The following is a 57,671-nucleotide window of genomic DNA, read 5'->3' on the forward strand; positions in this document are numbered from 1 at the left end:
AAAATGAGCCATATTTTCATGGCGAAATCTCCTTAATTTAAGAAAGCGACCGGAGGGCTCAGATGCCCCAGGGTGCCGCCATCCAGGTCAGGATATGCGCGACGATCGCGACGGCGAGGAACGCCAGGAAGCTTTTGGTGAAATAGGAATGGAATTCCCGCGCCTCGGCCTCGGTCAGGCCCGACAGGCTCGTCCTCTCGTGGTGGTGGGGGTCGTTCAGATCAGCCATTGGTAGTCTCCTTTCGCTTGCAGTCTTTTTTCGTCCAAGAATCGAGCCGGGCGGTTATTCAGCCCGGCAATTGGTAGATCATCGCCGCCGAGCTGCGCGCACGGGCATAGGCGTCGCGCACCAGCGGCTGGCCCGGTGCATCCCGCCCGCGCCGCACCAGCCCGCTCGCCAGGCAGGCTGGAAAAAACGCAGAGGCGATGATGGAAATGGCCATGTCGTGCCGTTCCCACCCGGGATGGTTGGCGAAGGGGCGCGATGCGCGCGCATCGCGGTTGGCCTCGGGTGCGGCCCAAATATCTTTCGCTAGCGGCTTCATGCAGCACTCCCTTGCGTGGCGAGATCGACCATTTCGGCCGCGACCGTACGGCTGCCGCGACGCCGGGCTTCGGCTTCGGCGGCATCGCGCAGGGTCTTGGCGGCGGAAATCCGACTGAGAACGGGGGCGCGGGCGATGGCGCGTTCGAACAGCGCGCGTGCCTCCTCGTCCCATTCGAAACTGTCGCCGCCCTCTCTGGCGAGGGTGGGATCGGCGCGGTCGAGGCGGCTGGCGAGCGGAATGATGTCGAACAGCGTGTCGAACAGCGCGTTGCACACTTCCTGCACCAGCCACATCGCGCCTGCGTAACCCATCACCGGCGTACCGGTATGCCGCCGCACCACCGCGCCGGGGAAGGATGCGGGGATGTAGGCGCTTTTCGCGCACGCTTCTGCAAGATAGATCCGCTCGTTGATCGATCCGAACACGATCGCCGGCGCGCGTTCGGTGATCTGAGACCGAACGGCATCGTTATCGGGCTTCTCGCCCGCCTTGCGGCTGACCGCGAAGGCGCAGGGCATGCCCATGTCGTCGGCCAGGAATTGCCGCACGCCGCGGGCATAGGTCTCGTTCGCGACGATCCCGAAATCGGCGGTGGCGAAGAAATCCTGCGTTACCGAGCGCCACAGGTCCCACAGCGGAGCAAGCGTCGTCTTCTTCTCGCGCGCGATGAACGGTTCGGGATCGACCCCCAGTTCCGCCGCCAGCGAGCGCAGGAAAGCGGTCGTCGAATGCATCCCGATCGGGGCCTGGAAGAACGGCCGCTCCAGCGCTTCGCACAGCATCCGGCCGTATTCGCGATAGAGGCAGATGTTCGCATCCGCCTCGTTCAACTTCTTCACGTCCTTCAGCGAGGAGCCGAGCGGGAACTCCATGTTCACCTCGGCCCCCAGCCCCTCGACCAGGCGGCGGATCTCGGCGAGGTCGCTCGGCTGGTTGAACATACCGTAGGCGGGGCCGATGATGTTGACCCTGGGCCGCTCGCCATCCTTGCGTTTGCGCGGGCGAACCTTGCCGCCAAATTCGGTCCACAGATACAGCAGAGAGCGATCCGCCGCCTGCCACTGATCCTCGTCGATCGTGCGCGGCAGGAAGCGCTTGAGATTGGAACCTTCGGGCACCAGCCCGCCACCGATCATCTCGGCGATGGAACCCGTGACGATGATGGCGGGCCGGTCCGGATCGAGTGTTGCGCCCGCACGGGCCAGCGCCTGCTCGGTCCCGCTCTTGGCCAGTTCGTCTTCCGACAGGCCGGTGACGCGGATCGGCAACGCGTGCGGTGGCAATGCGTCGGTGTAGTGGAGAACAGATGTGACCGGCAGGTTCTCACACCCGACCGGCCCGTCGATCACCACCTGCAGCCCGTCGAGCGCGGTGAAGCAATAGACCGCGCCCCAATAGCCGCCCGCCCGGTCGTGATCGATCACGAGCATCAGGCGGCCTCCTCTTCGAAGAAGGCGCGCATCGTCTGCATCCGGTCCTTCCCGCGGATCGCGCCGTTCACCACTTCGGCGATACCGCCGGGCCCGGCGGGGCCCATCAGCGGACGGGCGGAGATGAGGTTGGTGAAGTAAAGCGCCGGGGTGCCGCGCTCCTTCGCATGCTGGACGACTGGGGTGGTGCCGATGGCGAGGTCTGGCTCGAACGCCTCGTAGGCAGCGAGATCGTCCTCTAGCGCGGCGCGAAACTTTACCGCGACACCCTTCGCTTCCAGCCAGGCCGCGTCGTCGGCGGAGAAGCGCGTCTTCGGGCAGGCAGTGCCGACATAGCGGACGTCCGCCCCGCTCTCCACCAGCAGCCGCGCGACGATCAGCTCGGAGCCTTCGTAGCCCGACAGCGTGATGCGACCCTCGATCGGGACCTGCGCCAGAGCGCCCCTGATCGCGCCGCCCATCGCGTTCTGCGCCACGGCGATCTTCTCGCCCGGCACACCGCAGGCCGCGCCGATGGCGGCGAGCCAGGAATGCGTACCCTCGACACCGACCGGGGCGCTTCCGACCACATCGCGGCCCGCAGCTTCGAACTCGCGTACGCTGGCGGTGTAGAAGGGGTGGATCGCTGCGACCGCGGCGCAATCGAGTGCGGCGTAGAGCTCGCGCCATTCGCGTGTCGGCACGCTCGGGCCGGCGGCGAGGCCGAGCGGTGTCAGCATCTGTCCGATGATGATCGGATCGGCGGGGAATACCTCGCCCAGCAGGGTCACGGTCGGCTTGCCGCTGTCGTGGTCGGGCAGCGGCATGACCGGCCCCGCCTCGATCTCCTTGCGTGCATAGGCCAGCATCGCGCCTGCCAGCACATCCTTTGCCTCGGCATGGGTGGGCACACCGAAACCGGGGACGTCGATACCGACGATGCGCACGCCGTTGATCTGCTTGGGCAGCAGGCGCAGCGGTACGCCGCTCGCGGTAGGAACGCACAGGTTCGTGACCACGATCGCATCGTATTTGTCGGGGTCCGCCATCTGGTGGACAGCGTCGCGGATATCCTCGAACAGCTTGCCGGTGACGAGCGTTTCGGAATTGAACGGGACGTAGCCCACGCTGCGCCGCGCACCGTAGAAGTGGCTGGTGAAAGTGAGGCCGTAGACGCAGCAGGCGCTGCCCGACAGGATCGTCGCGGTCCGCTTCATGCGCAGGCCGACGCGCAAGGACCCGAAGGCCGGGCACATGCTCTGCGGCTGGTCGTGCGGGCCGGTGGGATAATCCTTCGCGAACTGGTCCAGGATCTCGCCCGCGCCCTGTTCGGCGGCATCGGCCCGGACTTGCGCCGCGTCGCCATGGCAGCCGATGCCTTCCGCCGGATCGGCCGCGGACGTGCTCTGGGGTGCATCGAGAGGTGCGTCCAGGCTCACGCCGGCAACTCCTCGTAAATGACCTCGAGCGATTTCTTCTGCGGGATCGGGCGTCCGTGCATGTCCTCCTGGCTCGCCGGCTGCAGCGTGACGTTGCCGCCCGTATCCTCCGGGCTGAACAGGCCGAGCAGTTCGTCCTGCTCCAGCGGCTTGGGCGGGATCGGCGGGGCGGTGGAGACGTTTTCGGAGAGCTGTTCGAACAGCGGTGCCCACGGCGTGCCCGGCTTGCCGATAATCTGGTAGTTGGCGCTCTTGCGCCGGATATCCTCGTCCGCCGGAATCGCGGCGAGCACGGGAATGCCGACCGCTTCGGCGAAGGCCGCCGCCTCGCCCGTACCGTCATCCTTGTTCACGACCATGCCGGCGACGCCGACATTGCCGCCCAGCTTCGAGAAATAGTCCACCGCCGAACAGACATTGTTGGCGACGTAGAGCGATTGCATGTCGTTCGAGCCGACGACGATCACCTTCTGGCACAGGTCGCGCGCGATCGGCAGGCCGAAGCCGCCGCACACCACGTCGCCGAGAAAATCGAGCAGGACGTAGTCGAAGCCCCAGTCGTGGAAGCCCAATTTCTCCAGCGTCTCGAAACCGTGGATGATGCCGCGCCCGCCGCACCCGCGACCGACTTCCGGCCCGCCCAGCTCCATCGCGAACACGCCATCGCGCTTGAAGCAGACGTCCTCGATCCGGACCTCGTCTCCCGCCAGCTTCTTCTTGGAAGATGTCTCGATAATGGTGGGGCACGCCTTGCCGCCGAACAGCAGGCTGGTGGTGTCGCTCTTGGGATCGCAACCGAGCAGCAGCACGCGCTTGCCCTGTTGCGCCATCATGTAGCTGAGGTTCGACAGCGTGAAGCTCTTGCCGATACCGCCCTTGCCGTAGATCGCGATGATCTGCGTTTCCTTCTTCGCGGCGACATCGTCGTCGATGGCTTCCGAACAGTCGATCAGATCGCGTTCCGGGCGGATGGGTTGGTCGAGCGTCATGCGTCTCCCCAGTCGAGGACCATCTTGCGACAGGCAGGGCCCTCAAAAGCTTGTGGATAGGCGGCGGCGATTTCGCGCGCCGGGCGATGATGGGTGATGAGGCCGTCTAGCGAGAGGCGCCCGTCCGCGATCAGGCGCAGCACGGCGTCCATGTCGGCAGGCGCCCATTCGGCCGCGATGCGAAAGCGCGCCTCGCGCATGAAGGCTGGCGCGAAGGGGAAGCTGACCGCACCGGGGTAGAAGCCTGCAAGCACGATCTCGCCACCCCTGGCGATGCGTCCGATCAATTCGGGCAGGAGTGCGGCGTCGCCGCTGCAATCATAGATCGCGGCGTAATCGCGGCGCTCGTCGCTCTCGGCGTCGGTGACGCAATAGTCGAAACGACCCGCGCGGCGCGCCGGGTCTTTCTCCCAAACGACAGGAGAGGCCATGCCCCTGGCGATGGCGATGCGGGTGAGCAGCCGCCCCAGCGTGCCGTGGCCGACGATCAGCTCAGGCGCGCGGGCGTCACGCGCCGCGAGCGCATGATGCGCAGTCGCCGCCAGAGCCAGCAAGACGCCGCGTTCGTCGCCCATCGCGGAATTGTCGACCAGCCTGTCGGCTTTCACCACCAGATGGCGCGCATTGGCCCCGAACAGAGAACGCGCATCGGGGAAACAGTGCGCGCCCGGCACGAAGACCCGGTCGCCGTTCCGGCACGTGGCACCCGCGCCCGCATCCACCACGCAACCGACAGCCTCGTAGCCGGGCACCAGCGGATAACCCATGCCGGGGAATTGCGGCATCGCGCCGTCCCACAGCAGCTTCTCGGTTCCGGTGGAAATGGCGGCGTGGTCGATCTCGACCACCACCTCGCCTTCGGCGGGATCGCGCAGGGCGAGGTCCGCAAGACTGATATGACCGGGCTTGGATAGCATGGCGGCAGTAGTGCGCATCTCGCTCTCCCAATTCCGAGTCAGCGTGGAGAATGACACTTTGCTTGAGCCGTGTCAATTTTGACAGACAGCTAGTGGTGTCCAAACTCAAGAACGGTCAGTAGTGAATTCCCGGTGCGGCGGTTGCGCACGAGCGTCAGGCCGGTTTGGTTGGCGAGATCTTCGATCTGCGCGCGGGTACGCAAACGGCCCGATCCCATCGCACCGAAATAGGCGGTGAAATATGCGGATTGGGCATCGCGGCCCGCGCGTCTGGTCGGCTCCCCCACGATGGCGATACCGGCGGGCGCCAGCGATTCCTTCGCCTGCCGCAACAGGGTAATGGCTGCTCCATCATCCAGGTCGTGGAGTAGGCGCAGCATCAGCACACAGTCGTGGGACGCCAGCTGCGGCGCGCGGTTGTCCCTTGCCTGGAACGTGACTCGCTCGATTAGACCTGCCGCACGGATGCGCGCATCCGCCAAAGGCGCAACGGCCGGGAGGTCGAGGACGCGGATCGAGGGTTTCGAATAATTCCGGGCGATCATGACTGCGAGCGACGCGTCCCCCCCGCCCAGTTCGAGGATCGTTTCGAACCGATCGAAATTGACCGTATCGAGCAGCGGCTCCGCCACCAAAGACAGCGACTCGCGCATCAATTGGCTGTATTCCTCTGGCCGTCCTGGCCCTCCCGAATATGGCCAGAACCGAGCCAGCTCACCCTCGCCCCGCCCTTCCAGCACCGCTCGCCAGCCTACGAGATCGGCGTGCAGCAAAGTGCCATGGCGGATCATCGCCCGCACGCCCGGTTCGCGCGCAGCGACCAGCCCGCGCGTGGTAAGGGCAACCAATTCGCCGTGGCGCTCGATCAGCCCGCACGCCTCACCCAAGCTTAGCAGACGAGCCACGGCGGGAGGGGAGATATCCAGACACGAACCGATCCGAGCTACAGACGATGGCGCATCGGCAAGCACATCGAACAGCCCGGTTTCCAGAAAGGCGACCAGCGTCTGAGAACGCACGGCCCCGGCCATCTCATCGAACAGGGCGCGGCGGTGGCGCTCCGCGATCGATCCTCCGAAAGGCAGACGTTCGAGCGCGCGGCGACGCCCACGATTTCCGAGGAGCCAGTATCGTAGATGGGCCAACCCGAACGACATCCCTGCTTTTTGACAGTGCTGACTGTCCAATGCAATGGACATGCACGGCGTGGAGTGGCACTCTCCCCGTCGATGAACGAAGTGCAGGTTATCATCGTCGGCGCGGGAATCGGCGGGCTTACCGCCGCGGTCGACTGCGCCGGACGCGGACTGGACGTTCTCGTCCTCGAACGAGCCGCCGCGCCTGGGGGCAAGATCGCAACCGCCATGGTCGGCGGGAAGAGCGTCGACGCCGGCCCCACCGTCCTCACCTTGCTCGAAGTGTTCGACGAGCTGTTCGAAAGCGCCGGGCTGCGCCGTGAGGATTTCGTGACGGCGGTCCCGCTCGACGAGCTTGCGTGTCATTACTGGCCGGGCGGCAGTTCGCTCTCGCTCCATTCGGATATCGAGAAAAGCGCGGCCGCGATCCGCGCCTTTGCGGGGGCGCAGGAAGAACGCGGGTTCCGTGCGTTCTGCGAAGCCTCCGGAGCGATATATCAGGCGCTGCGCGATACGTTCATGTTTCACGACCGGCCCGCGAACCCGCTGAGCCTGATGCTGCGCGGCGGCGTTTCGGGACTGTCCGGTTTTACCCGGCTCGATCCGTATCGGCCCCTGGCCGCAATGGTAGGCGAGCATTTCCGCGACCCGCGGCTGCGCCAGCTGTTCGGGCGTTACAGCACCTATTCGGGTAGCTCGCCCTTCGTGGCGCCCGCCACCCTGGCGCTGATCGCCGAAGTGGAGCGGCGCGGCGTGTGGCGGATCGAGGGCGGGATGGCGGCGGTCGCAAGCGGTCTCGAACAGGCGGCGCGGGCGCTCGGCGTGCGCTTCGCCTATGATTGCGAGGTTGCGAGGGTCGAGACCCGTGCCGGCCATGTGCAAGGGGTTACGCTGGCCGGCGGTGAGCGGATCGAGGCCGAACAGGTCGTTCTGAACGCCGATGCAGCCGCTCTCGCCGATGGGCTGTTCGGCGACGCCCCAGCCCGCCGCACGCGCGCTTTCGATGCGGGCGACCGGTCCTTCTCCGCCTTCACCGTCGCGCTCGACGCGCGGCTGAAGGGTGTCGCACCGGCCCATCACACGGTCTTCTTCTCTGCGGACAGCCGCGCGGAATTCGATGCGCTGGCTGCCGGGAGGATGCCGAAAGAGCCGACCGTCTATGCCTGTTTCCAGGACCGGGTCGAGGGTGCCCCGCCACCGACCGGGCCGGAGCGCGCTCTGCTGGTCCTCAACGCGCCCGCCGACGGGGACCGCCATGCCTATTCTGCCGAGGAGATCGACCGGTGTACGAACAACGCCCTCCTGACCATGGCCCGCGCGGGCCTCTCGATCGAGATGGCCGCCCCGCCTTCGATCTCGACACCTTCGGATTTCGCACGCCGTTTTCCTGCGACCGGCGGGGCGCTCTACGGCCGGGCTTCGCATGGGTGGATGGCTTCGTTCCGCAGGCCCGGCGCCCGGACGGCGATCCCTGGCCTGTACCTCGCGGGCGGCAGCGTGCACCCGGGCGCGGGCGTGCCGATGGCCGCGCTGTCGGGCCGCGCGGCGGTACGGGCACTCGTCCTGGACCGCGCTTCGACATCGACCTTCCGCAAGGCGGCTACGCCTGGTGGTATATCGACGCCTTCAGCGAGGACCGGCGCCACGGCCTGACGCTGATCGGTTTCCTCGGCAGCGTCTTCTCCCCTTACTACGCCCACGGCTACCGTGCGGAGCCGCTCGACCATGCCGCGATGAACGTCGCGCTCTATGGCCCGGCTGCGCGCTGGACCATGACCGAGCGGGGCGCGGAAGGCGTCCATCGCAGCGCCGACCGGCTCGCCATCGGGCCGAGCGGGATGGAGTGGCGCGGCGACCACCTCCATATCGACATCGCCGAAACCACCCCGTGGCTGCGCCGCCGGGTGCGCGGCACCGTGAAGGTATGGCCCGAGGCACTGGTGGACCGCCCGCTGGCGCTGGGCCGGACCGAGCGGCATTTCTGGTGGCCGATCGCCCCCTGCGCCCGGATCGAGGTCGAGCTGACCGAGCCGGCCCTCAGATGGAGCGGGACCGGCTATCTCGACATGAATATCGGGGCCGAACCGATCGAAAACGGCTTTTCCATGTGGGACTGGAGCCGGGCGACGCTGGCGGACGGGCGCACCGTCGTGCTCTACGATCTTTATCCCCGCGACGGATCGCCCACCAGCCTGGCGGTGCAATTCGACCCGGCCGCAGAAGTGACCGAGATCGACCTGCCCGCCCCCGCCGACCTGCCGCCGACGATGTGGCTGATGGGCCGCCGCACCCGCGCCGATGCAGGTGCCCGCCCCCAGGTAACGAAGACTCTGGAGGACACGCCCTTCTACGCCCGTACCCGGCTGAAGACCCAGCTGTTCGGCGAGGAGGTCGAGGCGATGCACGAAAGCCTTTCGCTAAACCGCCTGCGCAGCCGCGCGGTGCAGTTCATGCTCCCCTACCGCATGCCCCGCATCGCCGAGCGCCGCACCAAGCCGCGCGTTCCCTGGCCGATCGTCTGGCGCCCGCCGGAGGGGTGACGAAGGTGACAGGGCGTCACCTTCAGGAATCTCTCCTAAATCATTATACGAAATAACAAAGATGCCTCCGACAGCTGGCGGACGGACAGGGGGACGAGAGCGCAAAACGGAACCGTTCGTAACGAAACGCCTTTCCTTAAGGCGAACGGGGGATGTAGGAAAATGTGCGTTCCAACCGGTGGCCTGCACGGTTGCGATGGAGAAGTTGACGGCGCGGGGACGACGCGCGATACCTCGCCTTCATTTCGCCCGCCCGGTGCGGCTCATCCCGGCCTCGCAACCTTCTCGCAAACGGCCCTTGGCCTATGTCGGCCTCGCATCTCCAACTCCATCACCTGCGGTCGGCATGGCCTAGCCAGTGCGGCAGGCCGATACGAGGCGGCGGGTTCAAACCGCGTGTTAGCTCTTTCAGTCTAGAGGCGAATTATGGCCGATCAGAATGGCGATACCAGCAAGCTTCGATCTTCGGGACAGGCGCACCGCGCGATCTCTCCCGTTCGCCACAAGGGCGTCGGCTTCGAAGGGGCGAGCGGGCTGCTGTTCGAACAGGCCATGGCGCAGACGCGGATGGCCGTGTGCCTGACCGACCCGCGCCAGCCCGATGATCCGATCGTCTTCTGCAACGAGGCGTTCGAACAGCTGACCGGCTACCGAAGCGACGAGATCGTGGGTCGCAATTGTCGTTTCCTGCAAGGGCCGGATACCGACCAGGCGCAGGTCGCCAAGATCCGCGATGCCATCAACAGCGAGGAGGTCGTGGTCGTCGAGCTGCTCAATTATCGCAAGGACGGCTCCAGCTTCTGGAACACCCTGCACCTCGGCCCGATCTACGACGCCGACGGGAAGCTCACCTATTTCTTCGGCAGCCAGTGGGATGTGACCGATATCCACCAGTCGCGCGCCGAGGAACGCCATGCAAAGGCCTTGGCCCGCGAAATATCCCACCGGATGAAAAACGTCTTCGCGGTGATCGGCGGTATCGTGAACATCACCGGGCGGTCGATGCAGGCGCGGGACGTCGCGCGCAAGATCAACGATCGGGTGCAGGCCCTGGGGCGGTCGTACGAACCGACGCTGGACGATGCCGTGCTCGGCACGATCCAGGTCGGTCAGGCCATACGCGCGGTGTTGCAGCCTTACGATCCGGAAGGCGACCGCTTCGAGTTCGCGGGTAACGGCACACGTACGGAGCCAAACGCGATTTCGGCAATCGGCCTCACGCTCCATGAACTGGCGGCCAATGCGACCAAGTATGGCGCGCTTTCGAACGAGACCGGACGGGTCGAGGTGGCGTGGTCGCATATCAAGGACAAGCTCGGGCGCAATTCGCTCGAAATCGTCTGGACCGAACGCGGTGGGCCGCAGGTCGACGGTCCGCCCGCCAGTACCGGGACCGGGTTCGACATCGCGGATACGCTCCTGGCTCACTCGCGGGGCACGATGGAACGCGACTGGAACCGAAGCGGTCTGACGGCCACGATTACCGTTCCGATTCAATAAGGTAAGGCATGAAAACTTTTCTTGTTCTCGAAGATGAACCATTGATCGCAATGGACCTGAAGTTCGCTTTCACCGATGCGGGGCACGACGCCGTAACCGCGGTCGACAACGAGGAAGCGCTGGCCTGCATTGAAGAAAAGACCATCTCCGGCGCGATTCTGGATGTCAGCCTGGGAAAGGGCAAGACATGCAATCCGACAGCCGATCGGCTGCTGGAACTCGGTCTGCCCTTCGTATTGCATACCGGGGATCTCGACCGGGTCGGCGAACATTTGCGGAATATCGACGCGCCGGTGATCGCGAAACCTCGCCCGGCAGATGACGTGGTCGCTACGCTGCTCGCCATGGTGGAAGAACGAAACGACGGTTGATTGCGGGATCGGGTCGACAGAGGTCATTCCCCGATCGCGTCAGCCACCGCTCCCTCGATTGCCCGCGCGACCGCTTCGGCATCTTCTTCATGGGCCAGATGCCCCAGGCCGGGCAGCGCCCGTACTTCGGCGCCTTCGACCACCTTCGCCACTTCGCGCTGCTGGGCGGGCGGGACGAAGCCGTCGCCTTCCGGGACCAGCAGGGTTAGCGGTGTCTCCAACTGCGGCAGGTCGCGCGCCAGTGCCTCCAGATCCCAGTTCGCCATCAGCGCCAAGGCGGCATCGACATGGCTCGAATGCCGGAACAGCGAGGCGTAAAGGTCGCGCTGGCGGGCGTCGATCCGCGAGCCCGTCTGCGCCAACATCCGGTCCACCGCGCCGGTGCTGCGCGCGCGCCATGCCATCAGTGATGGCACCAGCGGGTTGAGGAAAAGCAGCTTCGCCGCGGCCGGAAACAGGTGCCGCGCCGCGCCGCCCATCGGCAGGATCGCCCCCGCCAGCGCCACGATCCGCTCCGGCGCAATCAATCCGTCCAGCGCCATGCGCAGCGCGATTGCCGCACCCGCCGAATGGCCGAGGACATAGTGCGGGGCGAAGTCCTCTTCGCGCAATAGGTCCGCCACGGCGCGCGAGACATAGGGCAGCGACAGGATACCGCTGGCGCGCGGGCTGGTGAAACCGTGGCCGGGCAGATCGGGCGCAAGCAGGGTGAAACGTTCCGCCAGCAGCGGCCAGATCGGCCCCCAGCTATGCGTCGCCGCGCCGGTGCCGTGGAGCAGCAGCATGTTCGGACCGCTGCCGCCGCGCTGGACATGCCAGCGATGGCTACCCGCGCGGACGAACGTACTCGCCTCGCGGTTCGGCCATGAGCGGCCCTCGCGCTGCCAGTCGGGGCGGCTCATGCGGCGCGGGCCCGAGCTTGAGCCTCGCTGGCAACGCCAGAAAGCGCCTCGCGGTCGAGCCGGGGTAGCGCGTAGTACCGGGCCTTCATCGCCGCCGCGAGCTCGCGAACGACCGGGCGGCTGCGCGCGCCGCAATCGACCACCAGTGCCGGAATGCCGGACCGTGCGACGCTCTCCGCCACCGCCAAGGCGTCTTCCTGCGCCCGGGCACGGTCTGGCCGACCCTCCAGATCGATATTGCCGCCGCCGTCGGTAACGACGACCAGCAGCACCGCCCGGCCCGCCACGCGCGCGGCCAGCGCTTCGCGTAATCCCTCGCGCATTCCCGCGGCGAGCGGCGTGCCCCCTCCGCCCGCCAGCCCCGCCAGCAGGCGCTGCGCGCGGGCCAGCGAGCGGGTGCGCGGCAGGACCGTTTCGGCCTGCGCCCCGCGAAAGGCGACCAGCGCGGCCTCGTCCCGGCGGACGTAGCTCTCAGCGAGCAATTGCTCGACCGCACCCTTGACCTCGGCCAGCCGGGCCAGCGCCGCCGAGCCCGAGGCATCGATGGCGAACACCGTTGCGCTGCGCTGGCGCGGCTGGCGCTCGCGATAGCGGATGTCGTCGCGCCGGATTTGCAGCCTCTCACCCCCGCCTCGCGCCTGACGCGGCGCAGCGGCGATCAGCGTGCCGAGCAGGTCGAGCCGGCGCCCGTCGCGCGGCAACCCCTTGCGGCTGCGCCCCAGGCGCCCGCGCGCGGCCGCCATGCCCCTCTTCGCCGTGCTGCTGCCCGCCCCGGCTCCGCGCAATCCGCCGCGATGCGCGGAAGCGATGCCGGATGCCAGTGCCGCGGCCTCCGCCTCGACCACGATCTCGCCCGCGTCGGGCGGTGCCATCTCGTCGTCATTGTCGGTTTCGCGTGACCCGCCCGCGTCGTCGGTTTGCTCTTGCGGTTCCGGCTCCGGCGGTTCGCCTTCGGTCTCGGGCAAAGCCGTGGCGCGCGGTGCGAGGACGGTGCGGGCAACGAACCCGAACGCTTCCGCCCGGCCCCACAGCGCCGCCGCCGCGCGCGCGACATTCCAGGCGTGGAGCAGGGCGCGCGGATCGCGGATGGCCAGCCGCTCGCACGCATCGGCCAGTGCCTCTAGGTCGGACTGGCTCACTTCGCCCGGTGCGGATGGGGGTTCTCCGCCGGAAATGTCCGCCAGCGCGACGCGATGGAGATCGAGCAACACCGGCGCGCGAGCGGCCAGGGATGGCGGCAATGCCGCGTCGTCGCCCTCCCCGCCCTCGTCGATCAGCACAGTCCGCGCGTCTTCGTCCGCCCGTTCCAGCGTAGCGGCGAGCAACGCCGTGAGGTCGGGCCGCAGGCGCTCGCAACCGGTCACCAGGAGCAGCTTGCCCCGCGCCCGCTCGGCAAGGGTGCGATGGCGCACCGCGCGGCCCGCGGCGAGGCTGGCGAACACATCCGCCTCGCCCGCCAGCGCGGCCACATCGCTCTCGGGCGACAGACGCAGGATTTCGCGCCCGATGGTGCCGGTCACCCGCTCGAGAAAAGCGTCACGCGCAAAGCCCGGCCGCGCCCTCACGACCACCGCACGCAGGCCCGCGCCCATCAGCCGCGCAGCCATCATCGCGTCGCGCCACGCCCTCTCGCCGGCAGGCCCGCGATCGGTCACGCGAGTGTTTCGGCCATGGCGCGCTCGATCCGCGCCTGCGGGTCGCCGCTCTCCAGCGGATCCCGCCGCATCCGGTGGGACAACGCCATGAGCGCGATGCCCTTCAGATCACTCACGGTGACCTCCCCCTTGCCTGCCAGCGCGGCGGAGGCGCGCGCGGTGCGCATCAGGACCAGTTCCCCGCGCAAGCCGTCTGTACCGAGCGCAAGGCACAGCCTCGCCGCCGCTTCCAGCACCTCGTCCGGGATCGTGATATCGGCCAGCGCCTCGCGGCCGTTCACGATCCGGCGTCGCACCGCCAGGTCCTTGCGCCGCCATGCCTTGGCGAACCCGTCGGGATCGCGGTCGTAGGCGTCGCGGCGTTTCACGATCTCGATCCGGTCGGCAAGGTCGGTTGGGGTGCTGATCGCCACCGAGATTCCGAAGCGATCCAGGAACTGCGGGCGCAGCTCGCCCTCTTCCGGATTGCCGCTGCCGACCAGCACGAAGCGCGCCGGGTGCCGCACCGAGAGACCGTCGCGCTCGACCACGTTCTCGCCCGAAGCCGCCACGTCGAGCAGCAGGTCCACCAGATGATCCTCCAGCAGGTTGACCTCGTCGATATATAGGAACCCACGATGCGCGCGCGCGAGCAGGCCCGGCTCGAACGCCTTCTCGCCGTGGCCCAGAGCGCGTTCCAGATCGAGCGCGCCAGTGACCCGTTCCTCCCCCGCGCCCAGCGGCAGATCGACCATCGGGACCTGTCGCGAGACCGTCTCCGTCGGCTTGCGCTCGCGGCATTCCTCGCACCATGCGGAAACCGGCGCCGGGGCGCAGCCGAACCGGCAGTCGGCGTTTGCCTCGAGCTCAGGGAGAAGCGCCGCCAGCCCGCGAATGGCAGTCGATTTGCCCGCGCCCCGGTCGCCCATCACCAGTACCCCGCCCAAGCTCGGATCGACGGCCGCGCACAGCAGCGCGTGCTTCAGGCGATCCTGACCGACGATGGCGGAGAAGGGGAATGGCAAGCGGAACCTCTTGGCAACGGCGCGCGAGCCCCGCGCGCTCCGGACATGTGCAAGTGTCGCATCGCATGGACATTACGCAAGGGAAATCGGTCTGGCTGAAACGGGGGTATTTGCCCTACGCGGGGTAGCCGGTCTTGCCGCCGGCCCTGGCGCGCCCTACCCTGTGTCCGATGGACGAGAATGCTCCCGCACAGGGCAACGAGATGGATACGATAAGGGACGATCGGGACCTCGCCGGGCGCCTGCGCTCGGCATTGCGCCGCCTGCCCGGTCCCGTGTCGCTCATCACGACCTGCGATCCGCAGGGCGACCACCCGGCGGGAATGGTGGCGTCGGCGGTCATCCCCGCCAGCATGGAACCGCCATCGATGCTGGTGGCGATCAATCGGATGAGCACGACCCACGGCGCGGTGTCACGCGCCGGGCGGTTCTGCATCAACCTGCTCGGCACTTCGCAGACCGGCTTCGTCGGCCTGTTTTCGGACAGCACGCTGCGCGAGGAGCGTTTCCGCTCCGACGAATGGGGATTCGCCGAGGGGATGCCATATCTGACGTCCGCGTGCTCGAACCTTTTCTGCCGCGTTGACGAAACGCTGGTGTTCGGCACCCATGAAATGTTCGTCGGTACGGTCGAGCGCGTGATCGGTGGGGATACGCAAGAGCCCGCCGAGCCGCTGGGCTGGCTCGAGGGAGATTTCGCGAAGCTCGGCCGCCTTGATTAACGCAATCGGTCGTTAATGAAGCATCGACCGAATCGGTCTGGATCGCACCTAAAACCGCAAACTCGCAACCTCCGAAACGAACAAGGGCCCCTAACGGGGCCCTTGCAAATCGTATCATTTGAAGGGCTTATCCCTTACGGCGACCACCGAACAGGTAATCCCAGATATCGAAAATGGCGATAAGCATAGCAAATCCTCCTGTTGTGAGGATTTACCTTATGTTTACCATTTCGGTTTGTAAAGTGTTAACCTTTCGCAGCGTGTGCTCATCTATCCCATTCACCCTGCGATCTGCTGCGCTCCTAAAACCGATGGTTTCGCCACAACGCACCTTTGCGCAACCTCGTCCATACCCATTGGCCGAGCTAGCACGAAGCCCTGAACGCGGGGGGATCCCGCCTTCTCGAGCATGCGCAGGGTCGCCTGATCCTCCGCCCCCTCGGCGACCACGTCGATATTCAGTTCCTTGCCGAAAGCGCAAATCATGCGCACCATGGCCAATGCCTTCTTCGAAGTGCAGATGGCCTGCGTGAAGACCCGGTCGATCTTCACCTCGCTGAAGGGGTACTTCAGCAACGTCTCCATCGTCGCCGACTGAACTCCGAAATCGTCGATAGACCACCGCACGCCGAGCGAGGCGATCTCGTTCATGACGCTAAGAGCGACTCGCTCATCGATGATGCGCCAGCTTTCGGTAACTTCGAGAACGAGCAGAGATGGGGGGAAGCCGCTTTCGTCGAGAGTATCGCGTACGATCCTGACCAGGCGGTGGTCGTGCAAAAGCGTGGCCGACACATTCACCGACAGTTGGAGGCCGTCGACATTGGCCTCGCACATCTCGCGCATCGACTGGCGCAGGACGGTCTGGGTGATAGCCTCCATCCGGCCCGCCTTCTCGCACTGGCCGATGAATTCGCCCGGGGAGATCACCCCGCGTTCTTCGTCGATCCAGCGGACCAGCGCCTCCACGCCGTGCAGGCGATGATCGCTGCCGGCGAATTGCGGCTGATAGACGGGAAAGATACGTCCTTCCGCCAGTGCCTTGTCGACCTTGTGCTGAAGGGAGAGGCTCCAGATACGATTGGGCGAGGTATTCGCTTCGGCGAATACCACCGGCAGATCGGCCTGGTTCGTCGCATTGACCGCAGAGCGTGCCTGGGCGATCTTGGCGGATGGGTTCGCTTCGGAGGTCGCATCGATGCCGAAGGTGACACCGATGTCGATCGGTACGTTTTCCACCTTGATCGGTTCGGAAAACAGCGCACGAAGCCCAAGCAGATGGCTCTCGAGATCCTCCCGAAGCATCGCCGGTGAGATCCATGCGAAATGGCTGCCCGAAACATACACGGGCATCCGGGGATCGATCACGCGGAAGCGATCCGCCAGTCGCTTCGCGTATTCGGCCTGCTCCTTCGACCCCACTGCGGCGAGCACAGTGTCGAAGTTCTGCACCTTCGCCACGACGAGTGCGCTGTCGAGAGGCGCGTCGGCCAGTTCGTCTTCCAACGCCTCGAACGTCGGCAGATTGAAACGCGGATCGAATTTTCGCGCGCTCTGACGCTGGGCGTTGAGAAGGATCATTCCGCCTGCGACGAGCAGATACATGAGCGGGCCCCCCATGCGGATGAGGAGCCCGACTTGCGGACCGAGCAAGGGGAGCACAATCGTCGCTAAAACGCAGCCGAGAAAGACCCAGCGTGTTAGGCGAGGTTGCCCCCGCGATACAGCAAAGGCGATGACTACCCCCAGCAGGAGTACCAAATACCACGCAGTGACGAAGACCGGCGGACCGGCCAAAAGGGTTTCGGCTGCAAGGATCGTGATGAAACTAGCAGGAATATCGAGGTGCCCGGGCGTGCTTTCAGTCTCACCCATCGCTCCCAATACGACGACTTTTCCCCGCACACGTGCTGAGAGGGCGCTTTGAGACAGATCACTTAATTGCGAGGGGTCCAGGGCTTCGATGCTTGGAAGCCGATAGCGATAGTCGATGATGAACGAACCGGTCGACCGAGGCTTCACACCTGCGATTGAAGGAGCAGCCGCCCACTCCGGTTTGCCGTCGATACTCAATGACCGGGGGGCTTCCCAGCTATAACCCATGAAATCATGGTATCGCTCATTCAGAACGGCTCTTGCGGGACCCCGAATAGCGCGATCGGTCACGCGCTGGCGGGCGCGGCCTTCAAAATCATCATAACGGCGATCGATGAAAAATACACGGGATGCGTTCTGCCGTACAACTTCGGAAAGCTCTTTATCCAGACCACGAAAGGGTGAGGCTGGAACCGGTACGTCGACAAAGATTGCGCTAGGCCCGGCCGCGTCCAGCGTTCTCAGCGTATTTACAACTTCGCGGCGTGCGGCCTCGTTCTTCGGTTCCATCGGGTTTTCGGACAGTCCTACGAAGACAATCTTCCCCGAAGCGTCTCTGGGTGCGTGTAGATACTGGACGGCGTAAAGGAAGTTATCGACCGGCTTGAACAGGCTTAGCGCGCTCAACGCGGCCACGATCGCGGCTGCGATGAGCAACCGGAGCGCCGTCTTCCCTGGGGTAAGGGCTGGCTTGTTCTTGCGCGTCATTCGCATGGCCGATAGTTTCAGACCGAGCGATAGGACTGGAGGGTAAAAACGCGGTAAACGCGGCGGCAATACTTGATTCAGCGGCCGGGTCGGTGCGTTCGACCAGTTAAGGTCGTTGACCGACTATTCACCGAGAGCCGTTCCAGCATATTTCCGCCTCAAATGCTTTCTGCCCAAGAACTCCTTGCCGTATCGAAACCTTGAGCGGTCTCGCGGCCGCCTCCCACCAGGGATCGGCAAAACCGCGATGTAACCGGTTGCACCCGAAAAGCGCATGGAGCAGAACGCCAGGAGAAGGCCGTCGGCACAAGAACGCGCGATATCCCGGGAGAGACAGTCCACATGCCTATCAAGATGCCGCTCGCGCGCTTGCGTTTGCCGACCCGCTGGACGCACGCGGCGTTGGCCGGTGTCACCGCGCTCCTGCTCGCCCTTCCCTCGGCCGCGGTCGCGCAGGGCGATCCGGACCATACGGCCTGTTCGCCCGACGGGAAGCTGTGCTTCGCCCTCGCCATCGATGGTGGGATCGCGACCTATCGCGTCGACCGCGAAGGCGCGCCGGTGATCGTGCCGTCCAAGCTGGGTTTCCAACTGCACGGCGGGGGCAAATGGCAGAACGGCATGGAACTGGGTGAAGCCACGCGCGCCAGCCATGACGAGACCTGGGAACAGCCCTGGGGCGAGAACCGGCTGGTCCGCGATCGCTATAACGAAATGCGTGTGCCGATCGTCGAACAGGGGCGCGCCCAGCGGGTGATCGACCTGGTCGTGCGCGTGTTCGATGGCGGGGTCGGCTTCAGCTACGAATTTCCCGATCAGCCGCAATTAGCAGACGTAAGGATCGACGAGGAACTGACCGAGTTCAATCTCGCCCCGGGCGGGGATGCCGGGCCGGACGCGTGGTGGATACCGGGCGGCGAGTGGAACCGCTACGAGTACCTCTATCACCATACACCCGCCAACCAGGTGGGCATGGCCCATTCCCCGATCACCTTCCGCCGACAGGACGGTCTGCACATATCGATCCACGAGGCGGCGCTGGCGGACTATTCGGCGTTCTGGCTGCAACGGATCGACGGGCTCCGTTTCCGCACGTTTCTGGCACCGTCCTCGCAAGGGTCTAAGGTCCACCGCGCGGCCCCCTTCACGACGCCTTGGCGCACCATCACGATCGCGACCGATGCCCCTGGCCTCTACGCCGCGTCCGACATTCTCCTGAATTTGAACGAGCCCAATCGCCTGGGGGATGTTCGGTGGGCGAAGCCGCAGAAATATGTCGGCATCTGGTGGGCGATGCATCTCGACAAGTGGAGCTGGAACGACGGGCCGAAGCACGGTGCCACGACGCAGCACACGCTCGACTACATCGATTTCGCGGCGGCGCACGGCTTCGATTCCGTGCTGGTCGAGGGTTGGAACAAGGGCTGGTGGAGCGAGAGCGGACGCAATTTCCAGTTCGCCGAAGCATACCCGGATTTCGACATGGATCGCGTCACCGCCTACGCGAAAAAACGTGGGGTGGAGATCATGGGCCACCACGAGACCGCCGGAAATGCCGGTCTGTACGAACGCCAGCTGGACGAGGCGCTCGATTATTACGAGCGCCACGGCATCCATTCGGTCAAGACCGGTTATGTGGCCGATGCGGGCGGCATCCTGCGCGAGGATCCCGACGGGACCGAGCAGTGGGAATATCATGACGGCCAGTTCATGGCACGCCATCACGTGCTGGTCGCGGAAGCGGCAGCGCGGCGCCACATCGCGGTCGACGCGCATGAGCCGATCAAGGACACCGGGCTGCGCCGCACCTATCCTAACATGATGACGCGCGAGGGCGCGCGCGGCTTCGAATACATGGCGTGGGGCGAACCGCCCAACCCGCCGTCGCACGAGCCGACACTGCTGTTCACCCGGATGCTTTCGGGTCCTTTCGACCTGACGCCCGGCATCGTCAGCCTGGAAGGCCGCGACGGACGGCCCATCCCCAACACGCTCGCGCGGCAACTGGCGGATTACGTCGTGATCTACTCCCCGCTGCAGATGGCGGCGGACCTGCCGGAGAACTATCTGAAGCGGCCCGATGCGCTGGCCTTCATCAAGCAGGTGCCGGTCGACTGGGAGCAGACGCGCGTATTGAAGGGGCGGATCGGCGAATATGCCGTGGTCGCTCGCCAGCGGCGCGGCGGTGCGGATTGGTGGGTCGGCGGCGTGACCGACGGCCAAGCGCGTACGGTCTCGCTCGATCTGCCCTTCCTTCCCGTCGGGCGAAGCTACATCGCAGAGATCTGGCGCGACGGCCCGGGCGGCGGCATCGACGGTGACCGCTTCGCAATGGTGCGCGAAACGCGCCGAATTAATGGTGGAGACAGCCTACCCGTCGAGATGATGGCCGGCGGCGGCTTCGCTCTGTCGCTGCGACCCGCAAACTAGCGCAAGCGCCCGAAACTAGTGGTGCGTGCCAGCCGCGGCGTGTGCATCGCGGCGGCCCTTGTCTCGCGCGGTTTCGGAATCGAGCGGCGCATCGACCGCCGGGCCGTCGCTGTCGTGATACTGCGCCCGCAGCGCCACCAGCGTGTCCTTGAGCTCCGCGATCTTCGCCCGATAGGCCGGATCGTCGATCCGGTTGTGCATCTCGTCCGGGTCGGTGGCGAGATCGTAGAACTCCCATTCGTCGATATCGCCGTAGAAACGGATCAGCTTGTAGCGCTTCGATTTCACGCCGTAATGGGCCCGCACCGAGTGGAAGCCGGGATATTCGTAGTAATGGTAGTAGATGTCCTCGCGCCAGTCGGCCGGGGGCTTTCCATCGACCACATCACGCAGGCTCCGCCCCTGAATCGCCTCGCGTTCGGGCAGACCTGCATAGTCGAGGAAAGTCGGAGCGTAGTCGATGTTCTGCACCGGCACGCTCACGCGCGAGCCCGCCGCGATATGGCCGGGATACTGCATCAGCAGCGGTGTGCGCAGCGATTCCTCGTACATGAACCGCTTGTCGAACCAGCCATGCTCGCCAAGGTAGAAACCCTGGTCGGAGGTGTAGATGACGATCGTGTTGTCCGCGAGGCCGGAACTCTCCAGCCAGTCGAGCAGCCGCCCGACACTGTCGTCGACGGCCGCGACCGTACCCAGATATTCGCTCATGTAGCGCTGGTATTTCCACAGCGCCATTTCGCGCTCGTCCAGATCGGCGGCGTTCATGGCGTCGTTGCTCGGCTGCAGCGCGCCGAAATAGGCCTCGCGCTGCTCCGGCGTCATGCGCGCGAAATCGTCCTTCCACGGGTTGTAGCGCAATTCGCGGCTACCGACCTCGGTGGTCATCTTGAGATCGTGACCTTCGTACATGTCGCGGTAGATGTTCATTTCCTGCGCCGCGGCGGCAGGGCGACCGTCGTAATGGTCGAAATAATTGGTCGGGACCGGAAATTCGGTGCCCAGATAATCCTGCAAGTGGCGTATCGCGGGCATGAAATTGCGATGCGGTGCCTTGTGATGCACCAGCAGGGCGAAGGGCTTGTCCGGATCGCGGTCGCGTTTCAGCCAGTCGAGGCTGTAGTCGGTGACGATATCGGTGGCGTAGCCTTCGACGACACTACGCCCCTCCGGCGTGATGATGTCGGGATTGTAGTACTTGCCCTGATCGTCCAGCACTTTCCAGGTGCCGATCCCCGCCCCTACCGGCGAATAGTTCAGGTGCCATTTGCCGAACAGCGCGGTGTCGTAGCCCGACTGGCCCAGCGCGCGAACCCAGTTCCACATGCCATTGTCGAACTTCTGCCCGTTCTGGGTAAAGCCGTGCATGTGGCTGAACAGGCCGGTGAGCATGGTCGCCCGGCTCGGCCCGCACAGCGAGTTCACCACATAGCTGTTCTCGAACAGTGCGCCGTTATGGGCGATCCGGTCGATATTGGGCGTCGGAGCGAGCTTGGAGATATCGGAGCCATAGGCCGATATCGCCGCCTGCGCGTGATCGTCCGACATGATGAAGATGATGTTGGGACGCTGCGCCGTGGCCGGCCGTTCGATCGCGCTCGCCTCGGCGGCGGGCGAACGCGGTGCGTAGCCATCCGCGTTGCCGGGCGCCACGCTCGCGCAAGCTGCCAGTGTGAACGAGCATCCCGCGACCAGGGTCAGACGCAGCTGCATCGCCCGCTACTCCGTCACGGTGAATTCGACCGGCGTAGCGGCATCGGCACCCGAACGCGGCGCGATCCACAGCCGGAACTGGCCCGGCTCCCACCCATAGCTCATGTCCTGCCGGGTGAAGGCGAGGTCGGAGGGCCTGATCGTGAACTCGACCGTGCGGCTCTCGCCCGCTTGCAGCATGATCTTTTCGAAGCCCTTCAGCATCTGCACCGGCCGGGTGACCGAACCCACCAGATCGCGGACATAGAGCTGCACGACCTCCTCGCCCGCGCGATCACCGGTATTCGTGATCGTCGCGCTGGCGGTGATGGAGCCGTTTCCGCTCATCGTCGGCGCGCTCAGGGTGACGGGCGAGTAGCTGAAATCGGTGTAGCTGAGCCCGTAGCCGAAGCGATACAGGGGCGTGTTGGGCGTATCGAGATAGCGCGACACGTATTTCGCCCCCGGCGCGCCCAGCTCGATCGGACGACCGGTGTTCTTCGCATCGTAGTAAATCGGCACCTGCCCGACCGTGCGGGGGAAGGTGACGGGCAGCTTGCCCGACGGATTGTAGTCGCCGAACAGAACGTCTGCGACCGCCTTGCCGCCCATCGTCCCGGGATACCAGGCATGCAGGATGGCCGCGACGTGCTCGTCGGCCCAGCCGATCGAATTGGGTCGGCCGCTCATCATCACCAGCACCACCGGCTTGCCGGTCGCCACTAGCTGCTCCAGCAGGGCTTCCTGATTGCCGGGTAGGTCGAGCGAGGTGCGGCTCGCGGCCTCGCCCGTCATGTCCCATTTTTCCCCCATGACCGCGACGATCACGTCGGAACGCTTTGCCAGCGCCAGAGCCTGGGAAAAGCCGTCGGTCGATCCGGCGGCATCGAATTCGTAACTCGCGCCCTTGGCGTAATCGATCGAGACGCCCTCGGGCGCACGTTCACGCAGGCCCTCCAGCACCGTTACCGGGCGCGTTCCGCGATCGCCCGCGGCCGCCCAGCTGCCGATCATGTCCGGCTTGCTGTCCGCCAGCGGCCCGATCAGGGCGATCCGCCCAGCCGAAGCGGCGAGCGGGAGGGCGTTATCCTCGTTCTTCAACAGGACCATGGACTTGCGGGCGACATCGCGCGCCGCTTCGAGGAAATCGGGACGGTATAGCGTGGCCTTCTGCCGCGCCTCGTCGGCATAGCGGTAGGGGTCCTCGAACAGGCCGAGCCGGTACTTCGCCTCCAGGATGCGGCGCACCGCACGGTCGACGGTCGCGATGTCCACGCGCCCGTCTTCCACGGATTTCGCCACGTTTTCCATGAAAACCGCGCCTTGCATGTCCATGTCGACACCAGCGTTCAGAGACTGCTCCCCGGCCTGCGCCAGATCCTTCGAATAGCCATGCGGCACCATCTCGTTGATCGAGGTGTAATCGGTGACGACGAAGCCGTCGAAACCCCACTCGTCGCGCAGCACGTCGGTCAACAGGTACTCGCTGGCCGATGCCGGAACCCCGTCGATCTCGTTGAAGGAGGTCATGACACTGGCGACCCCGGCGTCCACCGCCGCCTTGAACGGAGGCAGATACACGTCGCGCAGCGTGCGACGGGAAATGTCGACCGTGTTGTAGTCGCGCCCGGCCTCGGCAGCGCCATAGGCGGCGAAATGCTTCACCGTTGCCAGCACCGTATCGGTCGCCCGCAGGTCGTCGCCCTGATAGCCGTGGACGCGGGCGCGGGCCACCTGGCTGCCGAGATAGACGTCTTCTCCCGCCCCTTCGGAAATGCGGCCCCACCGCGCATCGCGCGCGATGTCCACCATGGGAGAGAACGTCCACTGGATGCCCTCCGCGGCAGCTTCGGCTGCGGACACATGGGCAGAGCGCTCGATCGCTTCCATGTCCCAGCTGGCCGCCTCGCCCAGCGAAATCGGGAAGATCGTGCGGTGGCCGTGGATGACATCGTACCCGAACAGCAGCGGAATGCCGAGCCGTGTCTCCTCGACCGCTAGCCGCTGCAATTCGCGGGTGTAGCCGGCGGTATAGGCGTTGAACATCGCCCCCACCCGGCCGGCGCGAATATCCGTGCGATAGGTATCGCGCAGGGTCGGCCCGGTGGATTCCCAGTCGCTTGTCAGCAAGGTCAGCTGACCGACCTTCTCCGCCAGAGTCATGCGCGCCATCAGGTCATCAATGAACCGGTCCATCTCCGGATCGGATTTCGCCCAGGCGGGCTGCGCCTGCGTCACCGGCACGGTGGTGGACGCCGCGTTCGTCGACTGGCCGGCGGCGCTGCCGACCCGCTCCGCCGGCACGGTCGCGCAGGCACCGAGAACGACCGGGCTGACCGCCACCAAAGCGGCGAGACTGATATGACGCATAACTCTCCTACTCCCCCAGAATCGGCCTGGCGCGGTTCGGCCCGCGCGGATTCGCTGATTTCGATGTCCTCTATACAGGCCAGTTGAAACCGGTTACAAGCCCGCCGATAACGATTTGATTCGAGGTAGCCGGCGCTGAAGCCGGTACCTTCGCACAGGGGAGGAAGTACATGAGGGGTTTCAACCTTTCCGCCGGCTCGTTCGGGACCGGCAGCCGTTCGGCACGTCGACTGGCCGCGGCTCTCGCGCTCGGCGTCGCAGGCAGCGCAATCGCCGTGGCGACCGCCGTTCCCGCCCACGCCCAGGAATCCAGCGCCTCCTTACGCGGCAACGTCCAGGGCGCGAGCGAAATCACCGCGGTCGAGGTCAATACCGGGTTCCGTCGCACCGTTCCCGTTTCCGCAGACGGTACCTATAACTTCGCGCAGCTGCGCCCCGGAACCTACCGGCTGGAAATCACCACGCCGAACGGCGTGCGCCAGACGGACGAGTTCACCCTGCTGATCGCGCAGGACGCGGTCCTCGATTTCGACGACATCGCGCTGGCTCCGACGACCCCCGCGCCCGGCGATACGACCTCACCCAGTGAAACGACCGGCGCGGAGATCATCGTCACAGCGGGTCGCATCAAGACCAATGAAGGCGGCGAAGTCGGCGTGAACATCACGCAGCGCGAGATCGAGCAGCTGCCGCAGAACAACCGCAACTTCCTAGCTTTCGCGGACCTTGCGCCGGGTGTGCAGTTCGTCAATCCCGACGGCCAGTCGCGTATCCAAGGCGGCGCGCAGAACAGCCGTACCGTCAACGTCTTCATCGATGGCGTGGGTCAGAAAGACTACGTGCTGAAGAACGGCATTACGGGCCAGGATTCCTCCGAAGGCAATCCGTTTCCGCAGCTGGCGGTGGGCGAATACCGGGTCATCAGCTCCAACTACAAGGCGGAATTCGACCAGGTCAGCTCCGTCGCCATCACGGCGGGCACGAAATCCGGCACCAACGAATTCCATGGCGAAGCGTTCATCGATTATACCGATCAGAGCCTGCGCCAGATGACACCGCTGGAGAAGTTTAGCATTCCGCGTCGTGAAAAGGTCGAAACCAGCGACATGCAGTTCGGCGGGGCGCTTGGCGGTCCGATCATTCCGGACGTCATGCACTTTTTCGTTACCTACGAAGGCAAGCGGCGTGAAAATCCGATCCAGATCACGCCAGGGTTCGGCCTGCCCGTGACCTTCTTCCCGGATGAATATCAGGACGTATTCGGCTCGACCAATTCGACCTTCAACGAGAACCTCTATTTCGGTAAAATCTCGCTCTTGCCTGCATCCGGGCATCTGATTGAGGTATCGGGCAAGTACCGTGATGAAAGCGGCGATTTTCTCGGGAACGGCAGCAATGCGCGCTCGACCCTGAGCTTTCAGGACGTCAAGGAGTTCCGCGGTCTGCTGCGCTACGAGTACAGCGCCGATAATTTCATCAACGAGTTCAAGGCGACCTATGAGGACGTGAAGTGGGCTCCAACCCCGGCCGAGTTCGGCAATTCACTTCAGTTCAATTATGCTGCGCCGGACGTGACCGATCCCACAATGGCAGTCCGTTCGGACAATATCCTGCGCGTCGGAGGCGGGTCGAACTACCAGGACAAGGGTCAGAAGGGCGTCGGCCTGCAGGATGATTTCACTTGGATCGGCTTCGAGAACCATACGATCAAGGCCGGTATAAAGGCCAAATGGGTCGACCTGAACTCCCTTCAGCTCAGCAACTTCAATCCGCGTTACGAGTTCAACTCTGTCTTCAATCCAGCGACCGGTGCCTACATTACCGACGGTAGCTTCTTCAACGATCAGATACCCTACCGCGTCCAGTTCGGTTTCCAGAACGGTCCCGGCTCTTCGGTGGTTGAATCGAGCAACTTCCAGCTCGGCCTTTATATTCAGGACGATTGGGACGTTACCGACCGGCTTACGCTGAATCTGGGTATCCGCTGGGACTACGAGGAAACCCCGGCCTATCTCGACTACGTCACCCCTGCGGACGCGCGGGCGGCGGTGTCCCCGGAGAATTATCCCAATCTGGTGAACGCGGACTACGACATCAACGATTTCATCACCGATGGAACCCAGCGCAAGCCTTTCAAAGGGGCTTTCCAGCCTCGCATCGGCTTCTCCTACGCTCTGGACGCCGATCGGCGTTATGTGGTCTTCGGAGGCTACGGTCGGTCCTACGATCGCAACCAGTTCGACTTCCTGCAGCAGGAGATCAGCGTCGGGGCGTTCACCACACGGACGTTCAATTTCATCACGGGTGACCAGTTCAACACCTGCTCCCCCGGTGCGACCTGCCTGCCGTTCGATCCGATCTATCTTACGCCGGAAGGGCGGGAACAGCTGGTGGAGCAAGCCGGGTTCGGCGGTGGGCGTGAATTGCGCTTCATCAACAACGATCTGAAGGTTCCCTACTCCGACCAGTTCAGCCTGGGTCTGCGTAGTCAGCTCGCATCCATGTTCGAAGCCGAAGTCGGCTATACCCATATCGAGAGCAAGGATGGCTTCGCCTATTTGCTGGGCAACAGGCGTCCCGACGGTAGCTTCTTCCCGCCTGCTCCCGGGGTCCCGGACTCACCTTTTGGCTTCGCACCTCCGGGCTTCGGTTCGATCATCATCGGTACGAACGGGCTGGAGACACGCTCCGACAGCGGATATCTGAAGCTCGTCAAGCGCTACACGCAGTTCTCGCCCTGGAACCTGACGGCGACCTATACCTATACCGATGCTTCGGAAAACCGTGCTTTCAACGAGACGTTCGCGCTCGATTTCCCCTCGACAGCGGACTATCCGTTCGTGACCTCCAGAGGGGTGCGCAAGCATCGCCTGGTAATTGCCGGTGCAGTGGATCTTCCCATCGCGGTGACGCTGTCGGGCAAGTTCCAGATCGCATCGCCGCCCTATATCCAGAGCTTCGTGAGCACCGGGGGTGCGAACCCCACGCGCGACGTCATTTCCAACGAGGCGGCGTCCAACGGTGATCGTTGGGGCTTCCGGCAGCTCGACCTTGCGATCACGAAGTATATCCCGCTCGGCTTCCTGACCGACCGCACCCGGATCAAGCTTCGCGCGGATATCATCAATGCTTTGAACGATCGTAACTATTCGAATTACGTGACTAATCCGACGGCTACCAACTACCTTTCGCGCACGGGCTTGGGCACGGATGGCCCTCCCCGCACGCTGAAGGTTTCAGCCGGGTTCGAATTCTAGCTCCTCCTTGCGCCGCCGTCCTCTTCTTGGGGGCGGCGGCGAATTTCTTTTGCGGAGCACGCATGCGCCGGAATTGCTTTCTACCCGTTCTCGCTCTTCTCGCTTCCGGTTGCTTGGGCGTATCCCCTCCCCGCCACGTGCCACCGCCGCCGGCGCCCGCAGCGGTCGAGGCCTTTTCCGAGGATCTCACCCAGCGGACTTTCCGCTATTTCTGGGAAACCACCGACACCCGGATGTGCCTTGCGCCCGATCGCTGGCCCAGTCTTACCTTTTCCTCGATCGCGGCGACCGGCTTCGCGCTGACCGCCTACGGCATTGGGGCGGAGCGCGGTTACGTCACCCGGGAGGAAGCGGCGAAGCGCACCCGCGACTGCCTGAAATTCTACTGGGACGCGCCGCAGGGTGCGGCGGCCAAGGACATCACCGGGTACAAGGGCTTCTTCTACCACTTCCTGAAATACGACGACGGGACGCGGCACGCGACCACGGAGCTTTCCACGGTCGATACCACCCTGTTTCTGGGCGGTGCGCTGTTCGCGCAGAGCTATTACGATCGTGACGATCCGGTCGAGGCGGAAATCCGCGATCTCGCGGAGCGCATCTACCGCCGGGTCGAATGGGACTGGGCCCTGCGCGGCAGCACCGGAACGAAAGCGCGCAATTATCCCGCATCGCAGGGCATCACCATGGGCTGGAAGCCCGAGGATGGCTGGCAGCCCGCCGACTGGGTCGGGTACAACGAGGGCATGCTCGTCTATATCCTGGCGCTCGGCTCCCCCACCCACCCGGTCGGCAAGGCCGCCTGGGACAAGGGATGGGCCGCCCGGCTGGATGAAGATTGGGGCAGCTTCTACGGCTACGAACACCTCCAGTTCGAGCCGCTTTTCGGCCATCAATACAGCCATGTCTGGGTCGATTTCCGCGGCATCCAGGATGAATTCATGCGCGGTAAGGGCATCGATTATTTCGAGAACAGCCGTCGCGCCACGCTGAGCCAGCGCGCCTATGGGATCGACAATCCCAACGACTGGAAGGAATATAGCGGCGACCTGTGGGGCTGGACCGCTTCGGACGGCCCGAAATATTCGCGCGACGAGTATGCCGTGAACGGCAAGCTGCGAACCTTCTTCACCTATACCGCGCGCGGTGTCAGTTCGGTCCGGGTTGTCGACGACGGCACGATCGTCCCCACGGCGGCTGGGGGCTCCATCCCCTTCGCACCCGAAGTCACGATCCCCGCCCTGATGGCGATGCGCGATCGATATGGCGAACGCGTGTACGACAAGTATGGCTTCAAGGACGCGTTCAATCCCAGCTTCACCTTCACGCAAGCGGATTCGCGCACCGGCCCGGTCGACCCCAAGCTCGGCTGGGTTGCGGCCGACCATCTCGGCATCGACCAGGGCCCGATCCTGGCGATGATGGAGAACCATCGCAGCGGGCTTGTCTGGCGCACCATGCGCAAAAACCCCCACATCCGGCGTGGGTTGGAGCGGATCGGCTTTACCGGCGGGTGGCTCGACCAACCGCAGCAATAGTGCGCGCCCTCTTACCTCGCGGGTAGGCGAAGCTGCACTTTGACGGGGTAGTGATCGGAAGGGAGCCGCCCGCCCCACTGCTGGGTCATCACGGAATAGCCGTCCACCGCAATGCCGGGCGAGACAAAGATGTGGTCGATAGGGGCACCGCTATCGCTTTCGATATCGAAGCCGTTGAAGGTTCCTCCGGGTCCGTAGGGCGGCGTGGCGCTGGCGGTGCGACTGTCGAGCAGCCCGTCGCTCCCTGCGCCAGTAAGGATGGAATAGGGCGTGCTGCCGGGCGGTGCATTGAAATCGCCCATGATCACCGTCGGCGTGTCGCTGTCCGCCCCCTCCCCCTCACGCGCCCAGCGCAGGATCAACGCCGCACCCCGCGCGCGCGCGGTCTCGCCAGTATTGTCGAGGTGGGTGTTGAGGACGCGCAGAACACGTCCGTTCCGCCGATCGCGCAGCAGTGCCCAGGTCGCGATGCGGGGGTAGGCCGCGTCCCAGCCGAGACCGGGCACAGCAGGCGTATCGGAAAGCCAGAACGTACCCCAATCGACCAGCACAAAGCGATCCTCGCGCCAGCCGATTGGCGAGAATTCGCCGCCCTCGCCCCCGTCGTCGCGCCCGACCCCCACCAGCCGGTATCCGGACAAACCTGCCCTAAGGTCGTTCATCTGGCCAAGCAGGACCTCCTGCATTCCGATGACGTCCGGCGCCTCGTGACCGATGAGCGCGATCGCCATATCGCGCCTGTTCGGCCAGGCATTGGCCCCGTCCGACGCCAGATCGAGCCGGATATTGTATGTCATCGCCGTGAGCGGCTCGCCGCGCGATGCATCGCCCTGCGATACGCCCGTCAAATGGGCGCAAGCGGAGAGTGCCAGCGCGAACAGACAAGCGATCAGTAACCTCATACTACATTCTCCCGGTCGAGCACCGCGCTTTGCTTTCCACCAAACGGCACCGACTGTTCCAGCTTTATCCCTTGGCGCTTCCGCTCAGTTCGCCGGCCAGGCGCATCGAATAGGACAGCATTCTCCGGCCATACCAAGGCCGCTCTCGCCATGGCCGGTCTCATGCACCGGGCAGCGTGGCAGTCGCCTTGCTGCCCAGCGAACCTCTCTCGGCTTCACCGGTGGACCCGCGCGTCACGATCTCTGGCACCAGGACACGGCCATCCTCACTGCCCAGCGCCTCCCCTCCCATCATACGGAGCAGGAGCATCGCGGCCGTCGATCCCAGCCGGGCGATGTCGGAATGCATCGTGGTCAGCCCCGGCGCCATGTGGCGCGACATCGGAATGTCGTCGAAACCGGCCACCAGCACGTCCTCTCCCACAGCGATGCCGCTTTCGCGCAAAGCCGAAATCGCGCCCACCGCCATCACGTCGTTGGCAGCGAAGATCGCATCGACCGGCGCCCCGTCCGCCAGCAGCATGCGCACCGCGTCCTCTCCCGACTGTTCCCTGAAATCGCCCGGCAGGACCAGCGGCTGGCGTTCATGCAGATGCTGCTTCATCGCATCGAGGAAGCCACGCTGGCGCTGGAACGCGTCGCGATTGTGCCGGGGGCCGGATATGTGGACGATCCGCTTGCATCCCAGGCCGATCAGATACTCGGTCATCTTGCGAGCGCCGTGGTAGTTGTCCACGGTGACGAAGGGTTGCGTGTGCGCACCCGGTTCCACGTTCAGCAATACCGTGGGCACGAAGCCCAGCGCCTCGGTCGTCAGCGGCTCCGACACGCCGTTCGGCGGCATCAGGAGTATCCCGTCGACCCGGCCGCGCATCGAGCGGATCGCATTGGCGGTCTCGTGCAGGCTGCCGTGCATGTTGCCGAGCAGCATCTGCTTCCCGGCCCCATGCGTGATGCGGTCGATCCCGCGAATGATCTCGGAGAAGAATTCACCGAACAGATCGGGCAGGATGACCCCGATCGTATGTGTCCTCTGATTGGTCAGGCTCCGCGCCCCGCTATGGGGTACGAATTTGAGCTCCCTCGCGGATGCCTCGATCTTTTCCCGCGTCTTCGCCCGGACATTGTCCTGGCCGTTCAGCGCGCGCGAGACGCTGGCGATAGAAACACCGGCATGCTTCGCTACGTCACGGATTGTTACCATCGATCCCGCCCTTCCTCACGCGGTATGTAACCGCCTCCACCAAACCGGGCAATCACCCCGCATCGAGCATCAGCGCCTGTCCTTCGCGATCAAAGATTACGATGTCACCCAGTGCCGCCGCGCGCGAGACCGGGTCGCCTTGCGCGACCCGCTGCGCCATATGAAGCGCGCGCCGATCCGCAAGGGAAAGCCGATGTTCTCGCGCACGTTCATCTGGGGATAAAGAGCGTAGGACTGGAACACCATCGCCACCCCGCGCTTTGCCGGGTCCAGGGTATCGATCCGCCGTTTTCCCAGTGTGATCGTCCCGCCGTCGAGCGGGTCCAGCCCGGCGATCAACCGCAGCAAAGTGGACTTGCCACAGCCGGAAGGCCCGACGACCGCGAGAAATTCGCCAGCCTCGGCACACAGCTTCAGCCCGTCGAATAGGTGGATAGCGCCGAAACGCTTGCGAACATCATCGAGAACCAACTGGGGCATCGATCAGCGCCTGCCGATGGTCGTCAAACAAGCTCTCGGGACCGGAAGCGAGCGATCGTCCATCCCCGCGGCTGTGCACCGGCACCGCACCGCGTGGCAACACACCATTGGGGTCGCGCCATTCGGTAGGGGGCAGTTCCAGAAGCTGCTGGACCAAACCATGCAATGCTTGCGAAGCGCCGCGCGCTCATGAGGATACGCCGAGATTGACGCCGTTCCGACGGGCGTGTCTTACTGAGCGCCAGTTTCGTTCTTTGCATTGGCCGACGATCGCCGAGGTCGCAGGGGCTGGCGATAATTGGGACCGGCAGGAAATGAGAAAACCCGATGCCGAAATCGACCGGATGGAGCTGTTCGAGGCGGTGTGGTCGGCTCCGCTGAGCGAGATCGCGAACGCCTACCACCTTTCCCCCGGCGGGTTGGCGAAGCTGTGCGATCGGCTGGGAATACCGCGGCCGAAGCGAAATTACTGGCGGATGACGCCCGGCGAGCGGCTCGAAGCCCGCCCCGAGTTCGACGCCATCGCACCCGCTTCCCAAGCCGCCCCGCGCAAGAAAAGCGCACGCCGTTCGCGATTGCCGCTGGCGGATCGTCGTGCGCAATTGCTCGACATCGCCGCCCGGATCGTGGCGGAAGAGGGCGTGGACGAGGTCAGCCTCAATCGCGTCGCGCGCGAGGCGGGGATATCCGAAGCGCAGGCCCATAACTGCTTCGCCCGGCGGATCGATCTTCTCGCGGAACTCGCCCGGCGGGAAGTCGATGAATTCGAGCGGTCGCGCAAGGGGATCGTCCTGCGGGGTCGCGACCGCCTCGCCCAGGTCGTGCTGTCGACGGTGAACTACCTTGACGAAGCGGGCCGCCGCGGCGCGCTGTTGCAGGCGATCCTGCTCGAAACGGAAGTGCGCGAAGTGCTTCGCAGCGAACGCGATGCGACCCGCGCGCTCGTGTCGGATGCGATCGTCGAGGCGACTTCCAACACCTATCGGATGAGCAAGGAAGAGGCCTTCGCCAGCAACTGGCTGATCACCGCGATTGCCCTGCGCGCCGGACGCCTCGTATCCAACGGCAGCCTCTCGACGGCGGCGGGGGTCCGCCTGTGCCTGCCGATGGTGATGGGCTGCATGCGCAGCAACGCACAAGCCGCCGACTGACACCTATTGGTGCTGAGGACGCAGTTCCTCCAGCGAGGCGACGGTAAGCCTGCGGCAAAGGGCAAGCGCCATCTCGAGGGAGATTTCCCCGTTACGGACCAGGCGCGCTCCTTCTTCCGGGATCGCCAGAAGGATCTGCACCACGCCCAGGGCATCATGCGGGCCGTATTCGAGCTCGCGCTGGATGAGGGTCGCAAGCTGTCGGATGATCCGCTTCGTCATGCGCTTCATCCGGCCATCCAAGTGACGCGCAAGCCACTTCTCGCGGAAGCACAATTCGATCGCGGAACCATGTTCCAGCACATGGCGCAGGTAGATTGTCGCACATTCGGTAGCGGCGTCGATAAGCGCCGCCTCCCGCACGGCACGCTCGATCCCTGCCTTGGAAAGCAAGTCCGCATGGCGATCGAGGACCGCAACGATGAGCGCGTTCAGGTCCGGAAAATAGGAATAGACCAGTGACCGGCTGGTCCCCAGATCGGTCGCGATGTCGCCGGGAGAGATGCGGGCCGAGCGCTTGAGGTTGATCTGTCGATCGGCCTCTATCACCATCGACGCGGATCGATCCTCCGCGCGCATCCGGCCGGTGGCCTTTTCCCTCCGCTTCGTCACCGTCATCCGGCGATCATAATGACGCGGATCGATCCTGGGAAGGTCCGGCCCCCTTCCCCATCGCCGGCGCTCATCCCGCTACGCTCAGCGCGTTGCGGGATCGAGGCCGAGATTCTCCTTCTCCCGCGCCCGCTTCTCCGCGGCAAGGGCGCGCAGCCGATCGACATTGGACCGGTGCCGCACCTGGTCGATATCGTAGAACAACAGGATCAGCACGCCCACCAGCCAGAGGGCCAGTACGGTGGGCACGTAATGCGCGATCAACGACAGTTCCGCGGCACGCGAGATCTGCGAAGGTTCGGCCTTCTCCGGGAATCCGGACGCGCTCAACACCAGGCCCGCTACGAACACGCCCAGCGCGGCCGAGCACTGCTGCATGAAGCTGGAGGCGGAGAAGAACACACCCGAAGCGTGCCGTCCGGTGCGCACGGCGTAGTCGTCCACCACGTCGGCCAGCATCGAGCTCGTATTGATGAGCGAAATCGCGATCATTCCGCCGCCGAAAGTGCCGACCAGCAACAGCGCGGGTACGAGGAATGGGTCGCCCGGGCGGAGGAACAGGTCGAAATAGGTGAGAACCAATGGCGAGAGGGTGATCACGATTCCCCCGAACGCCATGAGCATCGCCGTGCGCTTTTTCCCCAACCGACGCGAGAATTTGGGTGCCAGCGGCGCCGCGAGCGTCGCCGCCGTCACCGCCTCCAGCGCTAGGACGGCAATCTGCTTCGCGCTCAGGTCGAACACATAGGTATTGAAATAGAGCGCGGTCGCCGTGGCCAGCCCGATCGCGGTGAATTTCAGCACGCCGAACCCGAAGATGGCCAGGAACCCGCGATGCCGGAACGCGACGAAGGTTTCGCGAACATGGAACATCCATCCCCCGCCGGGCCTGCCGTTATCCTCCGCTTGCTGCATGCGGGGAACCTGACCGAGCGTACCGAAGCCGCAGACGAAGATGGCGACGGCCATGACCACCGCCCCGGCAATCGCGAATTTGACGTAACCGTCGGGATTCAGCTGGCCCACCGGATGTTCAGGCGTGGCGACGAAGAACAAGGTGAGGCTTAGCGCGACGAAGATGAAGGTGCCGACGTACCCGAACCAGAAACGCAATGAAAACAGTCGGGTGCGTCCACCGTAATCCGTCGTCAGTTCGGGCACCATGGCGGTGGAAGGCACGTCGTAAGCGCTCACCGCCACGCGGGTGATCGACGCGACCGCGAAGATCCACAGGCCCGTCTGCAACGGCGACAGCCCCTCCGGCGGCAACCAGATCAGCAGAAAGAACACGGCGGTCGGGATCGCCGAACCGAGAATGAAGGGGTGGCGCCGTCCGATCCGGCTGCGCGTTACATCCGACCATCGACCGATCAACGGGTCGACCAGCGCATCCACGAACAGGGTGGCGGCGATGGCGGTGGAAACGATGGTCGCGGGAATACCTACGACCTGGTTGTAGTACAGCAGGAGATACGCGAAAGCCGCATTTTTCACCGCTGTCGATACGGAGCCGAAACCATAGGAAAACTGTGCGAGCAGAGGGATGGGCGCATCGCGAGGATCGGTGCCCGCCCCTGCCTTCTGCGTTCGCCGGTCGTCGTCGACGCCGGAACCGGACGCCTCGCGAAATCGCGCCATGGCTTCATCCTCTCTCTTGCGCGCGGAGCTGTTTGTACTCCGTCACATCCCTGACCTCGGTCATTTATGGAGCGGGTGTCAAGTCAATTCACGCGGACCTAATCCTCGCGAAGTGCGTGTCGGGCAAAACGACCGCGGGTGGAGCGCTGCCGCAGATTCGAAGACGATCGGGGCTTTCCAGAAGACGGAGGAGGATCGGCATTTCTTTTTTCGCAGCTACCGGCTGCCGAAACGAGCCATGGCGCGACAACTTCCCAGCAGTTTCTTACCCGGGGATCTGACGCAAACTCCATAACCAGCCCCACTCTCAACCACCCAAGTCGACAGCAAGGTAGCTGTGCGCTCAAACTTGTTGACAGGCGCTCTATATGAGGCGCAGTCTGCGCACGAGGCACCAAAGGTGTCCGTGATTGGGAGAATGTTATGACGAAGGCTGCCTACGGGCAAACCACGGCGCTTGCGGTTGTTCTGGCTGCTTGCCTGTGCCCCACTACCCCCCTCGCCGCGGCTGAGACTGCAGACGCGGCGCAGGCCCGTACCGCCGGCCCTGACAACGGCACGATCATCGTCACCGCGCGCAAGCGGGAAGAGGATGTTCAGGACGTCTCCGAATCGATCACGGTCGTAAGTGGTGATGCTCTCGAAGAATTGCAGATCGTCGAATCGAGCGATCTCACGCGTGTTTCGCCTGCCCTGACCTTCCGCCCGAACCCGAATACGACGTCCTCGGGTTTCGCCGTTCGCGGCGTTGGCACCTCCACCTTCTCCACGACCGTGGAACAGAGCGTGTCTACCGTGGTCGACGGTGTCGTGCTGGGCCAGCCGCAATCGGCCGCGTCGCTGGTCGACATTCAGCGGGTCGAAGTGCTGGAGGGACCGCAGGGGCTGCTGTTCGGCAAGAACGCCTCCGCCGGCCTCGTCAACATCGTCACGAACTCCCCCCGCCTCGGTCAACTGACGGCCGACCTGTCGGCCACGATCGGAACCGACGGCGAATTTCGTGACAACGGCATGATCAACATCCCGATCGGCAACACGCTGGCGGTGAGGATGGTGGGTTTCAGGAACCGCACCAATGGCTACGTTCGCAATCTCTTCCTGAACGAGGATTACAATGGCGAGAAGAATTACGGCTTCCGCGGAAAGATCCTGTTCGAACCGTCCGATGCGGTGCGGGTTCTCGTCACCGGCGACTACGCGAAGGACACCGCGGTCTGCTGCGTCCTGACCGCGACGAAGCTGGGGCAGAACGCCAACCTCGCCAATTACTTCAACCGTTACGGCATCGTGCCCGGACAGGATAATCTCTCCACCGTGCTGGGTAGCCCGGTCGGCACCTTTCCAGGCGCGCCGCTGCGCCGCTACAAGGGCGTGACCGGGCAGATCGACATCGATCTCGGCGGCCCGTCGCTGACCTCCATCACCGGCCTGCGCAACAACCATTACATTCTCGATTTCGACGGCGACCAGACCCCGCTCGACCGCTTCGACTACAATGGCGGCGATTATCGCTACAAGCAGTTCAGCCAGGAATTGCGGCTCGCCTCCGCTCCCGGCGGCACCATCGAATGGGTGGCGGGCCTGTATTATTTCCGCGGCGACAACGATGTGTTCTACCGCGCGGGCGGACGTCTGCTCGGCCCCGCCCCGCGCCCCCTGGTCGTGGCGGTGATCGAAACCGACTTCACCACGCAGAGCTACGCCGGATTCTCATCGGTCACGTGGAACGCGACCGATGCCCTTCGGCTGCGTGCGGGCGGACGTTTTACCCGCGACGAACTGCGCGCCCGCAGGATCGCCTACGACCTGCCGGGTGCCCTCCCCGGTTCCTCCGCCATCATCGGCAGCCCCGTGGGCGACACCACCGAAACGGGCGGCACGAGCAACTTCTCGTGGAAGCTGACCGGCGAATACGACCTCGCGCCCGACGTGATGGTCTATGCGAACGTCGCCCGCGGATACAAAGGGCCGGGCCTCGCATCTAGCGGCATCATCCAGCCCGATGTCAGCCCGCTGATCCGGCCCGAGAAGGTCATGGCCTACGATATCGGGATCAAGTCGCGCTTCCTTGACGGGCTCGCCACCTTCAACGCGGCGCTGTTCTACGAACGCTTCACGGATTTCCAGACGCAGATCTACGATACCAGCACCAATCCACCGGGCTTCCGCACCACCAATGCGGGCGGACTGACCAGCAAGGGGGTGCAGGCGCAATTGTCGATCAGGCCGATCAAGGGGCTGAGCCTGTCGGCCGCCGGTGCCTATGTCGATGCGCGCTATCGCGATCTCGACGGGCTTTCCTGCCCCTACGCCTTCACCGTTCCGACGCCCAGCAATGGCTGCCGCCTCGTCGACGGGCGTCCGATCATCAGCGCGGACGGCAATCGCCTGGCGAACGCGCCCGAGTTCAAGTTCAACCTGCTGGCAAGCTACGAACGGCAACTGAGCGACGATGTCGGTCTGTTGTTCGACACCGACTATTCGTGGCGCAGCGAAGAGCAGTTCTCGGCCAATGGCGATCCCCTGACGATCCAGCCGGCTTACGGAATCTGGAATGCCTCCGCCGGACTGTCTTTCGGGGGCGGGCTGTTCGAGCTGCGGGCCTACGTTCGCAATATCACTAACCAGAAATTCGCCACCCTGATCACCCCCAACGCCGCGGATACGATGGGCGGCTATTCGCAGTTCACCTCGCGCTATCGCGAGCGGCAGGGCGGGCTAATGCTGCGGGTCCGGCTCGGTCAGTAAGCGGCGCAGCGCGCGGGGTTACCGGATAGCACGGGAAGTCCGCGCGGTTTATTGACAGCCACACCGATTAATAATTACTCTAATCCCCGATCAGAGAACGAATCAGGAGATGACGCATGGAATACGCATATGGACGTGTGATCAACGACGCTGACAGTCACACTATGGAAACAAGCGAATGGGTCTACGACTACTTCGAGAGCGATGCTTTGCGCGAGAAGTACGGGACGCTGTTCGCGGGCGACAAGACCGGCCGCATGAAGGCAATGATCGACAAGGCGAAAGCGCGGGCTGACGATCCGGAAGCCGACGCGGCCGCCGCGAAGGACCCGATCGCGGGCGACAAGGGCTGGATGGCCTTCGGTGCGTTCGACGCTTCCGAACGCAAGCGGATGCTCGACCAGTACGGCTTCGTCAGCCAGCTGGTCTTCACCACGGCGTGCCTGGCGGCGATGGGAAAAGCCGACAACGCAGAGGAGAAATACGCAATCGCGCGCGCTGCGAACAAGGCGCAGCAGGCGTTCTGCGACGGTGACGAGCGGCTGGTGAATGTCGCGTACATCCCGCTCGACGATCCCAAGCTGGCGTATGAGGAGGCCAAGCGTGCGATCAAGGCGGGCGCGGGCGCGGTTGGCGTCGCGCCGATGCCGTCGGGCGAGATGTCGCCCGGTCACCCGGATCACGAGCCTTTCTGGCAGCTGCTGGAGGACCGCAAGATACCCTTCATGGTGCATATCGGCACCGGCACGAAAACGCAGCCGAAGGGCTATCACAACAACGGGCGCGAGCGCGCGCCGGACCTGCACGGCGGTGGCGAGAATCTGCGCTTCGCCGATTTCACCTCGCTCTGCTTCGCGCCGCAGGAATTCCTGACCGCGATGATCTATGACGGCGTGTTCCAGCGTCACCCGCAACTGCGCGGCGGGGTCATCGAATCCGGCGCCGGGTGGGTACCCGATTTCCTCCGGCGGCTGGATTATGCGTACAAGTCGTTCAAGCGGACCGATCCCTATGTCCAGGAACTGGAGATGCTGCCGTCCGAGTTCATCCGCCGCGCGGTGAAGTTCACGCCTTTCCCGGGCGAAGATGTCGGCGAGATGATCCGCGACGGCGGGGCGGAGCTGTTCATGTTCTCCAGCGACTACCCCCATCCCGAAGGGACGAAGGATCCGGTCGGTAAGTTCGAAAGCACCCTGGAGGGAGCGGACGAGAAGACCAAGGACATGTTCTACCGGACCAATTACGACGAGATGATGCAGTATCAATCCAGCCCCGCAATGGCGGCGGCCTGATTCCACCACGCCGGAGGAGGTCGGTCGCCCAGCGCACCGTCCACCTCCGGCCTTTCATTTTCGCACCATGGATCGCACCATCGCTTCGCCCGAGGCGCTCCTCGCGCTTGCCGCCAAGGGCACACTGTTCAGCTACTGGGCGGGTCGGAACGGAGACCGACCCGCGATCCTTTCTCGCCGCGGCAATCGGTCCTTCACCGAACTCGACGCGAACGCGAACCGGTTGCTGCATCACCTGCACTCGGTGGGGCTTCGCGCAGGCGACGGTGTCGCCATGGTGTGCGGAAACATCCCCGAATTCGTCGAAACCTATCTCGCGTGCCAACGTGGCGGGCTGCGGCTGACGCCGGTCAATTGGCACCTAACGAGCAGCGAGGCGGGCTATATCCTATCCGATTGCGAGGCGCGCGCCTGGATCATCCAGGGCGAGTTGGCAGAGAAATTTGCCGCGATACCGTCAGCGGGCGTCCTGACCCGCCTCGCCACGGGTCCGGCTCGCGGCCCGTTCGCTAGCTATGGCGAGGCGCTGGGCGCGCAACCTTCCCACGCGTCGACCGATCCCCGCCTGGGGTCCATGATGCTCTACACCTCGGGCACGACCGGTCGATCCAAGGGCGTGCTGCGCCGCAAGCCCATCGCGCTCGCCCCGCAGCGCGGTGGCACGCTGTGCGATTATCGCGACGGCGACCTCAACCTGTTGTGCGGACCGGCCTATCACGCCGGGCCGCTCACCTTCGACCTCGCCTTTCCCATAGCGTCGGGCATTCCGATCCTGCTGATGGAGAAATTCGACGCGGCGCAGGTCCTGGCGATGATCGAGCGGCATCGGGTCACGCACACCCACATGGTCGCCACGATGTTCCAGCGGTTGCTCACCCTGCCACCGGAGGTGCGCGACGGAGCCGATCTGTCGAGCCTGCGACGTGTCTTCCACGGGGCCGCCCCCACCCCGCCCGACATCAAGCGGCGCATGATCGACTGGCTGGGCCCGATCCTATACGAATATTACGGCGCGACCGAGGCATCGCCCGGCATCGGCATCGCTTCGGCGGACTGGTTGCGCAAGCCCGGCAGCGTGGGTCGCCTGCCGGATGCGACACGCACCCGTATTCTCGACGAAGCGGGGCAGCCGTGCCCGCCCGGAACGATCGGCCGGGTGGCCTTCCTGCACGACCCCGCGACCGGTCCCCGATACCACAACGCGCCCGACAAGAATGGCGAGGTGTTCGGCGGCGCATATTACACCGTGGGCGACTTGGGATATGTCGATGACGAGGGCTATCTGTTCCTGACCGGCCGGTCCGCCGACGTCATCATCAGCGGCGGCGTGAACATCTACCCCCAGGAAGTGGACGACGCGCTGACCGCTCACCCTGCGGTACGACAGGCTTGCACCATCGGCGTACCGAGCCTCGAATGGGGGGAGGAGGTGCTAAGCCTTGTCATGGTGGAGGACGGCACAGAGACAGGCGAACGCCTCGAGCGGGAATTGATCGCCTATCTGCGCGAACGGCTGGCATCGTTCAAATTGCCGCGTCGCATCGAATTCGTCGCGGACATCGCGCAGTCGGAAACGGGCAAGGTGTTACGCGGCGCAATGCGCGCGCCATATTGGGCAACCACGGGCGGAGCGCCGTGATCACCGCCGTATCTGCGACGCCGGACGTTCGAAGCGCGTTCCTCGAGTCCATGGCCCGGCTGGCGAGCGCGGTCCATATCGTGACCGCCCATAGCGGGGGACGCGATTACGGAATGACCGCGACCGCCGCCATGTCGCTGTCCACCGAACCGCTTTCCATCCTGATCTCCATCCATCGGGATGCCTCCGCCCACGACGCGATCGTCTCAGGCGGAAGAATGTGCCTCAACACGCTGCGGCCCGATCAAGCGGAACTCGCGCGGATATTTTCCGGAATGATCGAACTGGACGGTCGCTCGCGCTTCGATTTCGGCGAATGGCAGCTGGGCGCGGGGCAGCCTGCGCAATTGCGCGGCGCAGTCTCGTGCCTCAACTGTGCGGTGCTGGAGTCTCACCCGATCGGAACCCACCGGGTATTCGCCTGCGGCGTGACTTCGGTGTCGCTGGGAGAGGAAGCGCGTTCGCTCGTCTACGGCAACCGCCGGTTCGGCGTGATGGAAAATGAGGAAAGGTGAAACGATGGAACAGACCCGCCCCGCCTTCTACAAGATATTCGTGGCCGATCTCGATCGCGCGGCGACCTTCTACGCCGAATGCCTCGGCTTCAGCGAACAGCGGCGCGTCGACGCGGGGCCGTTCGAGGAGGTGATTCTGATCCCGGCACAAACCGGGGCCGCACTGGTGCTATGCCGATGGAGTGACGGGCGAGCACTGGAAAACGGCAATGCCCATGGCCCGGTCGGCTTCTATGTCGGGCAACTCGATAGCACGATGGAGCAGATGAAGGGAGCCGGCGCGACAGTGACGTTCGGGCCGGTCGATTTCAGCGGTGCCCGCATGGCGATTCTGACAGACCCGGATGGGCACCAGCTCGAACTGATCGAGAAAGGCGACTGACCTTCCTCGCTGACCGGCTGGGTATGGCGAGCGCGACCCGTCTCAGTCGGTCCAGCCGAGCCTCACGGCGAGCGCTTGCGCTATCGCGGTATGCCCTGCCGCGTTCGGGTGCCAGGGCACAGCCCCGCCCGGCAGGGCGGAGGGCACGTTGCCCTGCGACCACGGCTCCGCATCGCAGGCGGTGTGATCGCGCGACAGCTTGTCGGACTTTATGACCGTAGCTCCCGTCGCTGCGGCCACCCGGTCGGTGATCGCCGCCAGCCGCGTGGCGGTTTCTCGGGCGAGTGCCGCGTTGGCAGCGGACATCTGCGTTTGCGCACACATCTCCTGCGGCAGGAGGGTGAGATACTGGACGAACACCAGGCGCGCCTCCGGGGCGCGCTGAGCGACCTCGTCGGCCAGCTTCGTCAAATTCCGTTCCAGCGTCGCGTAGGTTTCCTCTGCAGGTGCAACCGGCTTCGTGCAGGGAAAGCTGCGCCCTGCGAAGCTGACCGAGCTGCCCGGTTCGCATCCCGACATGACGAGGTTTCCCACGTAATCGAGATCGTTGCCGCCCACGGTCACGGTCACCAGCCGCGTCGCACCGTCCACGGCGTCGATCTGCGCCGGGAGCTCGCCCCATGGACCAAGGATATTCGCAACGGTCGCACCGCTGCACGTTCGGTCGTCCAGCACCAGGTTCATGCTTTCACTCACCAGCGAAGGGTAGTTCCCTAGCGCTCTCGTGCATCGGGGCGGCGTACCCGGCCTGTAAGAGCCCAGCCCCGGACCGGCGGCGAACGAAGATCCCAGCGCCACATATCGCGATCCCGGCTGCACCGACGATACGGGTATGTCCCCCATGGACGTGCATGAAACGGTGGCGAATGCCATGATTGCCAGTGCTAAATTACGCAAAGTTACCCCTCCCCGGGCTTGTGCGACGATCACCCCGCTGCGCCTCGGCATAGAGGGCAAAGCCTTGAGTTGACGCGCAGGGTAGCGCTTGGTCTCGCAGGCCGGAAGGGGCGGAGACGTCGCCCCGCCCGTTTTTGCCGGATTTCGGCCGCACGCGGAAACAGCTTACCATTGAAAATCGCCAATTTCGTTCTATACCTACAGGTATGGAAAAGCTCGCCACCAGAGGGCGTCCGCGGGAATTCTGTCCCGACGAGGCGCTCGCTTCCGCCCTTCAGGTGTTCTGGACCAAGGGATACGAAGGCGCATCGCTCAGCGATCTGACCGATGCGATGGGTATCACACGTCCCAGCCTCTACGCCGCGTTCGGCAACAAGGAAGCGCTGTTTCGGCAGGCGCTCGACCTCTATCAGCGCGACAAGACGGCCTATATCGGCGAGGCCATGCGCGAGCCGACCGCCCGGGCGGTGGCCGAGTACATGTTGCACGGTGCGGTCGATACCGCGACCGGCGGGGAATGCCGGGGCTGCATGGGCGTCATAGCGACGGTCGCCTGCCAGAGCGTGGAGCCCTCCATCCGCGACGACGTCAACCAGCGCGCGGAAGCTGCCAAGGCGCTGATCGTGGAGCGCATGCAGCAGGCGATCGATACAGGCGAATTCGTCGTTCCGACCAAGGCCGAAACCATCACGCGTTACCTCCTCGCGCTCATGCAGGGCATTTCGGTGCAGGCGCAATCGGGAGCGACGCGCGAGGAATTGATGGAAATATCCGAAGCTGCACTGGCTGCGTGGCCCTCGAAATAGCGTCGTTTTTTGCTGCGCTGCGAAAAAAGTATCGGTCGGTATGAAAATACCGCTTGACCTGAACGCCAGATTACATACTTAGCGGTACATATCGCGGTCGGGTCGGCTTAGCCGGCTCGCGTGGTGGGCGCGCTGCGCCTTCCTTCCACACCGTGAACGCGATCATCCGGCGGCACCTTGCTTCCGGAAGCGATGACGCACGCTTGCCTGTTCGGGGATGGTACAATGTTCAATACGCCTTTCGACCGCTACGACGATCTGCCCGCCACCGCGCGGTCCGAGGAAGTCGACAGCTATGATTTCGACGACGCAGCTGTCGCTCCCGCACCCGCTGGGAACGCCGCTCCGAAACAGGGCCGCTCCGGGCGCGGATGGCTGATCGCGCTCTTCATCCTGATCGCCGCAGTCGGTTCCTGGTGGCTGATCGGGGGCGCAACGCCCGCTCCCGCCGCGATGCCGGTCCCGGTGGTTACCGCCGCCGCGCCGCTGCAGAAGCAGGTGACCGAGTGGGACGAGTTCGTGGGCCGCTTCAAGGCTACCAAGACCGTCGAGGTCCGCCCGCAGGTTTCGGGCCAGATCGTCCGCGTACACTTTACCGACGGGCAATATGTCCGTGCCGGTGCGCCGCTCTTCACCATCGATGGTCGCACCTACCGCGCCGCGCTGGCCCAGGCCCAGGCCGACGTGGCGCGGGCTTCCAGCGCGCTTTCCCTGTCCCAGGCCAATCTGGCACGGGCCCAGGCGTTGATCTCGGAAGACGCGATCGCCGCGACCGAGATCGACCGGCTCAAGGCGGAGGTGCGCAGCAATCGTGCCGCGCTGCAGGCGGCGCAGGCCGCCACCGCGGCGCGATCTATCGACGTCGGCTACACCACCGTGCGCGCGCCGATCTCGGGCCGTATCTCAGATCGCCGGATCGATGCCGGCAATCTGGTGTCGGGTGGCGGGGGTGACAGCGCCACGCTGCTGACCACGATCAACGCGGTCGATCCGGTCTATTTCGAGTTCACCGGGTCCGAGGCGCTGTATCTGAAGGCGCAGCGCGAGGGCCTGTCGAAAGGGAACGATGTCGAAATCCGGCTGGCGGACGAGCCCGACTATCGCTGGCACGGCAAGCTGGACTTCACCGATAACGGTCTCGATGCGAACTCCGGCACGATCCGCGCGCGCGCCGTGGTCGCGAACCAGGGCGGCGTCCTCGCGCCTGGCCTGTTCGGCCGGATGCGGCTAGCCACCGGCGGAACCCGATCGGCACTGCTGGTGCCCGATACCGCGATCACGACCGATCAGACGCGCAAGCAGGTGCTGGTCGTCGCCAAGGATGGAACGGTTGCGGCACGCACGGTGGAGCTCGGTCCCCAGGTCGGCAGCCTGCGCGTGATCGAGAAGGGGCTGAAGCCGACCGACCGCGTGATCATCAAGGGCGTGCAGATGGCGATGCCCGGCCAGAAGGTCCGTGCTCAGCCGGGCCGGATCGAGGCCAGCGCACCGCAGCCTCGAACGCCCGAGGCGCAACCCGTCTCCCGCGCGGCCTCCGCCACGCTCGCCAGCTAAAACCCAAACTTTTCAACGGCTCGTTACCGAACGACGCCCGGAGTCTGCTCGATGCGCATGTCCCGCTTCTTCATCGACCGCCCGATCTTCGCCGCGGTCATCGCCGTGGTCATCACGCTGGTGGGTGCGATCTCGTACTTCTTCCTGCCGGTCAGCCAGTATCCCGACATCGTCCCCCCGACCGTGACCGTCACCGCGGTCTATCCCGGTGCCTCGGCGGAGACGGTGGCCGATACGGTCGCCAATCCGATCGAGCAGGAAATCAACGGCGTCGACGGGATGCTCTACCAGTCGAGCGAGTCGACCGGTGACGGGCGGATGACGATCACCGTCACCTTCAAACCCGGCACCGACCTTGACGAGGCGCAGGTGCTGGTCCAGAATCGCGTGGCGATTGCCGAAGCCCGCCTGCCGGAAGAGGTCCAGCGGCTCGGCATCGTCACCCGCAAGACGACGCCCGACTTCCTGATGGTGGTCAACCTCGTCTCGCCCGACGGGTCGCTCGACCGCGAATACATCTCCAACTACGCGCAGACCCGGATCAAGGATCGCCTCGCCAGGCTGGAGGGCGTGGGAGACGTCCAGCTGTTCGGCCAGCGCGAGCTTGCCATGCGCGTCTGGATCGATCCGGGCCGCGCCGCCGCGCTGGGCCTGACCGGCAGCGATATCGTGCGCGCCTTGCGGGCGCAGAACGTGCAGGTCGCGGCCGGCACGCTCGGCCAGCAGCCCAGCCCGGATGCCGCCTTCCAGCTCAACGTGGAAACGCAGGGGCGCTTCACGGATCCCGCGCAGTTCGGCCAGGTCGTTATCCGCACCGATGCGGAAGGTCGCCAGGTCCGCGTGAACGACGTCGCCCGCGTGGAAATCGGCGCGGCGGACTACGCCACCTCGGCCTATCTGAATGGCGACGATTCGGTGATCCTGCCGGTCTTCCAGAAACCCGGCTCCAACGCGCTCGACGCGGCCGAGGGGGTCAAGGCGACGATGGACGAATTGTCCCGGTCGTTCCCGCATGACCTCGAGTACCGCATCGTTTACAACCCGACGGAATTTATTTCGCAATCGATCGACGCGGTGCTGCATACCCTGCTGGAAGCGGTCGTGCTGGTCGTGGTCGTCATCATCGTCTTCCTGCAGAAGGCGCGCGCGTCGATCATCCCGGTCCTTGCGATCCCGATCTCCCTGGTCGGCACCTTCGCGGTGCTGGCGATGTTCGGCTATTCGCTCAACAACCTGTCGCTGTTCGGGCTGGTCCTCGCGATCGGGATCGTGGTCGACGACGCGATCGTGGTGGTGGAGAACGTGGAGCGCAATCTCGAAGCGGGGTTCTCCCCTCTCGAAGCCGCGCGCCGTTCGATGGACGAGGTCGGCGAGGCGCTGATCGCGATCGTGCTGGTGCTGTGCGCGGTGTTCGTGCCGACACTGTTCATGAACGGCCTGTCGGGCGAGTTCTACAAGCAGTTCGCCGTGACGATCTCCGCCGCGACGGTCATCTCGCTGATCGTATCGCTGACCTTGTCGCCCGCGCTTTCGGCGCTGCTGCTGAGGCCGCACGAGCATCTGCCCGCCGACGCGCCGCGCTGGCGCCACGCGATCGAGACCGCGGGCACAAAGTTTAACTCCGCGTTCGAGCGGTTCGGCGACTGGTACGCCAAATGGACCGCCCGCTTCGTCGCCATGCCACGGCGCATGATGCTGGCCTACGCGGTGCTTATCGGACTGACCGGCCTGACGCTGTCCGCCACCCCAACCGGTTTCATCCCCCAGCAGGATCAGGGCTATTTCGTAAGCGTGATCCAGCTGCCGCCCGGTAGCGCGACCACGCGAACCGATGCGGTGATGAAGCAGGTGGCCGAGCGTGTGCTGAAGCTCGACGGTATCAAGGGCACCGTCATGCTGTCCGGGTTCGACGGCACCACACAGACGCAATCCGCCAGTTCGGCCGCCGCCTATTGGGTGCTCGACGATTTCGAGAGCCGCCAGGCCAAGGGGCTCGACATCGATACGCTGATCGCGGAGGCGCAGAAGGCGACCGCCGACATCAACGAGGCGCGGCTGATGATCGTGAAGCCCCCGGTGATCCAGGGGATCGGTTCGGCAGGCGGCTTCCGGATGATGCTGGAGGACACCTCCGGCAAGGGGTATCGCGCGATGCAGGGCGTCGCGAACCAGATGATCGCCAAAGCGAACGGCGAACAGGGTCTCGCCGGCGTCTATACCTTCTTCGACACCGGCACCCCGCGAGTGAAGACCGACATAGACCGCGACAAGGCGCAGATCCTGGGCGTTGCGCCCTCCGATATCTTCGACACGCTGTCGGTCTATCTCGGCAGCGCGTTCGTGAACGACTTCAATTTGCTGGGACGGACCTATCGTGTCACCGCGCAGGCGGATGCGCCCTATCGCGACGATGTGACCGACATTGCGGGACTCTACGCCCGGTCGAACACCGGGGCGATGGTGCCACTGGGTTCGGTGGCGACGTTCGAGGACACCACCGGGCCGTACCGCGTCTCGCGCTACAACCTGCAGCCCGCGGTCGCGATCGACGGCGATACGGCACCGGGCAGCTCGACCGGGCAATCGCTGATGACCATGGAGAAGGTCGCGGCACAGACCTTGCCTCAGGGCTACGCCACCGAATGGACCGGGATTGCCTACCAGCAGACAACCACCGGCAACACCGCCATCTATGTCTTCGGGCTGGCCGTGGTGCTCGTATTCCTCGTCCTCGCCGCGCAGTACGAAAGCCTGATCATGCCGCTGGCGATCATTCTGATCGTGCCGATGTGCCTGCTCGCGGCGATGGTCGGCGTGAACCTGCGGGGTATGGACAACAACGTCCTCACCCAGATCGGGCTCATCGTGCTGATCGCGCTGTCGGCGAAGAACGCGATCCTGATCGTCGAATTCGCGCGGCAGGGTGAGCGCGACCATGGCCTGTCGCCGGTAGAGGCGGCGATCGAGGCGGCGCGCACCCGCCTGCGGCCGATCCTGATGACGAGCTTCGCCTTCATCCTGGGCTCTGTGCCGCTGGTGATCGCCACCGGCGCGGGCGCGGAACTGCGGCAGGCGCTGGGCACGGCGGTGTGCTTCGGCATGCTGGGCGTGACCGGTTTCGGCCTCGTCTTCACCCCCACTTTCTACGTCGTTTGCCGTTCGCTCGGCGACCGGATCGCGGCCCTGCGGGGTTCGCGCCGTGGCGACGATGCGCGCCCCACCCCGCAGCCGGCCGAATAGGATCGTCACCATGCAAATTCGCAAACTTCTCTTACCTGCCGTTTCCGCGCTCGCCCTGGCGGGCTGCGCGGCGGGGCCGGACCACGTTTCCTCTGCCCCAACTCCCGATGTGGAAACCAGCCCCTTCCTTTCCGCAGAGGCTGGCGTCGTATCGTCTGCGCCGCTGCCGAGCGACTGGTGGCGCCTGTACGACGACCCTGTGCTGGACGGTCTGGTGGCCGATGCGCTCGCGGCGAACACCGACATCCGCCAGGCCGCAGCCCGCATCCAGCGCGCCCGCGCGCAACTGCGCGGGGCGCGGGCGGATCGTCTTCCGCAGGTCGGGCTTACCGCCTCGGCGGGCTATGGGCGCACATCCGAAGCCCAGACCCTGCCCGGGCAGGATCGCGATGGCGGCCAGTTCGCCATCGGTGCCGATGTCGCTTATGAAGTCGACCTCTTCGGCCGGGTCAGCAGCGGTATCGCCGCCGCGCGTGGCGATGTGGCCGCCGCTCGCGCCGATGCCGATGCGGTCCGGGTCATGGTCGTGGCGGACACCACGCGCGCCTATGCGGATGCCGCCAGCGCCACCGCGCGGCTGCGGGTGGCGCAATCCATCGTCGGCTTGCTCGAAGACAGTCTGCGCCTGACCCGCAAGCGCCACGATGCGGGCTATACCGACGGGCTGGCCGTGGCGCGGATCGAAAGTCTGCTCGAACAGCGCGCGGCGACGATCCCGGCGATAGATGCGCAGCGTCGCGCGGCCCTGTTCGCGCTGGCCACCCTGACCGGTCGCGCACCGGCGGCGCTGCCCGCCAATATCGGCGAGCGCGACGTGCCGCTGGAGATCGAGGCCCCGCTGCCGGTGGGCGACGGGACGCAACTGCTGGCGCGCCGTCCCGATGTTCGCGCAGCGGAACAGCGTGCGTTGGCCGAGGGGGCGAGAATAGGAATTGCGCGCGCCGATCTCTACCCGCGCATCACGCTGGGCGGATCGATCGGATCGAACGCCTCCAGCCTGGGCAACCTATTTACCGGCGGCCCGCTGGGATTCGTGCTCGGTCCGTTGATCGACTGGGCCTTCCCCAATCGCGAGCCGGTCTATGCCCGGATCGAGGCGGCGCAGGCGGATGCGGCGGGGTCGCTCGCCGCCTTCGACGGCACAGTGCTCGTCGCCTTGCAAGAGGCGGAAACGGCGCTGTCGAATTATGCCCGCTCGCTGGAAAGGCGGCGCATCCTGACCGCGGCGGTCCAGTCGGCCGAGCGGGCGGCCCGGATCGTGCGGGCCCAGAACCGCGAGGGGCTGATCAACTCGCTCGACACGCTCGACGCCGAACGAACACTGGCGGAGGCGCGCGCGACCCTGGCGGATCAGGATGCCGATGTCTCGCGCCAGCAGATCGCGGTGTTCCGCGCCCTGGGCGGCGGTTGGTCGATCGAACCGGAGAATGCCGATGAACAAGGGTAGGAACCGCTGGTGGCACAACCACCGCGACGCGCTGGCCTCCGGCCTGCTCGGCTTCGTGGTGACCTCCGCCTTCCTGGTCTGGCCCATGGTGCAAGCCACCCATTGAGAGATAGCGAACGCAGCTCTCGCGCCGCCTGACGAAAGTTCGACGGCGAGGCGAAGCCCTGTTTATCCGCGCAGTTGGAGAGCATAGAGGAACAATCGGTATCCGCCCCGGTCTCGAAAGCGCGCCCATGCGACCTGCAACTGGAGAATGTCGTTTGAACGCCGGTGAACGCTCTCCCGAAACCGAGGCTTCTCAGAAGGTTCAGACCCAGCCCGTTCGTGTGATCTTCGGCGCGCTGATGCTGGTCATGCTGCTTGCCTCGCTCGACCAGACGATCGTGTCGACCGCCCTGCCCACCATCGTCGGCGAACTCGGCGGGCTGGAGCATCTGTCGTGGATCGTCACGGCGTATATGCTGGCGACCACGGTCGTCACCCCGCTCTATGGGAAGCTGGGCGATCTGTTCGGTCGCAAGATCGTACTGCAGAGCGCGATCCTGCTATTTCTCGCCGGCTCTGCATTGTGCGGGCTCAGCAACTCGATGGGCCAGTTGATCGCCTTCCGCGCGATCCAGGGGCTTGGCGGCGGCGGACTGATGGTCACCACCATGGCGGCGATCGGCGACATCATCGGCCCGCGCGAGCGCGGCCGGTATCAGGGCTTCTTCGGCGCGGTCTTCGGGCTTTCGACCGTGATCGGACCGCTGATCGGTGGCTTCTTCGTGGAGCACCTTTCCTGGCGCTGGATATTCTACATCAACCTGCCGCTCGGCCTGATTTCCGTGATCGTGATCGGCTGGGCCTTCACCGCGCCCGAACGGCAGGCAAAGCCCCGCATCGATTTCGCCGGAGCGGCGCTGATCGCCATCGCACTGACCGCCATCGTGCTGTTCACGAGCCTGGGCGGTCACACGCTGCCCTGGGGATCGTTTCCGATACTTGGCCTGATAGCCGTTTCGCTAGTGGCGCTGGCAGGTTTCATCCTGATAGAAAGTCGCGCCTCAGAACCGATCCTGCCCCTCGGCCTGTTCGCCAACGGCACCTTCGTCATTTCCTGTGCGATCGGGTTCATCGTCGGGCTCGCGATGTTCGGTTCGGTCACATACATGCCGATCTACCTGCAGGTTGTGAAAGGCGTATCTCCGTCCACCGCCGGGTTGCAACTCACGCCCATGATGGGCGGCGTGCTGGTCACCTCGATCGCGAGCGGTCAGATCATCAGCCGCACGGGCCGCTACCGTATCTTTCCGATCTGCGGCACTGCCCTGATGACGCTCGGCCTGTTCCTGCTGTCGACACTGAACGTGGAGAGCAGCACCTGGGTGGCCTCGGGCTACATGCTGGTGCTCGGGCTGGGTCTGGGAATGGTGATGCAGGTGCTGGTGCTGGCGGTGCAGAACAGCGTCGATTACCGTAATCTCGGGGTCGCAACCTCCGGAACGACCCTGTTTCGATCGACCGGCGGTTCCGTTGGCGTCTCGCTGTTCGGCGCGATTTTCGCCGCCGGCCTGGCCAGCCGGCTCCCGGCTTCGCTGAGCCAGGGACCGGAGGGCGCGCCAGCGATGAACCCCGCTGCGATTGCCGCCATGCCCTCAGCCATGCGTGCGCCCTATCTGGAGGCGTTTACCGCTGCGCTGCATCCGGTATTCCTGTCAGCCGCGGCGATCGCCGCATTCGCGTTCGCGATCGCGTGGCTGCTGCGCGAACAGCCCCTGCGCGAGGACGCGAGAGCGGAAAGCATCGGCGATAGCTTCGCCGTTCCCAAAACCGCAAACTCGCTCGACGAGCTTACGGCGATCGTCGATCGACTGGTTGCACGCGAGAACCGCTGGTCGACGATGACGCGGATCGCGGAACGCAGCGGGGTGGATCTGGCTCCGGACGAGATGTGGCTTCTCGCGCAGGTCTGCACCGCCGCCCGCCCGACCTCTGTCGATCAACTCGCTGCGAACTTCGCCCCCTCGCCCGTCGCCCTCGCGGCGATCGCCAGGGGGCTGGCCGACAAGGGTTTGCTCGAGCCAGTTTCGGATGGACCATTGCTCCCGAGCCCGGCGGGAAAGGATGTCGTTGAAAGGCTGGCAGAGCATTACCGCCGCCGGCTCGAGGAATATGTCCAAAGGTGGAGCCCGGAAGAGCGCCCGGACGTTCGCGAACGCCTGTCCGCCTTGTCGCGATCGCTGATGGCAGAGCTGCCCGCGATGCCCTGAAGCGAGCCTGCTTCCTAATGACCGGGTCCAGCCGCGACCGAAAGTAGGGCCGTTGCGGGCAGGTTGGTGAGCGAAACGAACCCTTCAGTATTTTCGGTTAAACGAGGATACTCGCTTGCCGCCTGCGCTGTCCGAAGGAAATCGATGCAAATTCTGGTGGACCTCCACCTGGTCGTGTTCTGCTTGCTCAGCGCGCTCGCCGCGATTTGCGCTATCGCTCATGTGGCGCTGAAGGCCGGTTCCGCGCTGGCCTGGCTCGCTGCGACCCTCCTGTGCGTTGGCATGGAAACGCTCGTCTTCCGCTACGCGACCCCGACAATCCCGGGTCTGGCGGCGATCAGCCTGCTTATCCCGTTCGCCTATTTTTGCGCCGGCAACGCTATCAGGCAGAGCCTCCATCTCGAGAGCGCAGGGCGTGCCCAGAGCTGGATATTCGGTGGTCTCGTCGGTCTGTCGTTGCTGTTGCTCGCTGCGGGCGCGCCCGTATTCTATCAGTGTATTCCGTTTCAGCTGGCCGGCGTCTACATCCTTTACGATGCAATCCGCATTCAGGCGCGCCGGCAGCGCCGTGGGCTGATCGACAATGGACTGCTCGCGCTGAGCGCAGGCTCGATGATCGGCCTGGCGATTCGCGCACCGATGTTCCCCCTCCTGGTAGGAGAACCGACACCTTTCCCGGTCATGGACGCCGCGACGTTCGAGGGAGTTTTCCTTGACGCGCTCGGCGGTCTGACCGCGGCGCTGGCGGTGCTTGTCATCGCCAGGATCGTGGCCAACGTCATCGGCGTTCACAGGCACCGGGCGGAGCATGACGACCTGACCGGCTTGCTCAATCGCCGCACGTTCGATGAAAGAGCCGAAGGGGCGGGGGCCGCAGCCGGCTCGGTCGTCATGTGCGACATCGACCGGTTCAAAGCCGTCAACGACCTTTACGGCCACCATGTCGGCGACGACGTCCTCCAGGGTTTCGCCCGCATATTGTCCCGGTCCGGCGGGATCGTGGGGCGCATGGGCGGGGAGGAATTCGGCATCCTCCTGATCGATACCGCGCCCGACGATGCCGTCGTCATCGCCGACATGATCCGGACCGAGTTCCACCGGTTCAGGCACGATGCGATCGGCGAGCAGACCGCACTCAGCGCAAGCTTCGGGGTTTCCGATTTCGGCCAGGGGCGAAGCGTCAAGACCGCCCTGAGAGAAGCCGACAAGGCTCTTTACCGGGCCAAGGGCGCGGGGCGTAACCGTGTGTGCCAGGAACATTCGACATCATCGACCGCGGTGTCGTTCATGAAGGTTGCGTGAGAGCCGTGCGAGCGCGTGTCTGAACTGACGCGAGCCGATCCTGTTTGGTGCATCCGAACGATACCCGTGATTGCGTACAGGCTGGCACGCCTACATCTCACGGCTATCGACGATCGCATTCGGTTAGCCTCGCCGCTGGCCACCCGAGCCGCACCGGCGTGAGAGTATCGGCCCATCCATTTTGTCACCGTGCCCTCGGCCCAAGCTGAGCGCACGAAATACCTTACGAATAGCATTATATTTTTAGAAGAATTACTCGACCTGTAATTTTATTATTGAAGCACTCTTGATCTAGATAATCTATTTTTCGATGTCTCTTTTGAGTTTTTAATTAGGCAAACAAATCATTCCCGAAGCCAAGCAGAGGCCGGACAACACAAAAATCTCTCTCGTTTTTCGTTGCGAAATTACAACACATTTTGCTTGTGTCCCGGTTTCGCGCCCGGTTTCCTGTAGATTGCCCGACACCATTGCTAGGTGGCTGCCCGCAGGCGGTTCTCATCGAACCTATCCCCCGCATTTGGCCGAGCGCCTTCGTCGCTCGGTTCGATCATCGATCATAGCTCGCAACCAAGGGGCAACCTTATGAAGACTCTAGTAGGCGGCGCGTCGCTCGGCGCGTTGGCCATCGCCATGACATCCACGCCGGCCATCGCGCAGGACGCGGCACCGGCGCCCGCGCAGCAGCAGGCAGGCAAGCAGCAACGCCAGGGCGGCGTCAACGTCATCGTTGTCACCGCACAGCGCGTCAGCGAAGATCTGCAGGACGTGCCGATCTCGGTCCAAGCGATCGGCCAGGAGGAGCTGAAGCAGCTCAACATCAACACGTTCGACGATTATCTGGAGCAGCTACCGACCGTCACCTCGGGCGGCGGCGGCGGACCGGGTCAGAGCACGATCTATATTCGTGGGCTCGCTTCGACCACGCCCAACCTGACGACTGCGGGCGTGGCAGGCCTCGCCCCCAATGTCTCGCTCTATCTCGACGAGCAGCCGCTCTCGCAGCCGGGGCGCAATCTCGACGTATACGCCGCCGATCTGGAGCGGATCGAGGTATTGTCGGGGCCGCAGGGCACGCTGTTCGGCGCGAGCTCACAGGCAGGCGTCGTGCGCCTGATCACCAACAAGCCGGAGCTGGGCCGGTTCGACGCCGGCTTCACCGCCGGGACTTCGTTCACGAAGAACGGCGACGCCAGCTACAAGGCGGAAGCCATGCTGAACCTGCCGGTGACCGATAATTTCGCGCTGCGCGGCGTGGTCTATCTCGACCATCAGGGCGGCTATATCGACAACGTCCCGGGCACCCTCGACGCCAGCCAGAGCGCACGGTTCCGCCCTGAAGGCACCGTCCGCTACAACGGCGTGCCCGTCTCGGCCGCCCGCGCCGGCTTCCAGTCGGACGCCGACCTGTCGGACGTGACCTTCCTTCCGGCCGACAATTCCGGCCTGGTAGAGGACGATTTCAACGACGCCCAATATTCGGGTTTCCGCATCAGCGGCCGCTACGAATTCGGTCCGGACTGGCGGCTCGACGTCTCGCATAGCCGGCAGTCGCTCGACAGCGATGGCGTGTTCTATGCCGATCCCACGCTCGACCTCGATGATCCTTCGATCCAGCGCTATCAGGACGAGCGGCTGGACGACAGCTTCTCCAACACCGCGTGGTCGCTCGAGGGGCGGCTCGGCATGCTCGACCTGGTCTATAACGGCGCCTACACCGACCGCGAGACCGAGCAGAAGGTCGACTATTCGGACTACCTGTTCGCCGGTCAGTACCTGCCCTACTATATCTGCGACGGGTCGGTCAGCTATCCGGGCGACGGCAACGATCCGAGCGGCACCTGCCAGGCACCGAACAACTACGTCACGTCGGACAGCGATCTGACCAAGTTCACGCAAGAGCTGCGCTTCAGCACGCCGGAACAGAACCGCTTCCGCGTCACCGCAGGCGCATTCTATGCCAAGACGATCCTGAAGGAGCGCAACGACTACAACTATCCGGGCAACATCGCCGCGGCGCCGTTCGGCGGCTTCGCACCCAACTATCCGTTTCCGGGTATATACCAGTCCGATCCCGGCCCGCTGCCCGCCTCGGCGATCTTCCGCAACGACGTGAAGCGGACCGACGAGCAGTTCGGCCTGTTCGGACAGGCGAGCTTCGACGTCGTACCCGACCTGCTCTCGGTAACGGGCGGCCTGCGGTATTACGACGTCCAGGTCGATCTGGAGGGCAGCGCGACAGGATCGTTCTGCAACGCCGGCGCGGCAGAGGATCAGAACGCCTTCGGTACCAACATCTCCGACCTGTACGACGGCGATGGGCAGTACACCTTCATCGGATCGTGCGACGCCAGCCTGCGCCAGACGTTCGACATGGACGACAGCCTGCAGGACATCCAGAACGCCGGCCTCTCCGCCGGGCAGGCGCAGCAGGTTTACAACGCGGTCCGCGCGCCGAACGAGGCGAAGACCAGCGGCGTGATCTTCAAGGGAACGGTCAACTTCACCCCGACCGACGACCTGCTGTTCTACGCCACCTATTCGGAAGGCTTCCGGCCCGGCCTGCTCAACCGCCCCGGCGGCGCACAGGGTCCGAACGGCTTCAACGTGCCGTTCGAACTCGAAACCGACGAGGTGCAGAACTACGAGATCGGTGCGAAGACCGAATTCCTCGATCGTCAGGTGCGGCTGAACGTCAGCGCCTTCTATGTCGACATCAGCAATCTGCAGACGACGATCTTCGATCCCAGCATCACCAACCTGTTCTTCTCGGACAATGCGGCGAATGCAGAGATCAAGGGGGTCGAGGGCGACTTCACCTACGCACCCTATTCGGTGCCGGGCCTGACACTGGCGGGTGCCTTCTCCATCCTGGATACCGAGATTACCGAGGTGCTTACCCCGACCGACGATGTCGTAGCGGGATCCGACCTCGCCTATGCTCCGTCGTTCCAGGGCAATCTGCGCGCCCGCTACGAATGGGATCTGAGCGATACGCTGAGCGCGTTCGTGATGCCGCAGGTTACCTATTCCGGGGCCAAGAACACCGATATCATCCAGATCAACAGCCTGCGGCTGGACGATTACACGGTCTTCGATCTTTCGGCCGGCGTCAGCCGCGATCAATGGACGTTCGAGGTTTACGGCAAGAACCTGTTCGACGAGCGCGCGCAGATTTCGGGCGATTTCTACTACGATCGCCCGCGCATCAACATCAACCGGCCGCTCACGGTCGGGATGCGCGTCTCCTTCGATTACTGATCGAAGCGCGCGAGCGTAATCCGGCGGCGGGGGCGAGCCCATGGCGGGCTTGCCTCCGCCGTCTTGCGTTGTAGGCAGGACCCATGGCGAGCGAGGAAGAGAGCACACAAGCGGCCAAGGCGGCGCTGCAGGCGGGCGATTTCGCGCGCGGGCTAACGCTGGCCGAAAGCGCGCTCACCCACGCGCCCGACGATGGGGAGGCGCTCTATCTGGCGGCCGTCGCATGTCGCTATCTCGATCGCCCGGTCGATGCGCGCCGGTTTCTCCAGCGGCTCCATGTCGCGGTGCCCGAATACGGCCGCGCGTGGCAGGAGGCGGGGCACCTTGCGCGTGCCGAGGGCCTGTCGCGGGAGGCGCTGTCGGCTTTCGCTCGCGCGACCCGTTACAATCCGGCACTGATCGCGAGCTGGCGCGCGTTGGAGACGCTGCACGCCGAACGCGGGGAAACCGGGGAAGCGGGCGGAGCCCGCGCACAGGCGGACAGGATCGAGGCCCTGCCCCGCGAGCTCGTCGCCGTGATGCACCACCTCTACGAAGGTCGGCTGCTGCGCGCGGAGGAAATCTGCCGCCATCACCTGCGCGCTCACCCCAAGGATGTCGAGGGGATGCGATTGCTCGCCGAGATCGGCAAGCGCTTCGGCGTGCTCGATGATGCCGAATTCCTGCTGGAAAGCGCAGTCGCCTTCGATCCCGATAATCTGCAATTGCGGCTCGACTATATCGAGATCCTGCGCCGACGGCAGAAGTTCGAGCGTGCCCTGGAAGAGGCCGAGGCACTGCACGAGCGCGAGCCGGGCAATCCTCTGTTCCAGTCGCATCTCGCGATCGAGAGCATGCAGACGGGCGACTACGACCGGGCCTTCGCGCTGTTCGACGCGGTGCTGGAGAAACTGCCGCGCGACCCCGCAACGCTGACCAGCCGCGGTCATGCGCTCAAGACCACCGGCGCGCAGGACGATGCGATCGCCAGCTACCGGGCCGCCATCGCCGCGCGCCCAGACCATGGCGACGCGTGGTACGCGCTGGCCAATCTCAAAACCTACCGCTTTTCCAAGGAAGAGATCGCCGCACTGCGCGAACACGCAGCGCGCGCCGATCTCGCCTTCGCCGATCGGGTCCATCTCTCCTTCGCGCTGGGCAAGGCGCTGGAGGATCGCGCGGACTACGCCGACAGCTTTGCCGCCTATCGCGAGGGCAACGACCTCAAGCGCGCACAGACCCGCTACAGCGCCGATGCGATGACCGCCGAACTCGCCCGCCAGCGCGAGGCCTGCGGTCCCGAACTGTTCGCGCGCCATGCAGGCCAAGGGCATGATGCACCCGATCCGATCTTCATCGTCGGCCTGC

41 protein-coding genes (1 of these 41 running past the window's edge) are annotated in these 57,671 nt (G+C 64.7%); 22 read left to right on the top strand and 19 right to left on the bottom strand.

The genetic code is table 11. From position 1 onward, the window contains the following. Nucleotides 1-58: 58 nt before the first annotated feature. From pufB to MKP08_RS00035, 7 genes are all read right to left on the bottom strand, one after another. Complete coding sequence (pufB, locus tag MKP08_RS00005) at nt 59-229, bottom strand: light-harvesting antenna LH1, beta subunit (RefSeq protein ID WP_241554357.1); 171 nt, start codon at nt 227-229, stop codon at nt 59-61. 58 nt (nt 230-287) lie between these two features. Then, nucleotides 288-545 (bottom strand): hypothetical protein, encoded by a 258-nt coding sequence (locus tag MKP08_RS00010; protein ID WP_241554358.1) that lies wholly within the window; start codon nt 543-545, stop codon nt 288-290. Next, on the bottom strand, nt 542-1,981 hold the full coding sequence (gene bchZ, locus MKP08_RS00015) for a chlorophyllide a reductase subunit Z (RefSeq protein ID WP_241555618.1): 1,440 nt from the start codon (nt 1,979-1,981) through the stop codon (nt 542-544). The genes MKP08_RS00010 and bchZ overlap by 4 nt, the downstream gene beginning before the upstream one ends. After that, entirely contained in the window at nt 1,978-3,390 is a 1,413-nt protein-coding gene (gene bchY / locus MKP08_RS00020) for a chlorophyllide a reductase subunit Y (RefSeq protein WP_373418093.1), read from the bottom strand. The genes bchZ and bchY overlap by 4 nt, the downstream gene beginning before the upstream one ends. Before the next feature lie 2 nt (nt 3,391-3,392). Further along, nucleotides 3,393-4,385, bottom strand: coding sequence for a chlorophyllide a reductase iron protein subunit X (locus MKP08_RS00025; protein ID WP_241554359.1), 993 nt, complete (start codon nt 4,383-4,385; stop codon nt 3,393-3,395). After that, complete coding sequence (gene bchC / locus MKP08_RS00030; RefSeq protein ID WP_241554360.1) at nt 4,382-5,320, bottom strand: chlorophyll synthesis pathway protein BchC; 939 nt, start codon at nt 5,318-5,320, stop codon at nt 4,382-4,384. Before bchC ends, MKP08_RS00025 begins: the two co-directional genes overlap by 4 nt. A 71-nt stretch (nt 5,321-5,391) precedes the next feature. Further along, nucleotides 5,392-6,321, bottom strand: coding sequence for a methyltransferase (locus MKP08_RS00035; protein WP_241554361.1), 930 nt, complete (start codon nt 6,319-6,321; stop codon nt 5,392-5,394). 192 nt (nt 6,322-6,513) lie between these two features. On the opposite strand from MKP08_RS00035, the gene crtD reads away from it, so the two are divergent. The 4 genes from crtD (at nt 6,514) to MKP08_RS00055 (ending at nt 10,849) form a co-directional block, all read left to right on the top strand. After that, the gene (gene crtD, locus MKP08_RS00040) at nt 6,514-8,091 is read left to right on the top strand and encodes a 1-hydroxycarotenoid 3,4-desaturase CrtD (RefSeq protein WP_241554362.1); all 1,578 of its coding nucleotides are present in this window, start codon (nt 6,514-6,516) and stop codon (nt 8,089-8,091) included. An 80-nt stretch (nt 8,092-8,171) separates the two neighbouring features. After that, nucleotides 8,172-8,978, top strand: a complete 807-nt coding sequence (locus MKP08_RS00045) for a hypothetical protein (RefSeq protein WP_241554363.1) — start codon at nt 8,172-8,174, stop codon at nt 8,976-8,978. A 426-nt stretch (nt 8,979-9,404) separates the two neighbouring features. Beyond that, nucleotides 9,405-10,478 (top strand): PAS domain-containing protein, encoded by a 1,074-nt coding sequence (locus tag MKP08_RS00050; RefSeq protein ID WP_241554364.1) that lies wholly within the window; start codon nt 9,405-9,407, stop codon nt 10,476-10,478. An 8-nt stretch (nt 10,479-10,486) separates the two neighbouring features. Continuing rightward, nucleotides 10,487-10,849: a response regulator gene (locus tag MKP08_RS00055; RefSeq protein ID WP_241554365.1), complete on the top strand. Its 363-nt coding sequence runs from the start codon at nt 10,487-10,489 to the stop codon at nt 10,847-10,849. Between the two features lie 23 nt (nt 10,850-10,872). On the opposite strand, the gene bchO is transcribed toward MKP08_RS00055, so the two are convergent. From bchO to bchI, 3 genes are read right to left on the bottom strand one after another with little or no spacing between them, the layout of a single operon-like run. After that, entirely contained in the window at nt 10,873-11,751 is an 879-nt protein-coding gene (bchO, locus tag MKP08_RS00060) for an alpha/beta fold hydrolase BchO (RefSeq protein ID WP_241554366.1), read from the bottom strand. After that, nucleotides 11,748-13,406, bottom strand: a complete 1,659-nt coding sequence (locus tag MKP08_RS00065) for a VWA domain-containing protein (protein WP_241554367.1) — start codon at nt 13,404-13,406, stop codon at nt 11,748-11,750. The genes bchO and MKP08_RS00065 overlap by 4 nt, the downstream gene beginning before the upstream one ends. Beyond that, a complete protein-coding gene (gene bchI / locus MKP08_RS00070) occupies nt 13,403-14,410 on the bottom strand; it encodes a magnesium chelatase ATPase subunit I (protein WP_241554368.1) in 1,008 nt (335 codons plus the stop codon). The genes MKP08_RS00065 and bchI overlap by 4 nt, the downstream gene beginning before the upstream one ends. Before the next feature lie 203 nt (nt 14,411-14,613). Between bchI and MKP08_RS00075 the strand changes: the two genes are divergently transcribed. Next, nucleotides 14,614-15,132 carry a flavin reductase family protein gene (locus MKP08_RS00075; protein ID WP_256969979.1) on the top strand — a complete coding sequence of 173 codons (519 nt, stop codon included), beginning with the start codon at nt 14,614-14,616 and terminating at the stop codon, nt 15,130-15,132. 279 nt (nt 15,133-15,411) lie between these two features. Here MKP08_RS00075 and MKP08_RS00080 read toward each other — a convergent pair whose 3' ends face one another. After that, entirely contained in the window at nt 15,412-17,715 is a 2,304-nt protein-coding gene (locus MKP08_RS00080) for an EAL domain-containing protein (RefSeq protein WP_241554370.1), read from the bottom strand. Nucleotides 17,716-18,057: 342 nt separating this feature from the next. Between MKP08_RS00080 and MKP08_RS00085 the strand changes: the two genes are divergently transcribed. Then, nucleotides 18,058-20,145 (top strand): glycoside hydrolase family 97 protein, encoded by a 2,088-nt coding sequence (locus tag MKP08_RS00085; RefSeq protein WP_241554371.1) that lies wholly within the window; start codon nt 18,058-18,060, stop codon nt 20,143-20,145. Between the two features lie 15 nt (nt 20,146-20,160). Here MKP08_RS00085 and MKP08_RS00090 read toward each other — a convergent pair whose 3' ends face one another. After that, on the bottom strand, nt 20,161-21,858 hold the full coding sequence (locus MKP08_RS00090) for a sulfatase (RefSeq protein WP_241554372.1): 1,698 nt from the start codon (nt 21,856-21,858) through the stop codon (nt 20,161-20,163). 6 nt (nt 21,859-21,864) lie between these two features. Further along, entirely contained in the window at nt 21,865-24,207 is a 2,343-nt protein-coding gene (gene bglX / locus MKP08_RS00095) for a beta-glucosidase BglX (RefSeq protein WP_241554373.1), read from the bottom strand. 170 nt (nt 24,208-24,377) lie between these two features. Between bglX and MKP08_RS00100 the strand changes: the two genes are divergently transcribed. Further along, nucleotides 24,378-27,464, top strand: a complete 3,087-nt coding sequence (locus tag MKP08_RS00100; RefSeq protein ID WP_241554374.1) for a TonB-dependent receptor — start codon at nt 24,378-24,380, stop codon at nt 27,462-27,464. Nucleotides 27,465-27,601: 137 nt separating this feature from the next. Continuing rightward, nucleotides 27,602-29,002, top strand: coding sequence for a glucoamylase family protein (locus MKP08_RS14360; protein ID WP_241554375.1), 1,401 nt, complete (start codon nt 27,602-27,604; stop codon nt 29,000-29,002). Between the two features lie 11 nt (nt 29,003-29,013). On the opposite strand, the gene MKP08_RS00110 is transcribed toward MKP08_RS14360, so the two are convergent. From MKP08_RS00110 to MKP08_RS00120, 3 genes are all read right to left on the bottom strand, one after another. Beyond that, complete coding sequence (locus MKP08_RS00110) at nt 29,014-29,904, bottom strand: endonuclease/exonuclease/phosphatase family protein (protein ID WP_241554376.1); 891 nt, start codon at nt 29,902-29,904, stop codon at nt 29,014-29,016. Between the two features lie 160 nt (nt 29,905-30,064). After that, nucleotides 30,065-31,108 (bottom strand): LacI family DNA-binding transcriptional regulator, encoded by a 1,044-nt coding sequence (locus tag MKP08_RS00115; protein ID WP_241554377.1) that lies wholly within the window; start codon nt 31,106-31,108, stop codon nt 30,065-30,067. Nucleotides 31,109-31,204: 96 nt separating this feature from the next. Next, nucleotides 31,205-31,588 (bottom strand): ATP-binding cassette domain-containing protein, encoded by a 384-nt coding sequence (locus MKP08_RS00120; RefSeq protein WP_241554378.1) that lies wholly within the window; start codon nt 31,586-31,588, stop codon nt 31,205-31,207. A gap of 314 nt (nt 31,589-31,902) precedes the next feature. Here MKP08_RS00120 and MKP08_RS00125 point away from each other — a divergent pair, with 314 nt between their 5' ends. Continuing rightward, a complete protein-coding gene (locus MKP08_RS00125) occupies nt 31,903-32,739 on the top strand; it encodes a TetR/AcrR family transcriptional regulator (protein ID WP_241554379.1) in 837 nt (278 codons plus the stop codon). A gap of 3 nt (nt 32,740-32,742) precedes the next feature. Here the strand turns inward: MKP08_RS00125 and MKP08_RS00130 are convergent, their stop codons facing one another. Together MKP08_RS00130 and MKP08_RS00135 are read right to left on the bottom strand one after the other, a co-directional pair. Further along, entirely contained in the window at nt 32,743-33,357 is a 615-nt protein-coding gene (locus MKP08_RS00130; RefSeq protein WP_241554380.1) for a TetR/AcrR family transcriptional regulator, read from the bottom strand. A 78-nt stretch (nt 33,358-33,435) separates the two neighbouring features. Beyond that, nucleotides 33,436-34,989 carry an MFS transporter gene (locus tag MKP08_RS00135; RefSeq protein WP_241554381.1) on the bottom strand — a complete coding sequence of 518 codons (1,554 nt, stop codon included), beginning with the start codon at nt 34,987-34,989 and terminating at the stop codon, nt 33,436-33,438. Between the two features lie 423 nt (nt 34,990-35,412). Here MKP08_RS00135 and MKP08_RS00140 point away from each other — a divergent pair, with 423 nt between their 5' ends. The 5 genes from MKP08_RS00140 to MKP08_RS00160 all read left to right on the top strand — a co-directional run bounded on the left by MKP08_RS00140 (nt 35,413) and on the right by MKP08_RS00160 (nt 41,565). Continuing rightward, on the top strand, nt 35,413-37,737 hold the full coding sequence (locus MKP08_RS00140) for a TonB-dependent receptor (RefSeq protein WP_241554382.1): 2,325 nt from the start codon (nt 35,413-35,415) through the stop codon (nt 37,735-37,737). Nucleotides 37,738-37,853: 116 nt separating this feature from the next. Beyond that, entirely contained in the window at nt 37,854-39,029 is a 1,176-nt protein-coding gene (locus MKP08_RS00145) for an amidohydrolase family protein (protein WP_241554383.1), read from the top strand. Between the two features lie 67 nt (nt 39,030-39,096). Further along, nucleotides 39,097-40,668, top strand: coding sequence for an AMP-binding protein (locus MKP08_RS00150; RefSeq protein WP_241554384.1), 1,572 nt, complete (start codon nt 39,097-39,099; stop codon nt 40,666-40,668). After that, complete coding sequence (locus MKP08_RS00155) at nt 40,665-41,183, top strand: flavin reductase family protein (RefSeq protein ID WP_241554385.1); 519 nt, start codon at nt 40,665-40,667, stop codon at nt 41,181-41,183. The genes MKP08_RS00150 and MKP08_RS00155 overlap by 4 nt, the downstream gene beginning before the upstream one ends. Nucleotides 41,184-41,187: 4 nt before the next feature. Further along, on the top strand, nt 41,188-41,565 hold the full coding sequence (locus MKP08_RS00160) for a VOC family protein (RefSeq protein ID WP_241554386.1): 378 nt from the start codon (nt 41,188-41,190) through the stop codon (nt 41,563-41,565). Between the two features lie 42 nt (nt 41,566-41,607). Here MKP08_RS00160 and MKP08_RS00165 read toward each other — a convergent pair whose 3' ends face one another. Next, nucleotides 41,608-42,513, bottom strand: coding sequence for an SGNH/GDSL hydrolase family protein (locus MKP08_RS00165; protein WP_306300101.1), 906 nt, complete (start codon nt 42,511-42,513; stop codon nt 41,608-41,610). Nucleotides 42,514-42,668: 155 nt separating this feature from the next. Here MKP08_RS00165 and MKP08_RS00170 point away from each other — a divergent pair, with 155 nt between their 5' ends. The 8 genes from MKP08_RS00170 to MKP08_RS00205 all read left to right on the top strand — a co-directional run. Further along, nucleotides 42,669-43,268, top strand: coding sequence for a TetR/AcrR family transcriptional regulator (locus MKP08_RS00170; RefSeq protein WP_241554387.1), 600 nt, complete (start codon nt 42,669-42,671; stop codon nt 43,266-43,268). A gap of 225 nt (nt 43,269-43,493) precedes the next feature. Then, on the top strand, nt 43,494-44,822 hold the full coding sequence (locus MKP08_RS00175) for an efflux RND transporter periplasmic adaptor subunit (RefSeq protein ID WP_241554388.1): 1,329 nt from the start codon (nt 43,494-43,496) through the stop codon (nt 44,820-44,822). A 51-nt stretch (nt 44,823-44,873) separates the two neighbouring features. Then, entirely contained in the window at nt 44,874-48,062 is a 3,189-nt protein-coding gene (locus MKP08_RS00180) for an efflux RND transporter permease subunit (RefSeq protein WP_241554389.1), read from the top strand. Nucleotides 48,063-48,072: 10 nt separating this feature from the next. Beyond that, complete coding sequence (locus MKP08_RS00185) at nt 48,073-49,509, top strand: efflux transporter outer membrane subunit (protein WP_241554390.1); 1,437 nt, start codon at nt 48,073-48,075, stop codon at nt 49,507-49,509. Between the two features lie 260 nt (nt 49,510-49,769). Continuing rightward, nucleotides 49,770-51,761 carry an MDR family MFS transporter gene (locus MKP08_RS00190; protein ID WP_241554391.1) on the top strand — a complete coding sequence of 664 codons (1,992 nt, stop codon included), beginning with the start codon at nt 49,770-49,772 and terminating at the stop codon, nt 51,759-51,761. 144 nt (nt 51,762-51,905) lie between these two features. Further along, on the top strand, nt 51,906-53,063 hold the full coding sequence (locus tag MKP08_RS00195; RefSeq protein WP_256969980.1) for a GGDEF domain-containing protein: 1,158 nt from the start codon (nt 51,906-51,908) through the stop codon (nt 53,061-53,063). Between the two features lie 585 nt (nt 53,064-53,648). Then, on the top strand, nt 53,649-56,324 hold the full coding sequence (locus tag MKP08_RS00200; protein WP_241554392.1) for a TonB-dependent receptor: 2,676 nt from the start codon (nt 53,649-53,651) through the stop codon (nt 56,322-56,324). Nucleotides 56,325-56,407: 83 nt separating this feature from the next. Then, nucleotides 56,408-57,671, top strand: the 5' portion of a protein-coding gene (locus tag MKP08_RS00205) for a tetratricopeptide repeat-containing sulfotransferase family protein (RefSeq protein ID WP_241554393.1). It continues 704 nt past the right edge of the window; the window shows 1,264 of its 1,968 coding nt (coding positions 1-1,264); its start codon is at nt 56,408-56,410; the stop codon falls past the right edge of the window.

Origin of the sequence: Erythrobacter sp. LQ02-29 (genome assembly GCF_022576075.2) — a bacterium.
Taxonomy (GTDB): Bacteria; Pseudomonadota; Alphaproteobacteria; order Sphingomonadales; family Sphingomonadaceae; genus Alteriqipengyuania.

Bases quoted from the DNA above. Each gene is read 5' to 3' on its own strand.
- MKP08_RS00100 (WP_241554374.1), top strand. From the start codon at position 24,378: ATGAGGGGTTTCAACCTTTCCGCCGGCTCGTTCGGGACCGGCAGCCGT.
- MKP08_RS00055 (WP_241554365.1), top strand. From the start codon at position 10,487: ATGAAAACTTTTCTTGTTCTCGAAGATGAACCATTGATCGCAATGGAC.
- pufB (WP_241554357.1), bottom strand. From the start codon at position 229: ATGGCTGATCTGAACGACCCCCACCACCACGAGAGGACGAGCCTGTCG.
- MKP08_RS00175 (WP_241554388.1), top strand. From the start codon at position 43,494: ATGTTCAATACGCCTTTCGACCGCTACGACGATCTGCCCGCCACCGCG.
- bchC (WP_241554360.1), bottom strand. From the start codon at position 5,320: ATGCGCACTACTGCCGCCATGCTATCCAAGCCCGGTCATATCAGTCTT.
- MKP08_RS00010 (WP_241554358.1), bottom strand. From the start codon at position 545: ATGAAGCCGCTAGCGAAAGATATTTGGGCCGCACCCGAGGCCAACCGC.
- MKP08_RS00165 (WP_306300101.1), bottom strand. From the start codon at position 42,513: ATGCCGAGGCGCAGCGGGGTGATCGTCGCACAAGCCCGGGGAGGGGTA.
- bchO (WP_241554366.1), bottom strand. From the start codon at position 11,751: ATGAGCCGCCCCGACTGGCAGCGCGAGGGCCGCTCATGGCCGAACCGC.
- MKP08_RS00180 (WP_241554389.1), top strand. From the start codon at position 44,874: ATGCGCATGTCCCGCTTCTTCATCGACCGCCCGATCTTCGCCGCGGTC.
- MKP08_RS00195 (WP_256969980.1), top strand. From the start codon at position 51,906: ATGCAAATTCTGGTGGACCTCCACCTGGTCGTGTTCTGCTTGCTCAGC.
- MKP08_RS00150 (WP_241554384.1), top strand. From the start codon at position 39,097: ATGGATCGCACCATCGCTTCGCCCGAGGCGCTCCTCGCGCTTGCCGCC.
- bglX (WP_241554373.1), bottom strand. From the start codon at position 24,207: ATGCGTCATATCAGTCTCGCCGCTTTGGTGGCGGTCAGCCCGGTCGTT.
- MKP08_RS00110 (WP_241554376.1), bottom strand. From the start codon at position 29,904: ATGAGGTTACTGATCGCTTGTCTGTTCGCGCTGGCACTCTCCGCTTGC.
- MKP08_RS00050 (WP_241554364.1), top strand. From the start codon at position 9,405: ATGGCCGATCAGAATGGCGATACCAGCAAGCTTCGATCTTCGGGACAG.
- MKP08_RS00140 (WP_241554382.1), top strand. From the start codon at position 35,413: ATGACGAAGGCTGCCTACGGGCAAACCACGGCGCTTGCGGTTGTTCTG.
- MKP08_RS00185 (WP_241554390.1), top strand. From the start codon at position 48,073: ATGCAAATTCGCAAACTTCTCTTACCTGCCGTTTCCGCGCTCGCCCTG.
- MKP08_RS00135 (WP_241554381.1), bottom strand. From the start codon at position 34,989: ATGGCGCGATTTCGCGAGGCGTCCGGTTCCGGCGTCGACGACGACCGG.
- MKP08_RS00115 (WP_241554377.1), bottom strand. From the start codon at position 31,108: ATGGTAACAATCCGTGACGTAGCGAAGCATGCCGGTGTTTCTATCGCC.
- MKP08_RS00090 (WP_241554372.1), bottom strand. From the start codon at position 21,858: ATGCAGCTGCGTCTGACCCTGGTCGCGGGATGCTCGTTCACACTGGCA.
- MKP08_RS00130 (WP_241554380.1), bottom strand. From the start codon at position 33,357: ATGACGGTGACGAAGCGGAGGGAAAAGGCCACCGGCCGGATGCGCGCG.
- MKP08_RS00125 (WP_241554379.1), top strand. From the start codon at position 31,903: ATGAGAAAACCCGATGCCGAAATCGACCGGATGGAGCTGTTCGAGGCG.
- MKP08_RS00200 (WP_241554392.1), top strand. From the start codon at position 53,649: ATGAAGACTCTAGTAGGCGGCGCGTCGCTCGGCGCGTTGGCCATCGCC.
- MKP08_RS00160 (WP_241554386.1), top strand. From the start codon at position 41,188: ATGGAACAGACCCGCCCCGCCTTCTACAAGATATTCGTGGCCGATCTC.
- MKP08_RS00045 (WP_241554363.1), top strand. From the start codon at position 8,172: ATGAACGTCGCGCTCTATGGCCCGGCTGCGCGCTGGACCATGACCGAG.
- MKP08_RS00080 (WP_241554370.1), bottom strand. From the start codon at position 17,715: ATGACGCGCAAGAACAAGCCAGCCCTTACCCCAGGGAAGACGGCGCTC.
- MKP08_RS00120 (WP_241554378.1), bottom strand. From the start codon at position 31,588: ATGCCCCAGTTGGTTCTCGATGATGTTCGCAAGCGTTTCGGCGCTATC.
- MKP08_RS00075 (WP_256969979.1), top strand. From the start codon at position 14,614: ATGGATACGATAAGGGACGATCGGGACCTCGCCGGGCGCCTGCGCTCG.
- MKP08_RS00145 (WP_241554383.1), top strand. From the start codon at position 37,854: ATGGAATACGCATATGGACGTGTGATCAACGACGCTGACAGTCACACT.
- MKP08_RS00025 (WP_241554359.1), bottom strand. From the start codon at position 4,385: ATGACGCTCGACCAACCCATCCGCCCGGAACGCGATCTGATCGACTGT.
- MKP08_RS00085 (WP_241554371.1), top strand. From the start codon at position 18,058: ATGCCTATCAAGATGCCGCTCGCGCGCTTGCGTTTGCCGACCCGCTGG.
- MKP08_RS00170 (WP_241554387.1), top strand. From the start codon at position 42,669: ATGGAAAAGCTCGCCACCAGAGGGCGTCCGCGGGAATTCTGTCCCGAC.